This window comes from Pleionea mediterranea, from assembly GCF_003148745.1.
GTDB lineage: Bacteria > Pseudomonadota > Gammaproteobacteria > Enterobacterales > Kangiellaceae > Pleionea > Pleionea mediterranea.
Genome location: NZ_QGGU01000015.1, coordinates 1 through 57,671, shown reverse-complemented (window position 1 = coordinate 57,671; position 57,671 = coordinate 1). Strand labels below are relative to the sequence as shown.

The 57,671-nt window shown below is 42.8% G+C and carries 54 protein-coding genes (1 of these 54 running past the window's edge); 17 read left to right on the top strand and 37 right to left on the bottom strand.

The window, feature by feature from the left end; all coding sequences use genetic code 11:
• The 4 genes from clpB to rluD all read right to left on the bottom strand — a co-directional run.
• Positions 1-1,521, bottom strand: partial view of an ATP-dependent chaperone ClpB gene (clpB, locus tag C8D97_RS17030; protein WP_109765011.1) — the 5' portion only. Its footprint begins 1,050 nt before the window's first position; only the first 1,521 of its 2,571 coding nucleotides appear in the window; it begins with the start codon at positions 1,519-1,521; the stop codon falls past the left edge of the window.
• Positions 1,522-1,618: 97 nt separating this feature from the next.
• Entirely contained in the window at positions 1,619-2,320 is a 702-nt protein-coding gene (locus C8D97_RS17025; RefSeq protein WP_170115288.1) for a lysophospholipid acyltransferase family protein, read from the bottom strand.
• A 10-nt stretch (positions 2,321-2,330) separates the two neighbouring features.
• The gene (gene pgeF, locus C8D97_RS17020) at positions 2,331-3,143 is read right to left on the bottom strand and encodes a peptidoglycan editing factor PgeF (protein ID WP_109765009.1); all 813 of its coding nucleotides are present in this window, start codon (positions 3,141-3,143) and stop codon (positions 2,331-2,333) included.
• Positions 3,140-4,102, bottom strand: coding sequence for a 23S rRNA pseudouridine(1911/1915/1917) synthase RluD (gene rluD, locus C8D97_RS17015; protein ID WP_109765008.1), 963 nt, complete (start codon positions 4,100-4,102; stop codon positions 3,140-3,142). The genes pgeF and rluD overlap by 4 nt, the downstream gene beginning before the upstream one ends.
• Before the next feature lie 182 nt (positions 4,103-4,284).
• Here rluD and C8D97_RS17010 point away from each other — a divergent pair, with 182 nt between their 5' ends.
• Positions 4,285-5,043 (top strand): outer membrane protein assembly factor BamD, encoded by a 759-nt coding sequence (locus C8D97_RS17010; RefSeq protein WP_109765007.1) that lies wholly within the window; start codon positions 4,285-4,287, stop codon positions 5,041-5,043.
• Positions 5,044-5,200: 157 nt separating this feature from the next.
• Here the strand turns inward: C8D97_RS17010 and glnB are convergent, their stop codons facing one another.
• Together glnB and nadE are read right to left on the bottom strand one after the other, a co-directional pair.
• Entirely contained in the window at positions 5,201-5,539 is a 339-nt protein-coding gene (gene glnB / locus C8D97_RS17005) for a nitrogen regulatory protein P-II (protein WP_109765006.1), read from the bottom strand.
• Between the two features lie 64 nt (positions 5,540-5,603).
• Positions 5,604-6,449 (bottom strand): ammonia-dependent NAD(+) synthetase, encoded by an 846-nt coding sequence (gene nadE / locus C8D97_RS17000; RefSeq protein ID WP_109765005.1) that lies wholly within the window; start codon positions 6,447-6,449, stop codon positions 5,604-5,606.
• A gap of 252 nt (positions 6,450-6,701) precedes the next feature.
• On the opposite strand from nadE, the gene C8D97_RS16995 reads away from it, so the two are divergent.
• The 3 genes from C8D97_RS16995 to C8D97_RS16985 all read left to right on the top strand — a co-directional run bounded on the left by C8D97_RS16995 (position 6,702) and on the right by C8D97_RS16985 (position 10,318).
• Positions 6,702-8,315, top strand: coding sequence for a two-component system sensor histidine kinase NtrB (locus C8D97_RS16995; protein WP_109765004.1), 1,614 nt, complete (start codon positions 6,702-6,704; stop codon positions 8,313-8,315).
• A complete protein-coding gene (locus tag C8D97_RS16990) occupies positions 8,287-9,633 on the top strand; it encodes a sigma-54-dependent transcriptional regulator (RefSeq protein WP_109765003.1) in 1,347 nt (448 codons plus the stop codon). Before C8D97_RS16995 ends, C8D97_RS16990 begins: the two co-directional genes overlap by 29 nt.
• Before the next feature lie 127 nt (positions 9,634-9,760).
• Positions 9,761-10,318, top strand: coding sequence for a GspH/FimT family pseudopilin (locus C8D97_RS16985; protein ID WP_170115287.1), 558 nt, complete (start codon positions 9,761-9,763; stop codon positions 10,316-10,318).
• A gap of 26 nt (positions 10,319-10,344) precedes the next feature.
• Here the strand turns inward: C8D97_RS16985 and thiI are convergent, their stop codons facing one another.
• The 4 genes from thiI to C8D97_RS16965 all read right to left on the bottom strand — a co-directional run bounded on the left by thiI (position 10,345) and on the right by C8D97_RS16965 (position 14,060).
• On the bottom strand, positions 10,345-11,802 hold the full coding sequence (thiI, locus tag C8D97_RS16980; protein ID WP_109765001.1) for a tRNA uracil 4-sulfurtransferase ThiI: 1,458 nt from the start codon (positions 11,800-11,802) through the stop codon (positions 10,345-10,347).
• A gap of 223 nt (positions 11,803-12,025) precedes the next feature.
• Positions 12,026-12,601, bottom strand: coding sequence for a transcriptional repressor LexA (lexA, locus tag C8D97_RS16975; RefSeq protein ID WP_245411489.1), 576 nt, complete (start codon positions 12,599-12,601; stop codon positions 12,026-12,028).
• A 185-nt stretch (positions 12,602-12,786) separates the two neighbouring features.
• Entirely contained in the window at positions 12,787-13,695 is a 909-nt protein-coding gene (locus tag C8D97_RS16970; protein WP_109764999.1) for a hypothetical protein, read from the bottom strand.
• Positions 13,696-13,799: 104 nt separating this feature from the next.
• Entirely contained in the window at positions 13,800-14,060 is a 261-nt protein-coding gene (locus C8D97_RS16965; protein WP_109764998.1) for a PilZ domain-containing protein, read from the bottom strand.
• Between the two features lie 264 nt (positions 14,061-14,324).
• On the opposite strand from C8D97_RS16965, the gene smrA reads away from it, so the two are divergent.
• Positions 14,325-14,891: a DNA endonuclease SmrA gene (gene smrA / locus C8D97_RS16960; RefSeq protein WP_109764997.1), complete on the top strand. Its 567-nt coding sequence runs from the start codon at positions 14,325-14,327 to the stop codon at positions 14,889-14,891.
• A 41-nt stretch (positions 14,892-14,932) separates the two neighbouring features.
• On the opposite strand, the gene C8D97_RS18290 is transcribed toward smrA, so the two are convergent.
• The 5 genes from C8D97_RS18290 to C8D97_RS16935 all read right to left on the bottom strand — a co-directional run bounded on the left by C8D97_RS18290 (position 14,933) and on the right by C8D97_RS16935 (position 19,532).
• On the bottom strand, positions 14,933-15,130 hold the full coding sequence (locus C8D97_RS18290) for a GNAT family N-acetyltransferase (RefSeq protein WP_109764996.1): 198 nt from the start codon (positions 15,128-15,130) through the stop codon (positions 14,933-14,935).
• Positions 15,096-15,212, bottom strand: coding sequence for a GNAT family N-acetyltransferase (locus tag C8D97_RS18620; protein WP_109765020.1), 117 nt, complete (start codon positions 15,210-15,212; stop codon positions 15,096-15,098). The genes C8D97_RS18290 and C8D97_RS18620 overlap by 35 nt, the downstream gene beginning before the upstream one ends.
• 422 nt (positions 15,213-15,634) lie before the next feature.
• Positions 15,635-15,907, bottom strand: a complete 273-nt coding sequence (locus C8D97_RS18280; protein WP_210204982.1) for a hypothetical protein — start codon at positions 15,905-15,907, stop codon at positions 15,635-15,637.
• A gap of 539 nt (positions 15,908-16,446) precedes the next feature.
• Positions 16,447-17,154, bottom strand: a complete 708-nt coding sequence (locus tag C8D97_RS16940) for a hypothetical protein (protein WP_109764995.1) — start codon at positions 17,152-17,154, stop codon at positions 16,447-16,449.
• Between the two features lie 278 nt (positions 17,155-17,432).
• Positions 17,433-19,532, bottom strand: a complete 2,100-nt coding sequence (locus C8D97_RS16935) for a M13 family metallopeptidase (protein ID WP_109764994.1) — start codon at positions 19,530-19,532, stop codon at positions 17,433-17,435.
• A 240-nt stretch (positions 19,533-19,772) separates the two neighbouring features.
• On the opposite strand from C8D97_RS16935, the gene C8D97_RS16930 reads away from it, so the two are divergent.
• Positions 19,773-20,759, top strand: coding sequence for a universal stress protein (locus C8D97_RS16930; protein WP_109764993.1), 987 nt, complete (start codon positions 19,773-19,775; stop codon positions 20,757-20,759).
• 75 nt (positions 20,760-20,834) lie between these two features.
• Here the strand turns inward: C8D97_RS16930 and C8D97_RS16925 are convergent, their stop codons facing one another.
• Together C8D97_RS16925 and C8D97_RS16920 are read right to left on the bottom strand one after the other, a co-directional pair.
• A complete protein-coding gene (locus C8D97_RS16925) occupies positions 20,835-21,632 on the bottom strand; it encodes a nitrilase-related carbon-nitrogen hydrolase (protein ID WP_109764992.1) in 798 nt (265 codons plus the stop codon).
• Entirely contained in the window at positions 21,620-22,765 is a 1,146-nt protein-coding gene (locus C8D97_RS16920) for a methionine aminotransferase (protein WP_109764991.1), read from the bottom strand. Before C8D97_RS16920 ends, C8D97_RS16925 begins: the two co-directional genes overlap by 13 nt.
• Positions 22,766-23,000: 235 nt before the next feature.
• Here C8D97_RS16920 and C8D97_RS16915 point away from each other — a divergent pair, with 235 nt between their 5' ends.
• The 3 genes from C8D97_RS16915 to pdxH all read left to right on the top strand — a co-directional run bounded on the left by C8D97_RS16915 (position 23,001) and on the right by pdxH (position 25,189).
• Positions 23,001-23,555: a hypothetical protein gene (locus tag C8D97_RS16915; protein WP_109764990.1), complete on the top strand. Its 555-nt coding sequence runs from the start codon at positions 23,001-23,003 to the stop codon at positions 23,553-23,555.
• Positions 23,556-23,724: 169 nt separating this feature from the next.
• Positions 23,725-24,396 (top strand): DUF2982 domain-containing protein, encoded by a 672-nt coding sequence (locus C8D97_RS16910; protein ID WP_170115286.1) that lies wholly within the window; start codon positions 23,725-23,727, stop codon positions 24,394-24,396.
• 196 nt (positions 24,397-24,592) lie between these two features.
• Positions 24,593-25,189 (top strand): pyridoxamine 5'-phosphate oxidase, encoded by a 597-nt coding sequence (gene pdxH, locus C8D97_RS16905; protein ID WP_109764988.1) that lies wholly within the window; start codon positions 24,593-24,595, stop codon positions 25,187-25,189.
• 235 nt (positions 25,190-25,424) lie between these two features.
• Here the strand turns inward: pdxH and C8D97_RS16900 are convergent, their stop codons facing one another.
• Complete coding sequence (locus tag C8D97_RS16900) at positions 25,425-26,372, bottom strand: DUF808 domain-containing protein (RefSeq protein ID WP_109764987.1); 948 nt, start codon at positions 26,370-26,372, stop codon at positions 25,425-25,427.
• 107 nt (positions 26,373-26,479) lie between these two features.
• Between C8D97_RS16900 and C8D97_RS16895 the strand changes: the two genes are divergently transcribed.
• From C8D97_RS16895 to C8D97_RS16880, 4 genes are all read left to right on the top strand, one after another.
• Complete coding sequence (locus C8D97_RS16895) at positions 26,480-27,544, top strand: polysaccharide deacetylase family protein (protein WP_170115285.1); 1,065 nt, start codon at positions 26,480-26,482, stop codon at positions 27,542-27,544.
• A gap of 244 nt (positions 27,545-27,788) precedes the next feature.
• Positions 27,789-30,959 (top strand): amidohydrolase family protein, encoded by a 3,171-nt coding sequence (locus C8D97_RS16890; protein ID WP_109764985.1) that lies wholly within the window; start codon positions 27,789-27,791, stop codon positions 30,957-30,959.
• Positions 30,959-32,260 carry an amidohydrolase family protein gene (locus C8D97_RS16885; protein ID WP_210204981.1) on the top strand — a complete coding sequence of 434 codons (1,302 nt, stop codon included), beginning with the start codon at positions 30,959-30,961 and terminating at the stop codon, positions 32,258-32,260. The genes C8D97_RS16890 and C8D97_RS16885 overlap by 1 nt, the downstream gene beginning before the upstream one ends.
• Before the next feature lie 150 nt (positions 32,261-32,410).
• Positions 32,411-32,788 (top strand): cupin domain-containing protein, encoded by a 378-nt coding sequence (locus tag C8D97_RS16880; RefSeq protein WP_245411488.1) that lies wholly within the window; start codon positions 32,411-32,413, stop codon positions 32,786-32,788.
• 16 nt (positions 32,789-32,804) lie between these two features.
• Here C8D97_RS16880 and C8D97_RS16875 read toward each other — a convergent pair whose 3' ends face one another.
• The 14 genes from C8D97_RS16875 to C8D97_RS16810 form a co-directional block, all read right to left on the bottom strand.
• Positions 32,805-33,422 carry a LysE family translocator gene (locus C8D97_RS16875; RefSeq protein ID WP_109764984.1) on the bottom strand — a complete coding sequence of 206 codons (618 nt, stop codon included), beginning with the start codon at positions 33,420-33,422 and terminating at the stop codon, positions 32,805-32,807.
• Between the two features lie 119 nt (positions 33,423-33,541).
• Positions 33,542-34,228 carry a DNA-3-methyladenine glycosylase I gene (locus tag C8D97_RS16870; RefSeq protein WP_210204984.1) on the bottom strand — a complete coding sequence of 229 codons (687 nt, stop codon included), beginning with the start codon at positions 34,226-34,228 and terminating at the stop codon, positions 33,542-33,544.
• Between the two features lie 232 nt (positions 34,229-34,460).
• The gene (rpoS, locus tag C8D97_RS16865; protein WP_109764983.1) at positions 34,461-35,414 is read right to left on the bottom strand and encodes an RNA polymerase sigma factor RpoS; all 954 of its coding nucleotides are present in this window, start codon (positions 35,412-35,414) and stop codon (positions 34,461-34,463) included.
• 107 nt (positions 35,415-35,521) lie between these two features.
• Positions 35,522-36,436, bottom strand: a complete 915-nt coding sequence (locus tag C8D97_RS16860; protein WP_109764982.1) for a peptidoglycan DD-metalloendopeptidase family protein — start codon at positions 36,434-36,436, stop codon at positions 35,522-35,524.
• Positions 36,437-36,579: 143 nt separating this feature from the next.
• The gene (locus tag C8D97_RS16855; protein ID WP_109764981.1) at positions 36,580-37,161 is read right to left on the bottom strand and encodes a YqaA family protein; all 582 of its coding nucleotides are present in this window, start codon (positions 37,159-37,161) and stop codon (positions 36,580-36,582) included.
• A gap of 94 nt (positions 37,162-37,255) precedes the next feature.
• Complete coding sequence (locus tag C8D97_RS16850; protein ID WP_109764980.1) at positions 37,256-37,924, bottom strand: protein-L-isoaspartate(D-aspartate) O-methyltransferase; 669 nt, start codon at positions 37,922-37,924, stop codon at positions 37,256-37,258.
• Positions 37,921-38,667, bottom strand: a complete 747-nt coding sequence (gene surE, locus C8D97_RS16845; protein WP_109764979.1) for a 5'/3'-nucleotidase SurE — start codon at positions 38,665-38,667, stop codon at positions 37,921-37,923. Before surE ends, C8D97_RS16850 begins: the two co-directional genes overlap by 4 nt.
• A gap of 83 nt (positions 38,668-38,750) precedes the next feature.
• Positions 38,751-39,893: a tRNA pseudouridine(13) synthase TruD gene (gene truD / locus C8D97_RS16840; RefSeq protein WP_109764978.1), complete on the bottom strand. Its 1,143-nt coding sequence runs from the start codon at positions 39,891-39,893 to the stop codon at positions 38,751-38,753.
• A complete protein-coding gene (gene ispF, locus C8D97_RS16835) occupies positions 39,890-40,369 on the bottom strand; it encodes a 2-C-methyl-D-erythritol 2,4-cyclodiphosphate synthase (RefSeq protein ID WP_109764977.1) in 480 nt (159 codons plus the stop codon). Before ispF ends, truD begins: the two co-directional genes overlap by 4 nt.
• A gap of 4 nt (positions 40,370-40,373) precedes the next feature.
• Positions 40,374-41,174 (bottom strand): 2-C-methyl-D-erythritol 4-phosphate cytidylyltransferase, encoded by an 801-nt coding sequence (gene ispD, locus C8D97_RS16830; protein WP_109764976.1) that lies wholly within the window; start codon positions 41,172-41,174, stop codon positions 40,374-40,376.
• Positions 41,175-41,179: 5 nt separating this feature from the next.
• Positions 41,180-41,461, bottom strand: coding sequence for an FtsB family cell division protein (locus tag C8D97_RS16825; protein ID WP_109764975.1), 282 nt, complete (start codon positions 41,459-41,461; stop codon positions 41,180-41,182).
• Positions 41,462-41,541: 80 nt separating this feature from the next.
• Positions 41,542-42,822 (bottom strand): phosphopyruvate hydratase, encoded by a 1,281-nt coding sequence (gene eno, locus C8D97_RS16820; RefSeq protein WP_109764974.1) that lies wholly within the window; start codon positions 42,820-42,822, stop codon positions 41,542-41,544.
• Positions 42,823-42,850: 28 nt separating this feature from the next.
• Positions 42,851-43,696, bottom strand: coding sequence for a 3-deoxy-8-phosphooctulonate synthase (gene kdsA / locus C8D97_RS16815; protein ID WP_109764973.1), 846 nt, complete (start codon positions 43,694-43,696; stop codon positions 42,851-42,853).
• Position 43,697: 1 nt separating this feature from the next.
• Positions 43,698-45,341 (bottom strand): CTP synthase, encoded by a 1,644-nt coding sequence (locus C8D97_RS16810; RefSeq protein ID WP_109764972.1) that lies wholly within the window; start codon positions 45,339-45,341, stop codon positions 43,698-43,700.
• A 603-nt stretch (positions 45,342-45,944) separates the two neighbouring features.
• Here C8D97_RS16810 and C8D97_RS16805 point away from each other — a divergent pair.
• The gene (locus C8D97_RS16805; protein ID WP_109764971.1) at positions 45,945-48,128 is read left to right on the top strand and encodes a S9 family peptidase; all 2,184 of its coding nucleotides are present in this window, start codon (positions 45,945-45,947) and stop codon (positions 48,126-48,128) included.
• Positions 48,129-48,237: 109 nt separating this feature from the next.
• Positions 48,238-48,684: a GAF domain-containing protein gene (locus tag C8D97_RS16800; protein ID WP_109764970.1), complete on the top strand. Its 447-nt coding sequence runs from the start codon at positions 48,238-48,240 to the stop codon at positions 48,682-48,684.
• A 30-nt stretch (positions 48,685-48,714) separates the two neighbouring features.
• Here the strand turns inward: C8D97_RS16800 and C8D97_RS16795 are convergent, their stop codons facing one another.
• From C8D97_RS16795 to C8D97_RS16775, 5 genes are all read right to left on the bottom strand, one after another.
• A complete protein-coding gene (locus tag C8D97_RS16795; RefSeq protein ID WP_109764969.1) occupies positions 48,715-50,622 on the bottom strand; it encodes a DUF885 domain-containing protein in 1,908 nt (635 codons plus the stop codon).
• Positions 50,623-50,658: 36 nt separating this feature from the next.
• Positions 50,659-51,465 (bottom strand): nucleoside triphosphate pyrophosphohydrolase, encoded by an 807-nt coding sequence (gene mazG, locus C8D97_RS16790; RefSeq protein ID WP_109764968.1) that lies wholly within the window; start codon positions 51,463-51,465, stop codon positions 50,659-50,661.
• A 29-nt stretch (positions 51,466-51,494) separates the two neighbouring features.
• Positions 51,495-53,702 carry a GTP diphosphokinase gene (relA, locus tag C8D97_RS16785; protein WP_109764967.1) on the bottom strand — a complete coding sequence of 736 codons (2,208 nt, stop codon included), beginning with the start codon at positions 53,700-53,702 and terminating at the stop codon, positions 51,495-51,497.
• Between the two features lie 243 nt (positions 53,703-53,945).
• Positions 53,946-55,280 carry a 23S rRNA (uracil(1939)-C(5))-methyltransferase RlmD gene (gene rlmD / locus C8D97_RS16780; protein WP_109764966.1) on the bottom strand — a complete coding sequence of 445 codons (1,335 nt, stop codon included), beginning with the start codon at positions 55,278-55,280 and terminating at the stop codon, positions 53,946-53,948.
• 108 nt (positions 55,281-55,388) lie between these two features.
• Positions 55,389-56,162, bottom strand: a complete 774-nt coding sequence (locus C8D97_RS16775) for a 3'-5' exonuclease (RefSeq protein ID WP_109764965.1) — start codon at positions 56,160-56,162, stop codon at positions 55,389-55,391.
• 146 nt (positions 56,163-56,308) lie between these two features.
• Here C8D97_RS16775 and C8D97_RS16770 point away from each other — a divergent pair, with 146 nt between their 5' ends.
• A complete protein-coding gene (locus C8D97_RS16770; protein ID WP_170115284.1) occupies positions 56,309-57,280 on the top strand; it encodes an ABC transporter substrate-binding protein in 972 nt (323 codons plus the stop codon).
• 14 nt (positions 57,281-57,294) lie between these two features.
• Positions 57,295-57,603 carry a hypothetical protein gene (locus tag C8D97_RS16765; RefSeq protein ID WP_109764963.1) on the top strand — a complete coding sequence of 103 codons (309 nt, stop codon included), beginning with the start codon at positions 57,295-57,297 and terminating at the stop codon, positions 57,601-57,603.
• Positions 57,604-57,671: the final 68 nt, after the last annotated feature.

Here is a 57,671-nt window from a genome sequence, read left to right as displayed (position 1 = left end):
GGGGATTTTGCCGTATTGCAGTTCGGACATTCGACCAAGATCACTTGCCCGACTCGCTGCTTCAAGCTCTAGCCGAGCCCGCTCTAATTCGGTTTTAATGTGAGTGGTACCTTGTAACGCTGCTTTTTCAGCCGTCCAGATTTCATTTAACTCAGCAAACTCTCGCTCCAGTGTTTCTATCTGCTGCTCAAGATCCGACAATCGTTTACGAGAACTGTCGTCTTTTTCTTTCTTTAACGCTTCTCGCTCAATTTTCAGCTGGATCATTCGACGTTCAAGCTTATCCATTTCTTCCGGCTTGGAATCTATTTCCATCCGGATACGACTGGCGGCTTCATCAATTAAATCGATCGCTTTATCCGGCAACTGCCGATCAGATATATAACGATGAGATAAGGTTGCCGCACTTACTATGGCAGGGTCAATAATTTCAACACCATGATGGACTTCGTAGCGTTCTTTTAGGCCACGCAAAATCGCGATTGTATCTTCAACATTGGGTTCGTCCACTTGAACTTTTTGAAAGCGACGTTCGAGTGCCGCGTCTTTTTCAACGTATTTACGATATTCATCCAACGTTGTTGCACCAACACAATGAAGCTCTCCTCTTGCCAGTGCAGGCTTTAACATATTTCCCGCATCCATCGCACCGTCGGCTTTCCCAGCACCAACCATGGTATGTAATTCATCGATGAATAAAATGATGCGACCTTCCTGTTTTGCCAAATCATTCAATACAGCTTTGAGTCGCTCTTCAAATTCGCCTCGATATTTTGCTCCGGCAATTAACGCGCCCATATCTAATGATAGAACTCGTTTTCCTTTTAATCCTTCGGGTATTTCGCCGTTTACTATTCGCTGTGCCAAGCCTTCAACTATGGCTGTTTTTCCAACACCGGGTTCGCCTATTAATACTGGATTGTTTTTTGATCGTCGTTGTAACACTTGAATGGTTCGGCGTATTTCATCGTCGCGACCGATAACCGGGTCAAGTTTGCCTTGCTCTGCACGTTCAGTAAGATCCACAGTAAACTTTTCTAATGCTTGGCGCTGCTCTTCGGCATTGGGGTCATCGATAGATTGTCCGCCCCTAACATCTTCTATCGCTTGTTCTATAGATTTTTTATCAGCACCCAAATCCTTTAAAATTCTGCCAAGATTCCCTTTATCATCAAGAGCCGCCAATACAAACAATTCGGAAGAAATATACTGATCATTTCGCTGTTGAGATATTTTATCGCAAAGATTTAACAGACGGGCCAAATCATTGGATATATGGATCTCACCATCGTTACCTTCAACCTGAGGTAACTGATCGAGGGCTTCCAATAATTGAGAACGCAAAGCATGAACATTGACCGAGGCTTTGGTCAATAATGGACGAACCGTGCCACCTTCCTGATTGATTAATGAAACCATCAGGTGTACCGGCTCAATAAATTGATGATCGCGACCAATCGCAAGCGATTGCGCATCGGCAATAGCCAGTTGAAACTTACTGGTTAACTTATCCATTCTCATGACCGTTTACTCCACCTTTAGATCATAACTATTTTTAACAATAACACTGACCTATAAATTGGGGCGAAAAACGATAAATTCAACGCACCACTGAACTTTATGTATGATCGAACAAGTTTGTATCGGTGTTTCTTCCTAACAATACAGCGCCCAGTTGAACATCAATGTCATCTTGTAAGAAATGATAGCTGGCCAGCGATGGGAAGCAAGTGAGTCGTGCTTTACCGCGTAAAACTACGCCTGTAAAAACACTGCCTGGGCCTTTAACGCCTTCAATTCGCGCAGGGTAAACATGACAATCGAGTTTTTGTGATAATCGTCTTAACCCTGGTTTTATTTGTATTTTTTCATCACTGTCCAGATGAATTTTTCCATGGGGAAATAATGCAACAACATCGCCCTGTTTTACGCGGCGAATGACTTCTTTAAAGGCTTTATCAACCCGTCCTGAACGATCCACCGGTATGCAACCGGCCAGTTTAAACATCCAGGTTAAACCAAATCGTTGGTATTCTTCTTTAGCAATTAAAAAATGCAGAGGACGTCGACAGGAAGCGATTAGTAAGAAAGGATCCAATCCAGAAATGTGATTAGCCACCACAATGGCGCCTCCTTTTTCGGGCAGAATAATTGTGTCGCCATCAAGCCGATGATAATAACGACAAAAGATTCGAATCCACCCATCGATACTGTTGGTTAACCAAAAACCCCAGTCAGCCCGATTAGCTTTAAGTCCGATTACTGTCCAAAGCAAAATAGCAATGGCTGATCCTGTAAGCCAATATAAATAATCGTACAAACTCTTCGTCCTAATTTATTCTGTCAAACCAGATTAAGCTGGCCATTCTGCCAGTTTCACCATCACGCCGATAGGAATAAAACAACTCAGGCTGCTGATAAGTACAATAGTCACCACCATAAACATCAACATGTTGTTGATTCAATTTTCTACGAGCAATGCCATATAAGTCGGCCAGATACTTTTCGCCAGAAACTTTAAAAAACACGTCATCACTGGCATTTTGGGACAAAAACATTTGCCGTACCTCAGCACCCACTTCGAACTTCGCTTGACTGATGGCAGGCCCTAACCAGGCCAGTAACTCATGAGTGCTAGAAGAATATTGGCTGAGTGTGTTTTCAATAATGCCATTTAATAAACCACGCCAACCGGCGTGAATGGCAGCCACCCAGTCACCCTGCTGATTTGTCAGCAATATTGGCAAGCAATCCGCCGTTAAGACGCAGCAAACAACATTTGAAGATGATGAAACAGATGCATCGGCGTCTAGAGCTGTGTTCGAATTGTTATGATGACTAGCCTGTTGTTCCTTTTGCACCCCAGACTGATGTTCAGTTAATAGCCCAATATTAGAGTCAGCAGCGATCACCTGAGTTGAATGGGTCTGATTGAGCCAAACCGGTTGTGAAGGCAAGTTTGCCAGACGCTCCAGTTCGAGCCGATTAGCGGCAACCTTTTTAGGGTCATCACCCACGTGACTCGCCAGATTCAAACCTTGAAAAGCACCTCGGCTTGAGCCTCCAACACGGGTAGTTATGATCGCATGAACCTGTGATGGTACTGGCCAGTCAGGATGAGTCAATCGATGCTCATCGGTCATGAAATGGGGTTTTCCTGTTGCAGCACTTTTAGCAACTCTGTGTAGTCTTCTGGCGGTGCCACTTCCCAGCTTAATGATTCTTGTGTTACCGGATGCATCACACCAAGTTTTCGTGCGTGCAAGGCTTGTCGCTTAAACCCACGAACCGCCTGCTTCAAGCGGTCACTGGAACCGCTGGGCGCATAGTTGGCGCGGCCATAGGTTGGATCACCCACCAGCGGGTAATGTAAATGAGCCATATGAACCCGAATTTGATGCGTCCGCCCTGTTTCAAGGTTAACCTTCAAATGAGTAAAGTCGTTAAACTTTTCGCGCAGTCTAAAATGAGTAATGGCTTCTTTACCACTGGTGGTCACCGCCATTTTTATCCGGCTTTGAGGGTGTCGCCCTATGGGCTCATCGATGCTGCCGCCAGAAACCATCTGACCGTGACAAATGCACTGATATTCCCGCTCGAATGCCCTCTCTTGTAACTGAGCCACCAAATGAGTATGCGCCTCCAAGGTTCGTGCCACTATCAACAAACCTGAAGTTTCTTTATCCAGTCGATGGATAATGCCTGCGCGAGGTAAATGTTTTAGATCGAGATCCAGATGCAACAGCGCATTGACCAGAGTACCATCCTTATTGCCCGGAGCCGGATGTACCACCAGCCCGGCAGGTTTATTGATCACCAGAATATGTTCATCCTGAAACACCACATCAAGGGGTATGTCCTGCGGCTGCCATTCACCAGCTATTTCCAGTTCGGCATCAATTTCGATGGTTTCATCACCCATCAGCTTAACTCTTGCTTTAGTGATCACTTCCCCATTTAGCTTTACGCAACCTTTTTTTATCCAGTCCTGCAGCTTTGAACGAGACACTTCGGTGCAATACTTGGCAACCGTTTGATCAAAACGTTGACCAAAGTCAGACTTATCTGCCGTAAAGGATTGTTTAAATTCTTGTTTTTCCATCAGATTATGTTTTTAGGGAACCTTTTTGCGTTAATAGCCTCTACAACTGTTATTGTGCGTATTCAGCTAATTATAATTGTTTGAAAACTCGGGTCGAAAATAGTCATTGGCCTTGCTGGCTTGCTCCGGTAGAATGCCTGACACTAACGATATGATTAAATTTTAACGAACTATTGAGAAGTATGAAAAAATTTCGTGTTTTATTTTGTGTTTTACTTTCTGGGCTACTGATTTCCTGCGCCTCTACATCCACCGACGATGTTGAGGTTCCGTTAGCGGATGATGCCTTTAAGCTGTATGAAAAATCGCAAACATCGATGAAAGCTGGCAATTACCAGTCTGCGATTCAGCATCTAGAACAACTCGACAGCCTCTATCCGTTTGGCCCATATTCTCATCAGGCTCAAACATCGCTTATTTATGCCTATTATATGGCCAGAGATTCAGCGTCAGCGATTTCAGCGGCAGAACGCTTTATACGGCAAAATCCAAACCACGACAATGTCGATTACGCCTATTATATGAAAGGCCTGACCAACTTTACGGCTGAAGTGGGCTTTTTTAAAGAACTATTATCAGCAGACTTATCACAGCGCGATGCTTCAACGGCTCGTCAGGCATTCAGCGATTTTGCCGAGTTACTGCGCAAATACCCAAACAGCAGTTACGCCAAAGACGCGCAAAAGCGTATGATTTTTCTGCGTAACCGCCTTGCCAGCTACGAACTGCATGTTGCCCGTTATTACATGGAACGAAGCGCCTACATTGCTGCAGCTAACAGAGCTCAATATATTGTCGAAAACTACCCTAAAACAACAGCAATACCCGATGCATTAGTTGTCATGGCAACCGCTTACGACTTGTTGAATTTAAGTGAACTATCCGAGAAAGCCAAAAATGTACTTAAGCTAAATTACCCGGAGTATGCTGCAAAACTGTAACAAGGACGCCTCCTAGGATTGGCTAAAAATTATTAAACCATTAAAAAAGGCTTCTGTTTAGAAGCCTTTTTTAATGGTTTAGTATAATCCCAAATACCATAAGCATGGTATTAGTGCTTAAAAACAACTCAACACCAATCAACTGTTTTGTTATCGATTAAATAGCTTCATCGTCCATTTCGCCAGTTCGTATGCGGATCGCCCTGTCCACTCGAGACACAAATATTTTACCATCACCTATTTTGCCAGTTCTTGCGACTTCAAGAATATGCTCAATGCAGGTATCCACCAGATCATCCGGCACCACCACTTCAACTTTAACTTTAGGTAAAAAATCCACCATATACTCAGCACCACGATACAATTCGGTATGCCCTTTTTGACGACCAAATCCTTTCACTTCGGTAACAGTCATACCGGCAACGCCCAGTTCGCCTAATACTTCCCGAACATCGTCCAGTTTAAAAGGTTTAATAATCGCTTCTATTTTTCTCATAATTTGATTCTCTAACTCAAGTTGAGGTATTTGCTGTCATTATATCGACGTTTAAGTGTGTCCATTACACGGTCTCATTATCATACAGGGTAGCAATGGGTTGCCGTTTATGTTGCGTTTTCTGATAGATAGTTATCAATAATTGCTCGGCTTTCGTTTCGATAGATTTTCCTTCCAGAAAATCATCAATTTGATCGTAAGTCACTCCCAAAGCGGCTTCATCTTGCTTACCAGGGTCAAGGCACTCAAGATCCGCAGTGGGCGCTTTTGTAATAAGTGTTTCTGGTGCTCCAAGATGAGCCGCCAACTGACGGACCTGACGCTTGTTCAGCCCAAATAATGGCGCTAAATCACAAGCTCCGTCACCCCACTTGGTGAAGAATCCAGTTATATTTTCTGCCGAATGATCAGTACCCAATACAAGGCCTCCCACCAAACCGGCCACCTGATATTGCGCTACCATTCTCTGACGCGCTTTCACATTGCCCTTAACAAAATCCTGAGCGGACTCATCTGCCATTGACATCGAAGCCGATTGCAAGGCACCAACCACATTATCACTCAGCGCATCAGCCGCGGCTTTTATATTAATAGTAAGACATTGGGATGGTTGAATAAAGTCGAGAGCCAATTGAGCATCGGCTTCATCACGCTGTTCACCGTATGGTAATCGCACTGCAATAAATTGGTAGCGAGATGATTGAGTAGACTCATTCAATTGATTAACCGCCAACTGCGACAATCGTCCTAATGTTGTGGAATCGACACCACCACTGATCCCCAACACAAGACTGCGAGTGTTCGATTGAATAAGCTGAGATTTAATAAAATCCACTCGCCGTTTTATTTCATGAGAAACATTTATTTCAGGAAGCACGCGCATTTCACTAACGATGTCACGCTGTTTCATTAAACCACCTTTTTATTTTTGCCATCATGATAAGATTTACTATGAATTTAATGAGTTTACCATAAGACAATTTAAAATAACCAAATGACAATACTTCAGCAATACCAACTAAAACCACCAGACTGAATGACAATCTTTTCAATAGCCTGAGTTCCCTGTATCTTTAGACTATAAATGGAGGACCTTCCGTTACGATAATTGTATCTGTAACCCACAGGAGTTCAATCGCATAAAAAATCCGCCAGGACCAACATGAAAGATTTAAAAGTCGAGCATCAATACACATCGCTTAGAGCCTTACAGATCTACACCATCTATCGAATAGTTGTTGCGGGTTTTTTATTAGTGCTGTTTCAGGCAAAAGCCGGCGAAGTATTTCTCGGCCAAAAATCGCCCATTTTATTTCATTGGTCTTCGGTTATTTACCTTTGTACCAGCATTGGCTTTTATTTCATCAATAAGAATCGCTCCGATATTTTTCGCTTTCTGGTGGAAATTCAGGTTTTTATTGATATTGTCCTTCTTACGCTGTTAATGCATGCCAGTGGCGGTATAGCAACCGGACTTGGCATGTTGATGGCGGTGTCGGTAACCACAGCATGTTTATTAGTTGAGCGTACCTCATCCATTGTTTTTGCGGCTATTGCTACCGCAGCAGTGCTGGGCGAAGCCATCTACTTAAACCTGTCAGGGCAAAGTCCCGATGATTACATAACCCAGGCAGGTTTATTAGGCGCAACATTCTTTGCCACCTCTCTGTTTGCTTTGTTAACAGCTCGTCGCTTAAAACAAAGTGAACTTGAGGCAGAATTAACTAGTGCCGATTTGGCCAGCATGGAAAAACTGAATGAGAAAATTATTCAGTTTATGAAAACCGGGGTCATCGTTGTCGACGAAGATCATAATGTACAGTTTATGAATACTGCGGCCTGGCAACTACTCGAAATGCCGGAACACATTGAAGGGCAAAATCTGAGCATAGTGAACAATGAACTTAACGCAAAAGTACAACAATGGAAAAAAACTGGGCACGCTCGATCCAGCTTTAAACAGTCACCTACCGGGCCAAAAATTGATATTACACTGTCGCAAATTGATCATCGAAATGACCAAAGTTTGATATTTCTGGAAGATTCCACCCCAATGACCCAGCAGGCACAAAACTTAAAACTAGCCTCGCTAGGGCGACTAACCGCAAGCATCGCCCATGAAATACGAAACCCTCTGGGCGCATTAAGTCATGCCGCTCAACTCATCTACGAGTCTCCGGATATCACTGAAGCCGACAAACGGTTGGTGGATATGGTGCAAAAAAATGCCATACGGGTGAATGCCATCATTGAAAATGTAATGCAATTGTCTCAACGTCGGGTATCTGAGCCTCAATCCGTTAATCTCTCATCGTTCTTGAAAAACATTTGTGATGAGCTGGAAAAAAACAATAAAGAAAAACTGCAGCTGTTTGTCGACATTAATCCAGAAGATTTATCGGTACAGTTTGATATCAGTCAACTGATGCAAGTGGTGACCAACTTATCCGAAAACGGTATACGACATAGCCTTAGTCATACCGGGCGAGGCAGTTTAAGTTTAATTGCCGGCATCAACTTTAAAACAAAACGTCCATTTCTTGATATTATTGATAAAGGCGAAGGTATTCCTCCATCGGTTGCAGAAAATATTTTCGAACCATTTTTCACCACCAGTGCCACAGGCACAGGACTCGGCCTTTACGTTTCAAAAGAACTATGTGAAGCTAATCGCGCTCAGCTGAATTTTATTCCTGTACCCGCAGGCGGCAGCTGTTTCAGAATTTCATTTGCCAGAGATGATAAGCATGACACAACCTCAAGCGCTATTAATTGACGACGAACCCGATATATTAGAATTACTCTCGATAACGCTAATTCGTATGGGCATTGACTGTGATACTGCGCCTAATATCAGTCAGGCTAAAGCTAAAATTGATAACAACAACTATAACCTCTGCCTGACTGATATGAAATTGCCCGATGGTGATGGCCTTGAGCTGGTTACGTATTTGCAAAACAAGCGGCCAGATACGCCAGTGGCGGTAATTACGGCACATGGCAATATGCAAACCGCCATAGAAGCAATGAAACTCGGTGCCTTTGATTTTATTTCCAAGCCAGTCGACTTAAGCAGTTTAAGAAACATTGTTAGTAACGCTTTAAAAGTAAAGCCCAGTGAAAAAGAGTCTACTAAAACATCACCGACGCTTTCACAAAAATTTATCGGTGAAACCGATAATATGCAGCGGTTAAAACAGCTAATTCTTAAGGTTGCAAAAAGTCAGGCACCTATTTATATTCGCGGCGAATCTGGAACCGGTAAAGAAATGGTCGCCCGATTGATTCACAGTAATGGCCCACGTTCGGACGCACCTTTTGTTGCCATCAACTGTGGCGCTATACCTACAGAGTTAATGGAAAGTGAGTTTTTTGGCCATAAAAAAGGCAGTTTCACTGGCGCTCAGAGCGATAAGGAAGGACTGTTTAAAACAGCTGATGGCGGTACATTATTTCTCGATGAAATAGCAGAGCTGCCACTGAACATGCAGGTAAAATTGTTACGTGCGGTTCAGGAACGGAGTATTCGTCCCGTTGGCTCGGAAAAAGAACACCCCGTTAATGTCAGAATTTTATCTGCATCGCATACCGATCTCAGCGAAATGGTTGAAAAAGACAGCTTTCGTCAAGATTTATTCTATCGCATCAATGTAATTGAAATTAATGTTCCACCTCTTCGCGAACGCGTTGCCGATATTCCCGCACTTGTGGATTACTTTGTTCGCCGTCTGGCGGATAGAAATCAAATAACCCCACCGAGCATTCCTGAAGCAGTGATTAAAAAGCTGCAGCAATATCACTTCCCGGGTAATATTCGCGAGCTTGAAAATATACTGGAGCGGGCCATCACCTTATCGCTTGATGAAACGCTAAACGCTAATGATATATTGCTTTCACAAAGTAACAGTTCGCAAACCAGTGATGGCATTGAGCGCAATGGCATGCCACTGGAAGACTTTCTTGAAGATATAGAGAAAACAGAAATAGCAAAAGCGCTGGAACAGACAGGTGGAAACAAAACCGCAGCGGCAGACTTACTTGGTATAAGTTTTAGAACCATGCGCTACAAATGTAAAAAACTGGATATTGATTAGCAACGCCGTAACAATCACTTAAAAATAGAATGGCGATAGGCTTACAACAAGCTGTCTAATTTTCTTATGGATCTCGGCAGTGTGCATACGGATAATGCAGCCAAACTTCTGGATAAAAGGAATTATCATGAAAGTAAAAGGATTTACTTTATTTGAATTACTCGCCGCTTCCGCATTGTCAATATTAATGGCCAGTTTTGCACTGCCGGGCTTTAAACACTTAAAACTGTCCAATGCCATCGATAATGAAGCCTTTAATCTTATGTCAAATATTCAAACCGCTCGAAAACTTGCTATCAGTGATTCAAAGAATATTGTGTTATGTGGCAGCAGTACAAAAAGTGAGTGCGATTCAGACTGGTCAAGCGGCTATCTATTATTTGCCGATCGAAACAATAATAACAGTTATGAAGCGGAAGAAGATGAGTTGATTAATTACCACCAGATCACTGTACCGGAATTTAATATTCGCTGGCGATCCTTTAGAGGAAATAAGCCCATTCGTTTTTTACCCATGGGTATTACCTGGCATAATAACGGCACTTTCGTCATGTGCATCAATCAGCAACCCAAATACGCCAAAGCCATCTTTTTAGCCAAAAGTGGGCGGGCAGAAATGTCCAGAGATGACAATCATGATGGTATTGATGAAGGTAGAGACGGCAAACCAATTGGCTGTGCTTAAATTATCATCTCTTTAGAATGCAAACCCTACGAATAGCGTAACACCTTAACATTTTGAAACCCTTGCAGCTTTAAGTGATGAGCCTGAACTTTGCTCATCACACCTTTATCGCAATAAAGTAAATAATTATTTTCTGCATTAAGTTCAGAAAACCGGCTACTGATGGAGTAAAATGGGATTTTTACGACCTGATTATTGGTCAATACTAATGGATTAGCTTCCTGTTCTTCAGGGTGTCTGATATCAATAACCACATCGTTAACTTGAGGGATCTTTACTGTATCCACATCAGTATCGGTATCTAATCCATCCAACACCTTTTCAATGGAGACCAACTGCTTATCTTCTACCGCTTTTTCAAGAACCGTAAAATCAAAGTTTTGTTCGGATTCTAAAACTTTAGTCAACTTTACTTTGGTTGACGGTTTATTGGATATTACACCACAGTACTCCGGCATATTTGCCGCAAACTCTTCCGTGCCAATACGCTTGGACTGTGCAATGATATCCTGTTTATCCATGGCAATCAGTGGCCGCATCACTAACGACTCGGCGGCTTGCTCAATCACACTTAAATTGGTCAGTGTTTGACTGGAAACCTGTCCAATGGCCTCCCCGGTAACCAATGTGTCCAGCGCAAGATCTTGTGCAACTTTATCGGCCGCCCGCATCATCATTCGTTTTAGTACTACCCCCATTAATGAGTTATCGATGGTGGTTAAAATCTGCTCTACAACACCTTCAAAAGGAACGCTGATAAACTTAACCTTATGGGAAGCACCGTACTTACTCCAAAGGTAATAAGCGACCTGCTTAACGCCAATTTCGTGCGCCATGCCACCTAAATTGAAAAAGCAGAAGTGTGTTTTTACGCCACGACGCATCATTAAAAAACTGGCAACGCCTGAGTCAAAACCACCGGAAATAAGAGATAAGGTTGCTTCTTGTTGCCCTAATGGGTAACCACCAAGTCCAGGCAGTTTTGTCCGAACCAGATCCACCTGATCATTATTGATTTCAAGATTGATTTGCACATCGGGATCCTTCAGCATCACTTTTTCAACGTCGGTGCGCGCCAGCAATCCACCACCAATTTGTCGTTCGGCTTCACTTGAGGTAAATGAGTGCTTACCTTTACGTTTGACACGAACACAAAATGATTTACCTTTGAGTCCATCAGTATAGGTTTCAACACAGCGGTCGGTAATGTCATTCAGCTGTTCAAAGTTATAAGTATCGACCACCAATAAAAAGTCGATTCCGGGGACACATTGCAGTCGCTCTTTGATCACCAGCCACACCTCTTCCGAAATATCGTCCGGTAGTGTGATGTCAATCCGATCCCAGTGTCTGTAAACTCGCACCTCTTTTAACAGTGGCTTTAGCAGGTTCTCAAGGTTGTAATGCAACTGCTTGGTAAACAATTTGCGAACAGGACGGCTTTTAATGATTATTTCGTGGAATAATTTAACCACAATTTTCATAGGGTAGGACTCGGGCAATGCTTTTCAGATGGCGGTATTTTACAGCAATGAAATAAAATTGCAGCGGCCAAGAGCCGTTTATTCGCACTCAGGATTACTTGAATATTACCCGATACAGAGAAATATCGATGTCCTCTGGAATGGATTTACATCAATATTAGTTTTTGGATTATCCAGAACCATGTATTCAATCCTTTGAATACATTAATTTTTGTTTATTTAATCAGGCTCGGATTAAGCCGACAAATTGCCCTTCAATATTCAGTTGGTCTGGCGAGACTTCTATCGGCTCAAAGTCGGAATTTTCCGGATAGAGCATAGCATTACCATTTTTACGCCCCAAACGTTTCACGGTAACATCATCATCAAGACGCGCCACAACAATCTGCCCTATTTCTGCGACCTGCGTTTTACGCACCGCAATCAAATCACCATCCAGTATGCCGGCGTCTTTCATGCTGTCACCGCGGACACGCAATAAAAAGGTCGGTTTCTTGCGTCGCAATACTTCCGGAATGGTGACATAACGCTCTATGTTCTCAATGGCCTCGATAGGGATCCCCGCGGCTACCGAGCCTACAAGAGGTAATTCTTCCACTTCGGCAGCAAGTATTTGGATCCCTCTAGTTTTCTCGCTATGCAGCCGGATTACCCCTTTTTTGGCTAATGCCTTTAGGTGATCGGCAGCTGCCTTGGTTGAGCTCACACCTAACAAATCCGCCAATTCTGCATGAGTTGGCGCAATGCCGTTTTCTTCAATAAATTCTCGCAATACATCCAATACTTCTTGCTGTCGCATGGTTAATTCGCGCACGGTATTGTCCTCAGTTATTACTGTTCGTTTTCCACTGCCTAAAGTAATACTACTTATTTAAGTAGATTGCAAGAAAAACCAAGCTTTTGAGGAAGATAGAGGAGGAATTTGACTGGCTTTAGAGATTTGTATCCTGAAATCCCACCAGAATGAATCCATCTTAAAACCTATTATTCCACTTTAAGATGGTCAATATTCGGGTTTACGGTCTCTTTTTTCTTTTGTTCAGTCGGAATTTTTTCACCGACATCGGCCACGGACAATTCTGAAGTATCCACCTGTTTTGCCTCAAACGGCTTAGGCTCCTGAATTAATCCCGGTTCATCCAGTGATAGATCGGACGTGTCCACCTCTCTTTGTTCCTTTTTGCTTACCTTTTGCAGAGGCTCTCCACTATTGGCTAATGCCAGGTCACTCAAATCAGGTTCTGCCATGGGGGGCTGCTTTTCAACCTCGGGCAAACGCTCACCGGCATTGGCAAGTGACCAGTCATCGTCACTAGATGAGCCTTCTTTCACAGCAGGCGTGGCAGACTGAGACTCCTCAGTAGGTTTTGCTGTGGTTTTATTGACCTCTGTATCAGAACTATCAGTATCTGGCTCTTTAGGACCAAAGCTTGCACGACCTTGAGAAACAGGCTCTTGCTCTTTAGGGCCAAAACTGGCGCGGCCATGGGAAACTGGTTCTGGTTCTTTAGGTCCAAAACTGGCTCGTCCGTGGGATGACGTAGCTGGCTTCTGAGGAGTATCTGGCACCGCAGAACGGGTATCAGAATCGGATGTCTGAGAGGCGGAGTGAGTCTCTGGCTGGGACTGTGACGAGTCAGTGGAAGTGTTTGCACCTTCCTGCACCGGTTTAATCAGTACCAATGCTCCTGCCTGCTTTAATGCAGACTGATATTTCATGGCCTGGTTGTAGTCGAGGCCTTTTTTAATGGCGACTTCAGCGCCCACAAATAAACGCTTTATTTGTGACTCACCTGTTTTGAACAACTTAGCTAGATTTTGCTGCACTTCTTCAGGTGTTTTGCCGGGTACGGTACGTCCCGCAAATACAATGTCAAATTTTCCGTCAACCATGATTTTCTACCTACCAAGTATCATGCATTTTCTGCTGCATAGAACCGTTAAATACTGCTGGTTAGGCGTATGCTTGTCAAGCAACTGGGTTTATATACTTGATATTAAAGCAAAAATTTCATTCCAACACCTTCGCTGGTTTTTCGTACAATTTCAGCTTCTAAAATCGGCATTTCTTCTGGAAACCCCACCGCTTGCAAAGTCACAATAGTGCCAACCTCAAGCTGCCGTAAGGCATCAGATTCAATAAAAGCACCGCCATCGGACAGTTCCTGTGTGCGCGCCACTATTTTTCCCAGTAAATCGGAAGTGACTTCTACTTCAGCCACTACCGGCGTTCGTATTGATAATCGTCGTTCATTCATAGGATTTTTTGCAGGTTTTTCAATAAGTTTAGCCCATTTATTGAAAAGATCCGCAGAAAACCACGCTTTTGCTCCGAATAAAGATCACGATCATAATTGAGTTTCGTTTAACTACCATTCTACAATACAGCTTAGCAGACATCTGGCAGTGGATTGGCTGATTACTTGACTAAAAAGTAACCGTCAAAACCACATTGACCGCCGCTTTGCCAAACACTGTTTCATGAAACGATAAATATTATTCTCAAAGACGATATTCTCATTATGCCCAACGATTCCGACAATCCTTTTTTGGACGCCTTTGCTGATGTTAAACCGATCCCCCAGGATAAAGTCAGCTTAAAACGTTCAGAGCCCGATAATGCAGCAATTGATCGGCGTAAAATGGCCGCCATTACAGGACAAAAAATAGATTTAAACTATTTAACCGATGCGCCCGTGGAGCCAGTTGATCCCATTGAAGTACTTGAATATAAAATTGATGGTGTGCAAACCGGAGTATTCAAAAAGTTGCGTCAGGGCAAATATGAGATTGACGCTCATCTTGATTTGCACCGTCATACCGTTGCTGAAGCGCGCAGTGCTTTGTTCCAGTTTTTACAACGCTCAATAAAACTGGAATGCCGAACCTTGTTAGTTACTCATGGCAAGGGCATTCAAAGTAACCCACCCGCTCGCATAAAAAGTTATGTTAATCACTGGCTGACTCAGGTTCCAGAAGTATTAGCCTTTCACTCCGCACAAAATAAACACGGCGGCACAGGATCGGTTTATGTGTTGCTCAGAAAGTCAACAGAGCAGCGCCTGGAGAATAAAGAGAAATACTCTTAAATAACTTTCGACTTAATAAATGACGGCTCTTTCGATTGGCTCTAAACAGTCTTAGCCATCAGATAAACGTCTGTATATTCTCCATTTCTAAATGCATAATTAGTTGCGGTTCCTTCTAGTTTAAAACCGAACTTTTCATATAAATCTACTGCATGATGATTGTCTATATATACTTCCAGCTCAACGCGACGTATCGCCAACCAATCAATTAATTGCCAGTTCCAGCAGTTTTGAACCAATACCGTTCTTTTGGTGAACTTCTCTTACAGCCATGCCGATATTCGAGACATGCTTCCTTCGAGGGTTAGTAAACACTTCCATTCCAATTTGACCAACTACTTTTCCATCTACGACCGCAACGATGCTGTAAAAATTTTCTGGAATATCTCCAAAAAAACCTTTCCTATTTCTCTATTGACGGATACGGCAACTGTAGTGTCCTGCATAGCACGAATTTTGAGCGTATATATCCTTAATTTGCGCAATATCTTCTTTCCGACTATGTCTAATTTCTATATTCACGATTCATCTTTGATGCATTCATTAAGTAAAAAAATAGAAGTGGTACAAACACTACAGGCAGTTTTAAATTCTTAATAATATGTGTACGTAGTCTAAACCGAAGAATTCAAATAGAACCAGATCACATTGAAGTGTTCACCTTATAAATTTCGTTTTTTTCTTTTTATTTGACAAGATCTCAACTTTTCAAATAATCGCGTATAATCTTGATTATTATAAACTTACATATTTGGTACGACTTTTAAAAACGACACAATTTTATTCGCCACATTCCCAAGCGCTTTAGCAACCGCTTTTAACTCAGCCTTTTTTATCGTTTCATAAAAGTTAGTGTCGCTTGTTGACTTTTTGATCGAATACTCTTCAGTACTTACAATAGACTTAACGATCAAGCCTGAACGTATATCGAGCAGAACTGCCTCAATTGAACAGTATGACTTTGTTTCATTCGGGTCGATTAACCGATACTTTTGATACGACTGACATGTACTCATATAAGCCAGCAATAAATCAGCCTGAAAACGTGCCGCCGCTTCTCTCAAAGCCGAGACAGTACTTTTCCTGAAACCAACATGGCTGGTAGAAATAATGCGTCATACACTCTGCTGGAAAAAAGCTTGATAATTAAAGGTTTAACTAATGAGTTATTGAGCTCATTAAAATCACTGAAGTAATAACGCCAATCATTATCACTACTGAGTTTAAGAACTGCAACTCGGTTTTTTTCTGGTAGTTTCACTCGATAATTTAATAACTCAGTAATTTCTTATCATTCTGACCAAGCAAAGACTCTCTAATCAAGCTATCTTGAGATTTCGAAGAGTTATTCTGATAATAGCTATCAGGGCGATCAACAGATCCCAAAGTTGTACACGCCTGCAATAATGTTCACGCCATTATCAAATAGATACTTTTCATATTTTGCCTTTGCTCTTACTAAGCTTTGAAGTTAGAAAATAAATCGTTATTCCGATCAGGAGTCGGCTTTATATTGATTAAAAGCCTCAAGAAAACCCAAAACTTTACCAAGTTGTTAAATACTAATTTTCGGCAACCTATTTGTACTGACAACATGTACATCGGACAAACGCACTACCATAGAATAACCAACACCTTTTATTTGATAAAGTATCAACATATTTTCATCATCAACCACTTCCATACCAACCAGGTGATCGAAATCCTCTAGAACAACGTTATAATTGTCACCATTCGTATTCGATACTGCCAGTTGCCGTCTGTCTTTTTTAGACAAGGCTCCGTCTTTGTTTGTATCGTTGCTCACAACCTCGTAAGTGACAACCGTAGCAATACTGTTATCTCCCTTTATCAAGGAGTTTTGAGGAAACTCTGAAAACTCAATAATTAGCTGATCATTATTATCAAATAACCATCTTGACTGATTTGTTTTTCCATTTACGAAAAGTATGTTTTTATAAGTACCATAGCCTCCATATGACCCACTAAAGTGATTAACTTTACTGAGACTTATCTTAGTTGTCTCATCCTTATCTGACACCAAAGGAACAGCAATATAATTCGAGTTATCGAATCTCCTCATATACCCAAGAATCCACTTCTCCTCGCCTTTTGGATCTTCCGCTACATTCGTAATTAACTTTTGCTGAGGCCTATTTTTAACAATATCTCTAATCATCTCCTTACCCATCATAAAGATGAGAACCGAAGCAGACAGAAAAATCAAGATTCCGTTTATTCTCCAAACCCACTTAAAGATCATAATGCTCTCCATAGTATTAATTTTTTTTCAGCAATAAAGATTAGGACTCCTACTGCTTTTTAACGAATCTTCTCAAACTCAGTATTGTTGAGCAAGCGTGTTTTGACTAAATTATGAGTAAATAAGTTGTTAGATAAAACTACAGTTACAGCCCACAGTTTAGAAAAAACTGTATTTTCACTTCTGTTCCTTATAAAAAATGCCGACTCAATATAATAAGTCGGCATTTTTGACGTTAATAGTAAAAAGTCATTAACAATTATTTGATAATTAAGTAATTACCAAATCTTCACACGCTTTTCTGGTGCTAGATATAACGCATCACCGGGTTTGACATCGAAGGCTTCGACAAACTCTGGCATGTTTTTGACCACTCCGTTTGCACGATACTCACTGGGTGAATGAGGATCAACTTTTATACGTCGCTTCATTTCTGCGTCTCGATATTTACGCGCCCAAACCTGAGCCCAGCCTATAAAGAAACGTTGATCACCGGTAAAGCCATCCAGTACAGGAGCTTCATTACCGTCTTTCGATAATTGATAAGCTTTATATGCGATGGTTAAACCGCCCAGATCACCAATGTTTTCACCAAGAGTGAATTCACCATTAACGTGTACGTCTTCGAGTGGTTCAAACTTATCGTATTGTTTAACAAGCTTTTGCGTACGCTGTTTAAATTCTTCTTTATCCTGTGCTGTCCACCAGTCACGCAAGACACCGTCACCATCATAGGTTGACCCCTGATCATCAAAACCATGCCCCATTTCGTGGCCAATAACGGCACCTATACCACCGTAATTAACGGCAGGATCGGCATTCATATCAAAAAATGGTGGTTGCAAAATGGCTGCAGGAAATACAATTTCATTCATCACCGGATTGTAATAAGCATTCACGGTTTGTGGCGTCATAAACCACTCATCACGATCAATTGGCTTGCCCAATTTATCGCGCTGCTTATCAAAATTAAAGGCACGTGCCGCCATATAGTTTTCAAGCAGCTTACCGGGCTCTATGGTTAAGTCAGAATAATCTTTCCATTTATCCGGATAACCAATTTTAGGACGAAACTTGCTGAGTTTATCCAGCGCTTCTTTTTTAGTATCTTCACCCATCCAATCCAGTTTAATTATACTTTGACGATAGGCTTCTCTTAGATTTTCAACCAGCGCCATCATTTGCTGTTTGGCTTCCGGTTTAAAATGTTTTGAGACGTAAACTTTGCCAACCACTTCGCCAAGCAAACTGTTTACGGCACTTACACCCTGCTTCCAGCGAGGCAGTTGTTCTGGCGTGCCGGATAATGTTTTGCCATAAAATGCAAAGTTTTCTTCGTCCAACTCTTTGTTCATTAAACCTGCGTTACCGGTAAGCAAGTGCCAGTTTAAATAGGTTTTCCAATGATCCAGAGAGGTATCTTTTATAATGTCGTTTAACACAGAGATATAGGTTGGTTGACGGACAATCAATTCTTTCTCACCATTAACGCCCATGCCTTCAAAATAAGCCGACCAGTTTACATCCGGCGCTAACTCGGACATTTTTTCCAGGGAATGTTTGTTATAGGTTTTAACGCTATTACGATTATCTTCTTTATTCCAATGAGCGTTAGCTATGGCCGTCTCAAGCGCCATAATATTTTTTGCTGCAGCAGCGCCATCTTCTAATCCGGCAAGCTGATACATTTTTTCGATGTGTTTCAGGTATTCATCACGAATGGTTTGAAAGTTTTCACCTTCATCAAAATAATATTCTTTATTTGGCAGCCCTAAACCCGATTGCGAAAGATACATAATGTATTGAGTGGGATCCTTCGCATCGTTATTGACATAAATCCCCATGGGTGCACTGGAGCCACGTTTGGAAACAGTAGCTAAATAAGCCAATAGTTCATCTTTATTGGAGATGCCCGCTATTTCTTCAAAGTAAGGGGTTAACGGTGCAACCCCCAGTTTATTTAAGGTCTCTGTGTCGAGCACACTGTTGTACAGGTCGCCCACCTTTTGTTCATTTGAGCCTTTTTCGAGGTTTTCAGCCGCAGCAGACTCTTCAATAATAGCGCGCAAGTCTTTTTGCGCCTGATCAGCCAGAGCAGTAAACGTGCCATAATTGGAGCGATCCGACGGGATTTCGGTATTTTTTAACCAAGTGCCACTGACAAAGCGGTATAAATCGTCCTGAGGACGTACGGATTTATCGAAATTATCCAGAAACAATCCGGAGTTAGCCTTTTGTTCTGACGTTGCCGATACAGTAGTGGCAGACTTCTGTTTTTCAGATTCGGCTTGTTGTGTAGGCTGATTATCGTCTTTTTGCTGACCACAACCAGCTACAATGGCAAGACTGATGCTTGCAGCAAGTAGTTTGATCTTCATGGAAACTTCCCCAACAAATTGATTTATTTGAATTTATTATACAAGTCAGCAAAAAGTGGCTGCTGTAATCTCATCGATTATAGCTAATTAAAGGCATTTGATAAGCGCAAACTTGTAAATCTTTGTATTACTTCACAAGTGTTAAATTGCCGCTTTGATCCCCTGGCAGGCTGAAAAAAATCACTGAATACGCTAGACTTTTAACAGTCATTCATTAACTCGCATGAGGAGTGACCTCTTATGGCCAATCAACGAATTTTGATCGACATCAACCCTAAGTTCAGTCTGGATAACACGCCAGAACAAGCGCAGCACGAAACCGCTTTACTGGAAAAATTAAAAACGCTGGCACAACAGCAATCAATTGATGCACAGCTGTTTATTTGTGATTACCGCTCCAGCATTGCTTCCAATTTAATATTGCACCCGGAAAGCCTCGAAAAAGCTGTCGCACAAATTAAATCCGAACATGAAAAGACATTAAAATCCTTATCTGAAAAGTTTCAACACGACAACATTAACTACAGCATCAAAGTGGAGTGGTATAAACCCTACTACGAAGCCATCATTAAAGCGGCAGAAGACTTCAAAGCCGACTTGGTATTAAAACAGGCGCATACTCACTCTGCCCTTAGAAATTTATTTATCACGCCGGGCGATTATCAATTACTGAAATCTTGCCCATCGCCTTTATTGCTGTCGAAAACCAATAACTGGAACAAAGGCAAATGCATTATTGCAGCCGTTGACCCATCTCACTCAGAAAGTGAAAACAGTCATCTGGACGATATTATTGTGCAGCAGGCAAAAGAGTTGAGCGATCAACTAAATCTTCCGTTAAAGGTTTGCCATGTGTTTGATCCCACCGGTTGGGAAGTCATATTAAACAGCTCGGCCACCACTGGTGTAATGGGACAATTTGTGGTGATAGATTCGCCGGATGATCATCATGCACTCATGAAAAAAATCCGCAAACAACACGAAACACAATTGAATGTATTAAAGCAGCGTCACCAATTAAAAGATGATGAAGTGAATTTACTTGAAGGCTTCCCTGAAGAAGCCATAACTCAAGTTGCAGATGATCTCAATGCAGCTTTTGCGGTTGTAGGCACAACCTATCGAAGTGGCTTACTTGGCAGCACGGCTGAAAATCTTTTAGAACAAATAGGTTGTGACATTATTGCGGTAAAACCCGGTGACTTTTCGTCGTTGAATACACATTAAGGGCGAAAACGTTTATAACGAAATTTATCTGATATTTACAGACATACCGATAGAGAGGCTTACAGGTTTGTAAACTTAGAGCTTTAGATCAAACACATCACCGTCTTTTAAAAACGGGTATTGTTTGCGGTGTTCAAGCAACTTGCCTTTATCGAGCTCTGCGTAAATGACTTCTGATTGCTCAAGGGCGGCATGCGCCATCACATGTCCATCAGCAGCGATCACCTGGCTTTCGCCAACGTACTGCCAGTCGTTGGCATCCTCACCAACACGATTAACACCAACCACATAACTTAAATTTTCAATCGCCCGTGCTTTTAATAACGCGTTCCAATGAGCAATGCGAGGTTTTGGCCAGGACGCAATGTTAATCAAGACATCGTAGTTTTCACTTTCAGGATAAAAGTTGCGACAGAAAACCGGAAAGCGTAAATCGTAACAAGTTTGAACAAAAAATCGAAAGCCCTGAAAGTCGATAATCTGTTGTTGATTGCCGGCTTCAATTAACGAGTCTTCTTTACCAAACAGATGCACTTTATCGTAATGATAAACCTCACCATCGGATTGTACCCAGTAAAGTCGATTATAAATATTGCCATTTTCTGCTACTTTAACACTGCCCACCACAACCTGCTGATGTCGACTGGCCTGCTGTTTCATCCAGTTAAGTGTCTCACCGTTATTTGACTCAACACAATTTTTAGTTAAGGAAAAACCACTGGCAAACATTTCTGGTAAAACAACAATGTCGACCGGCTTCATGGTGTTAAACAACTGAGCCAGATAATCCCGGTTGGCTTCGGGCACTTCCCATTCTGGCGCAAATTGCACACCGGCAATGTGTAAAATGGAGTTATAACTTAAAGTTGACATAATTTCTCCGCTGCCTGATCAATGGTTTGCTCATTTTTAGCAAAACACAATCGCACCAGATGCTGTTCGGTTAATTGTTTATAAAACACAGAAATAGGAATACTGGCCACCCCAACCTGTTCAGTCATCCATCTGGCAAACTCAAGCTCAGATTTATTGCTGACTTTATTATAGCGCACCAACTGAAAATAAGTGCCCTTACAGGGTAGCAGCTCAAACGCACTGTCAACCAATGCGTTTCTCAGGTAGTCGCGTTTTTGCTGATAAAACTCAGGCAGTTGCTGATAATGTTCCGGATGTTGTGCCAGCATATCGGCAAGCGCCGCCTGAATGGGTGTAACCGTGCAGAAGGTTAAGTATTGATGCACTTTTCGCAACTCTACGGTTAAAGCAGGCGGAGCGATACAATACCCCACTTTCCAGCCGGTGGTGTGAAAAGTTTTACCAAAAGAGCTAACTATAAAACTGCGCTTTGCAAGTTCCGCAAAACGATTAACACTTTGATGTTGCTCACCATCAAAAATAATATGTTCGTAAACTTCGTCACTCAATAAATATAACTTTTCTGCTATGACCCGTTGTTCAAGTTGTTGCATGTCCGCTTTACTCAACACCGTACCGGTAGGATTGTGCGGACTGTTAATAATAATCATCGACGTTTTGTGGGTTAAGTGTTTATCCAACAAAGCAAAGTCGATTGAAAAATCTTCCGCGAGCGGAATATGAACAGGTGTGGCACCAGCCAGTCGAATTGCCGGGTCGTAGCTATCGTAGGCCGGATCAAAAACAATCACTTCGTCGCCCGCTTTAACCACCGCATGAATTGCCGCAAACAGGGCTTCGGTTGCGCCCGAGGTCACCGTCACTTCACTCGCAGCATCCACTGAGCGCTGATAACACTGCTGCGTTTTCAAGGCAATTTGCGCAGTCAGTGCCGGATAGCCACTCATTGGACAATACTGATTTAACCCTTGCTCAATATAGTGAGTAACCCGTTGCTTAAGATAAGGGTGACCATCAAAATCGGGAAAGCCCTGAGATAAGTTTAATGCGTTATGTTGCTGGGCCAGTTGCGACATGGTGGTAAAAATAGTGGTGCCGACATCCGGTAATTTGCTTTCAACCTGTACCATACACTGCCTTTGTTGTTACTTGGTTAATAATAATTTTACTGCATTATTCTTGCTGTTGTTCTCCACATTATTATGGCATAACTGACATGGTTCAACTACGTAGGATCATTTCACTGGCTGTATTACAAAAACAAATATACCTTGATATGTAATAAATGCTGGGAGATTATGACTTTATTGCCATTCTCCTTACATAATCGGCTCTATACCATACGACTCTTATGATAATCGAATTATGATAATCGAACTCTTGACCGCCTTATTATACGCAGGACTGCCCGTGGCCTTTATTTCATTTGGTATGATTTATTGGGCGCAAAAAAAAGGATACCCTATTGTTAAAGAGTCCGATGATGTTTCTGAAGATTTAACCGAGGAGCTTACAGAGGAACTTACGGAGGATCTCGACGACATAACCAATGATCCAAACACTACAAAGTCCGGCAAGCAATCAAAAAATAAACACATAGTGTTTGATAAGTGGACCACCTTTGGTGGTGGTTACTATGGCATCATGGCGCTGGTCACTTACGCCCATGTTGAATTACTTGAGTTATGGCAGGCCTTCAGTGCATTTGAATCCATTCAACACTTTATTAACCAGCTGAGTCTTGGCTTTTTTATCGGGCTGATTATTGAAGCGATTAAAAATCTGGTGACTGCGTTTATCTGGTTTACCTACTGGGATGAGTTTTTACCGATCAACAGTCCATGGCTCTGGCTGGGAGCCAGTTACGCCGGTTACTACGCAGGCGAAAAATTAATGGAGTACCGATTAAACACCAAATAAATACATGGTCAAAAATAGACTAGCACTAACCAACATCATCACTAATCTTTATCACGGACTAACGCCAGACGAAACGCCTTTATGAATGCTACAATCATGGCTTCTGTTTAATATTGATACGGCTTCAAAAGGCTAAATGACTACCTCAGCCCCAATCCAGATCAGACCAATGTCGCGACGAAATCACCTGGTGTTTACCCTTTTGGGTATTGCAGGCATTGTGACGTCACTTATTTTACAACAACAAGGCATTAAACTACCCGCTTACCTGTTGTTATTGGCGGCCTTTGTATTACTTGTTTTCGGTATTTTCAAATGGCAAGAACCCGAAATCAGCATTGAACTCACCGAGCAACATTTTTGCTGGCATTTCAAATATGGCAGCCTGCAAATTCCCTGGAGTAACATTGTCGATATACGCCCTTTAAGGGTGAATAAAGGTCAGGGTCAGACGGATCTGCATTATCTGGGATTAAAACTCTGGGATCTTACCCCGGTGGTTGACTCGATATCGTTACGACTGGCCAAATCCTTGTTTCATGAATACCGAAGTTTATTGCACGTTGCGTTACTTGAAGCTCAGTTTCGTCAGGACAGCACCAATGGCTTACAAGAAGACGCTGAACATTGGCGCGACGCTAACGGAAAGCGGATCACCGGATTAAAAGGCATGTTTGCCGCTCGGCTGCATCAACTGAAGCATTATCTGGGTGCAGACTTATACATTCCGATCACTTCTCTGGATCGCCATCAGGATGAATTCTTAACTTTGTTCAAGCAATTTCAGGCAAAAATAAATCAGCAAAGCCAGACAAAAGAATCATCTGAATCCGGTCATTAACAATCAGTTCAAGATGTGAAGTCTAACTGTTCAGTCACCAGAGCCAACTGCACATCACACTGAACATGACCAAGTTTCAATATTGCTGTTTTGGTCTACAGCATTTTTGTATAATGGCGAATGTTTTATCGATAAATAAATATGAGTAGCAACGCTTAAATTCAAAGTTATCGAATCAAAAGAGTAAAGTGTAGGAATGGACATTCAATCAGCACCGAACAACTCCCCTTTTCCATTGTTTGAAAACTGGTTAAACAGCGCCAGAGAACATGACCCTGTGTATTATTGCGGCATGAATATCGCAACCGTTGATCACAAAGGTCGACCAGCCAATCGTGTGGTTTTATTAAAACAGCACGATGAACAGGGCTTTGTTTTTTACACCAATTACAACAGTCGAAAAGGTCAGGAGCTCTCGGTCAATCCATACATCAGTGCCAGCTTCTGGTGGTCAGCTTTTCAACGACAAATTCGAATTGAAGGCAAAGTCGATAAAGTATCGAGTGAGCAGTCGGATCGTTATTTTTTCAGCCGCCCGAGAGGCAGCCAACTTGCGGCCATCGCATCGCATCAAAGTGAGTCTATAGAGTCCATTAAGGCACTTGAACAGCAATACCAACAAGTGGTCAGTCAACATCAAACTACCGACATTAAACGCCCCGAGCATTGGGGCGGTTATCGAATAGTGCCCAGTCGTATAGAATTTTGGCAAGGACTGGATCACCGGCTGCATCATCGGCTGGTCTATCTAAAAACAGACTCGGGTTGGCAAACACAATTCTTGCAGCCGTGAGTGTTTATGCGGGAAAAACTTTTAATTTAGAGAAACATTTAACATCGAAAATATTATTTAGCCTTCAACATTAAACGCTTCTATGCATCAGTAAGACATTGACCAACAAGGTTCAGATAAATTTAAGCCCTGTTGTCTGTTGTCTGTTGTCTGTTGTCTGTTGTCTGTTGTCTGTTGTCTGTTGTCTGTTGTCTGTTGTCTGTTGTCTGTTGTCTGTTGTCTGTAAACATTAAAACTATTTGGTTTTTGATGGTTTAAGTTTGCCAAGCACACTGATAATAGCAACGGTTAATCCACCAGCAATTAATCCCATTACTCCGTTAAACAAAATGGGCGCAATGGCTCCGGTAAAGGCTCCTACACCAGGCACACCTTGAGCCCAATGCTCTATCTGATGAGACTGCTCGGCGACAAAAGGCACACCATGTACTAGTATGCCGCCGCCAACCAGAAACATCGCCGCCGTGCCAACAATAGCCAAAGTTTTCATTAAAAATGGCGCAAATAACAGCAAGGCTTTGCCAACTTTTCGTTTAAAGCTTGCCCAGGCAGACTCAGTTTTATCTTTAACCAGATAGTATCCTGCATCATCCAGCTTTACGATTCCGGCCACCAGGCCATAAACAAATACTGTCATCATTAATGCAATTCCCACCACCACAGAAACCTGTGTCGCGAATGCAGACTCTTTTACGGTTCCCAGTGTGATCACAATTATTTCAGCGGATAAAATAAAGTCTGTTCGAATGGCTCCCTTTATTTTATTTTTTTCAAATTCCACCATGTCCACTTTGGGATCGTGCAATGCTTCAATTACCTTTTTCTGCTGTTGCTGCTTTTCATTCGGATGCAGCCATTTATGCGCCACTTTTTCAAAACCTTCGTAGCACAAGTAAGCACCACCCAGCATGAGTAATGGCACAATTAGCCAGGGAATGAATACGCTGATCAGCAGTGCTGATGGTACAAGAATTACCTTATTAATAAATGAGCCTTTTGCAACAGCCCAGACAACCGGGATTTCTCGTTTCGCTCGCACACCCGACACTTGTTCAGCGTTTAACGCCAGGTCATCACCCAATACACCAGCCGTTTTCTTAGCCGCGACCTTGGTCATCACGGCTACATCGTCCAGTACAGTGGCAATATCATCCAGTAAGGTTAACAGGCTAGATCCCGCCATAAGTCACTCCGAGGTTTTATTTTATTTCAGTTTTATAGGTCAAAATGATACCGTATTTATTATGGAATATGTTGATGGTTTTCCACTTTCTCTATACGAGGTTTATTATGCACCAGCTATCTCGCAATCTTATTGTCGCTTTCAGCACGCTTTGCGCAATGCTCTGCTTGACCTATTCTGATAATAGTTTTGCTAATAACAAAGCAAACAATGATAACTCACTGGTTATTCTGGTTTATCATCATATTGACACAAAAACACCAGCTGCGACGTCAACGGATCCTGATTTATTTCAGCAGCATCTGGAATATCTGAAAGACAATAACTTTAGTGTTCTACCGGTGGAACAGGCAGTTAAGCAATTGATGAATGGCCAGTCGCTGCCAGACAAAGCCGTATCTATAACCTTTGACGATGGCTATGAATCCATTTACACCACCGCGTTTCCATTATTAAAACAGTATAATTTTCCTTTCTCTGTGTTTGTGTCGACCCAGCCGATTAATCAACAATTTGCTGCCATGATGAACTGGTCGCAAATAAATGAAATGACCAAATCGGGCGCAACCATTTTAAATCATACCGTTAGCCATGCGCATTTATTAGAGCTGAATGAGCAGCAACTAAACAAAGAGATTACTCACGCCCAAGACGAAATTAAACAAAATGTCGGGCGCGCTCCGGCTGTATTTGCCTACCCTTTTGGCGAATACAGTCGAACAATTGCAAAGCAATTAGAACAACAAAATTATTTTGCTCTGGCGCAATATTCCGGCCCCGCTTCACTATTGAGCGATCCTCAGGCATTGCCCAGATTTTCCATGTCCGGCAATTACGCCAAGATGGAACAGTTTACGCTCAAAGTGAATACGAAACCCATGCCTATCATCAATCAGAACGACTATGAGCCGGTATTTGATTCGCCACAACAAACATTTGAACTTTCCTTTGCCAAACGTCCAGCTTACGCGGATCAAATCAACTGTTTTTTTAATGGTCAACGTCTTGAGCAACTCCACTGGGATGATGAACAACTGGAGATACACTTGCCAGAAGCGCCAAACGAAGGTCGCTCAAGAATAAATTGCACCGCGCCTGCAGGCAAAGGCCGCTTTTACTGGCATTCGCTGCCTATTTTTACCACGCCTAAAAATGGTAAGTGGCCCGATTGAAATATTAAGTTAAAGACTACAGAGCGTTAGCCAAATCAGTTAGTAGCTCAATGCAATTTTCTTCATTTCATTGAGCCACAGTCTGAGAATTTGTAAAAAAGTATGTAAATCAACCAGAAAACAATATTTTCCCTTTTATTTTCAATACCTTACCACCTTTCCTAAGCAATATGGCCACATTAGCGCACAACCACAGTCTGTGCGAGACTTACACACTTTGTCATCATAATTAAGAGAATATTCAATGAACAAAATCAGTCACTCTGCTTTTGCCGCTACATTGGCAGTGATGGGATGCCAGACTGTATTGGCGGATCAGACTAGCCACGTGTATGGCATTACCGATCGCAGCTCCAATAAAGTCGCATTTACTCACGCCACGGTTATGATTGAGCCAGGTAAATCAATTAAAGATGCCACCCTGGTCATCGACAATGGTCGCATAATGAGTGTTAAGCGTGGCGGTAAAGCGCCCGCAGACGCCAAAACCGTCGACCTGAGCAATCATGTGGTATACGCCGGATTTATCGATCCATTCAGTCACTATGCTTTTGGAAAGAACGAGTCTGCCTTTAAATGGGGCGAGCCGCCAAAGTATCAGGGCGATCGAAAAGGCGGCAATGCCTGGAACGATGCGATCCACGCTGAAGTAGACTGGGTTGATGAGTTTAAAGCCGATAAAAAGTCCGCAAAAAACTACATTAAAAACGGCTTTACCAGTGTCCAGACCGCCAAAATTGACGGTATCTTTCAAGGACAGTCGGTTACCGTCTCTCTTGGCGATGGTTTACCGAACGAATTAATTTATAACGCCAATGCTCGACATTTTGGCTCGTTTAATAAAGGCAGCTCAAAACAGTCTTACCCATCGTCGCTAATGGGCAGCATTGCCCTTATCCGACAAACGCTCAGCGACAGCGCCTGGTATCAAAATGCCAAGGGCAAAACCGATCACCTGATCACTGGCGAACCAGTTGAATACAACGATGCGCTGGAAAATCTAAATGAGCTGAGCCGAGTTGGAATGATGTTTGATCCCGAAGGTCATTTATCCGCCATGCGAGCCGATCCTCTATTTGATCCATATCGTGTCGACGTTGCCTACATTGCCGATGGTCACGAGTACACTCGCATTAACGATATCAAAGCATTAAATGCAACTTTTGTGGTTGCACCTAACTTTCCAAAAAAGCCTGACGTCAGTTCGTTTGAAGCACAACTGGACACATCATTAGCCGAACTTAGACACTGGGAACGCGCACCAGCTAACCCGGCAGTATTGGCCGAGAATAAAATACCCTTTGCCTTCAGCCATTATGGCTTAAAAAACACAGGCGATTTCTGGAAGCAAATTAAAGTTGCTTTAAAGCACGGCCTTTCAGAGAAAGACGCGTTGGCAGCACTCACCACAACTCCGGCAAAACTCGCAGGAATTGACAAAGATGCCGGACAGTTGAAGCCGGGTATGATGGCCGATCTGGTTATTGCCGACGGTAACCTGTTTAAAGATGGCAAAATAAAACAGGTGTATCTGCAAGGTAAAAAGCACGAAATGAAGCCACTGTTTACATCTGCTCTTGCTGGTGAATATGGATTTAATATTGGCAACGACCTGCTGACCTTAAAGCTGCAGCAAACCGAGAAAAAAGTCACTGGAGAAATTGTCAAAGGCGACGAAAACGTCAAAATCAAATTGCATGACCACAGTGATAATCAAATGCAATTCAGTGCCAATCTGTCAAAGCTTGGTATAGAGGGTGTTTATCGATTCAGTACTCGCCTGATAAATGAAACTTTAACCGGTTTTGCATTAACGCCAGCCGCCGAAAAAATCGCATTGAATGCGCCGCGCATGGTGCCACAAAGTAACAACGATAATGACGCTGAAACCAAAGATGATACGGCTGCAGAATTTGTCAGCCAGGTGACACTTCCTAATCGGGCCTTTGGTTTGACAGCAGAGCCTGAACAACAAAACATTCATATTAAAAACGCCACCATATGGACCTCCGATAAGCAGGGTGTGATAGAAAATGGCGACATGCTGATCCGCAATGGCAAAATCGATAAGGTTGGCAAAAACCTGAGCACGCCAGGGGGTTATGATGTGATTGATGCCACAGGCAAACACGTTACTGCGGGCATTATTGACGAGCATTCACATATTGCCATCAGTAAAGGCGTAAACGAAGGCAGTGACGCCATCACCGCCGAAGTACGCATTGGCGATGTAGTGAATCCAAATGACATTAACATTTACCGTGCACTGGCCGGTGGAACCACCAGCGCACAATTACTGCACGGATCGGCAAACCCAATTGGCGGACAAGCGCAAGTGATTAAGTTACGTTGGGGCAGCGACGCCGAAGGCATGAAGTTTAAACAGGCACCCGGTTCAATTAAATTCGCATTGGGTGAAAATGTTAAACAGAGCAACTGGGGTGATAAATTTACCATCCGTTACCCGCAAACGCGTATGGGTGTCGAAACCATTGTCCGTGATGCCTTTTTACGTGCGCAAGAATACAAAGCCAGTTTCGAAAAGTTCGACGACTTAAGTGGCAGTATGCAAGATCGAACAGCGCCACCACGAAAAAACTTTCGTCTTGATACATTAAACGAAATTCTTGAAAGCAAACGCTTTGTCCATTCTCACTCTTATGTGGCATCGGAAATTTTAAGTCTGATGAAAATCGCCGAAGATTTTGATTTTAGAATTCAAACCTTTACCCACATTCTTGAAGGCTACAAGGTCGCCGAAGAAATGGCCAAGCACGGAGCCAGCGCTTCTACCTTTGCTGACTGGTGGGCATATAAGTTTGAAGTTTACGATGCCATACCGGGCAATACCTGTTTGATGATGAAAAATGGCGTCAATGTTTCGGTTAACTCCGACAGCGGTGATTTGATTCGTCGTTTAAACACCGAAGCCGCCAAGTCCATCAACTACTGTGGCATGAAACCGGAAGATGCCATCAAAATGGTAACCATTAATCCAGCAAAACAATTAAAAGTTGATCGCTACACCGGCAGCCTTACCGAAGATAAGCACGCCGACTTTGTTATCTGGAGTGGTAACCCACTTTCGATTTACACAAAAGTGGAACAAACCTGGATTGACGGCCGCAAATACTTTGACCGCGCAGCCGATGCAAACATGCGTGTGGCATTAGCGGAAGAAAAAAACAAGCTGATCCAGAAGGTTTTAGGTGGTGATAAGTCTTCATCTAACGGTAAAGACAGCAACGGAAAAGAAAGCAATGGCGATAACAGCAAAACCTTCGCGTCCAACGAACGCTACTTATTAAAAGAAGAGCCTGCCTGGCACTGTGAAGATAACTTCGACTTCTGGCACTGGCAACAAACTCGACAAGATGCCCACTCACATGGCCAACACTATCAAGGAGCACACTAATGATGCGTTGCTTAACTCTTACTAAACTGATTGCCAGTACTGCTGCTTTAACGTTATCGTCTGCGCTGCTGGCTAACGATATGATTCCCGGTAAAAAACCGGATGCGCCAATTTTGATCACCGATGCAACACTGTACACCGTGAGCTCTGGAGTAAAACAAGATCACGACTTATTGATCAAAGATGGAAAAATAGCCGCCATCGGCCAAGACCTGACAGCGCCAACAAACGCTACCGTTATTAATGGCGAGGGCAAACATGTCTATCCCGGTTTAATTGGCTTAACCACAACGGTTGGTCTGGTTGAAATTGGTGCCGTACGTGCAACCCGAGATATGGCCGAAACCGGTCGTGCAACACCCGAAGTAAAAGCACACATTGCCTTTAATGCAGACTCGGAGATCATTCCCACCATTCGCAGCAACGGCATTACCCATGTTGAAGTGGCACCCACTGGTAGTGGGCTAAATGGTCAATCGTCATTGATGCATCTTGATGGCTGGAACTGGCAAGACGCTCTGGTCAAAAAAGGCACTGGCATGCACTTACGTTGGCCTCGTGCTGGCATCAATAAATCTTTTTGGGAAACCCGTACACCTAAAAAGCAAAAAGAAGACAACGCCAAAGCATTAAAGCAATTAAGCGATACCTTTGAGCAAATCAAAGCTTACCATAAAGCCCGTTCAGCCAATGCGAACGCGGCCATTGATGTGCGCTGGGAAGCCATGCGTCCAGTCCTGGACAAAACCATGCCTTTGTTTGTTCACGCCAATGACTATCGCCAGATAGAAAGCGCCATTCACTTTGCCAAACAGCAAGACATAAAAATTGTGCTAGTGGGCGTTGGCGATGCGGATAAAGCAATTGAATTGATTAAATCCAATAACATTCCTGTTGTATTTACTTCTGCATGGGGGCATCCAATGCGCAGTGATGAAGGACTGGATCGTGCCTATAAAACACCCGCAGTGCTGGAGCAAAATGGTATCTCTTATGCCCTTGCCATCAACGGTAACTGGAATGTAAGAGATCTGCCCTTTGCTGCAGGACAAACCGTTGCTTATGGTGTCTCACCTAGCACGGCTTTAAAGTCTGTAACACTGGAACCGGCAAAAATATTAGGCGTGGCGGATAAAATGGGTTCACTTGAGGTTGGCAAGCAGGCCAATATCGTCATCAGTCAGGGCGATTTATTTGACCACTTAACCCATAAAGTTGACACCGTGATGATCGAAGGTCGGAGCATCGACTTAAACAATCGACACAAACAACTTTACGATAAGTATTCAAAGAAAAACTAACCATAACAATCTGACGAAATTAAATGAGTCAGATTAACCTGTTAAAAAATAAAACGAGCCACTTTATAGCCGCCTACTTTTGGTGTCTGTAAAGTGGCTTTTTTATGCTAACCTGTTTAATAAAATGCAATACCTTGAATGGATAAAACAATGACAAAAGTTATAACCAATAAATCAATTAACTTGATGGAAAAACTCTCGCTATTTTCTGAACACTGGTCGCCCAAAGTCATTGCTGAAATGAATGACTATCAATTTAAACTGGTTAAATTAAAGGGTGAATTTACCTGGCATAAACACGAGCATACGGATGAAACTTTTCTGGTGCTGAAAGGCGAAATGACCATACTATTGCGAGATAAAACTATTAAGCTGTGTGAGAATGAACTTTACGTTGTACCTAAGGGTGTTGAACACAAACCTGTCGCTGAACAAGAATGTCAGGTATTAATTATAGAGCCGAAAGGCGTGATCAATACTGGTGATGCTGACAGTGAATTAACCGCTGATAATGATGTATGGATATAAATATTTAAGGATAAAACTATACAGTCACAACAACACGAATTGCCAAGCCAACAAACACGATTCCTAACACTTTATCCAGCCATGGATTATAATTTGTAAAGCCAAACCTCGATTTAGAAATTTCTGTCACTATAGCCACAATCATGTACCAGCCAGTATCAATTATGAAAACCGTTAAACACATAATTATGCCAATAGTGATGGTCATACTGTCAGGATCGATAAACTGAGAAAATAACGCCAGAAAAAATATCGCTAACTTAGGGTTTAAGAAAGCAATCGCAAAGCCATCTTGAATGGCCTTTATTGGACTTTCGCTGCGGCTTGTTACATTTAAGTTGGTCTTAGTGGATTCGGTTGTTAATATTTTTATACCTAAAAAGGCCAAATAAGCGGCACCCAAATACACCAGTGCCTGGTAAACGTTTGGAAACTGCATCATTAAGCCGCCTAAGCCTAGCAAAGAAGCTGCTGCATATAAGCCGACACCAATACCGTGACTGATAGCCGCTAACATTCCATTTTTTAAACTACCATTAAGCGAATGCTTTAGAACTACCGCAAGACTTGGGCCTGGAGACATAGCGCCTATCATACAAACCAGTACTAAGCTTAACCAGGTTGTTACGGTCATAAAATGCTCTTATTGTTAGTATAAAGGTCTAACTAAACAGTTTTAGCGTGTGAAGAAAAAATTATTTAGTAAATAAATTTATTAAAATCAATAGTGAAAAACTCACAGCCTATTCTCACCTACACTCTATTCTCACCAACACCAAATGACACCAGCATACTTAACTCCTGCATCGATCGACCAGACGTTTGATGCCATTGATTAAAACTGTTTTGAATGGTTTTTAATGATTTTTTGCTGCGTAAGCCACCGTCTATAATTTGATGGTTTCGAAAATAGGCTTCCACATCACGGGTCAGTAAAAAGGTATCTTTACCAATGGCTCTCAGCGCATAAGGTCCCGTATTACCACCCAGTCTGTCTCCGCGTTTTTTTAATTCATTCCACAGGCCTATCATATTATCAACTGGCCAATTGGCTAGCCAGCTTACAAAGTTGCCATGCTCTTTTGTGATCTCATTGATCATCAGGGCATTATTCTGAATGCTTTTAACTTTTGTCAGGTTACGAATAATTCGCTTATCGGTGGCTTTTCGTTCCACCATGTCAGGCGGCATCATTAGCAATTTTTCGATATCAAAATTAAAAAAGACCTCTTCAAAAGAGGGCCACTTGTTTTGCACCACACGCCAGACAAAACCTGACTGAAACACTTTTTTCGTCATCTCGGATAAAATTTTTGCGTCAGTTAATTTGAGTAACTGTTTTTGACTCAATGGTTTTGACAACAAAGATTCCAGAGATTTTTCACCGCCTTTTCGCTCAGCTGCCCGTTGATAAATCGTTTCAAAGGATTCCAGTGACACTGACAAAAGTACACCTATTGATTAGTTTATTTTTGATAGTTCGAGTGTAGCAAGAAACCCCATAATAATTAACGATTTAACTTTAAAAGAGTTTTGCGCTTATCGAAGTTTCTTAAAAGGCGTAAAGCTATTAACTTTAGAGATTTGGATTTTTGATCCAGATCTGGATCAAAAAAGCCCACTTACGTGGGCTTTGGATGAGAGACTACAAACTGCATTGACTACATTGAGACTAGGCTTTAAACAGTGCCTCAAGCGACAGTCCCTGCTTTTCTAACAACTGTCTTAAGCGACGCAGTGCTTCTACCTGAATTTGACGAACACGCTCACGGGTTAAGCCAATTTCAACACCTACTTCTTCCAGAGTGGAGGGCTCGTAGTGTAATAAACCGAATCGTCGTGCAATAACTTCACGTTGTTTTTCGGCCAACTCCCCTAACCAGTGTTCAATGTTGTTTTTCAGATCATCATCTTGCAGCTTTTCAGCCGGCCCCATGTCACGTTCATCAGGAATAGTATCCAGCAGTGACTTTTCAGAGTCGGACATAAAAGGAGTATCAACGGACGCAATGCGCTCGTTTAACCCTAATAGTCGGGTAACGTCTTCAACGGGTTTATCCAACTTGGCGGCAATATCTTCTGCCGTTGGCTCGTGGTCCAGCGTTTGTGCCAGCTCACGTGACGCTCGTAGATAAACGTTTAATTCTTTCACCACATGGATCGGTAAGCGAATGGTTCGCGTTTGATTCATGATGGCGCGTTCGATGGTTTGGCGGATCCACCATGTGGCGTAGGTTGAGAAACGGAATCCACGTTCCGGATCAAACTTTTCAACCGCCCGGATCAGACCCAGATTACCTTCTTCAACCAAATCAAGCAGCGCTAAGCCACGGTTGGTGTAGCGACGAGCGATTTTAACAACCAGTCGAAGATTGCTCTCAATCATTTTGGCGCGAGATTTCTCACAACCTTTTTGAGCTTTACGAGAGTAGAAAACTTCTTCTTCAGCGGTTAACAGTGCGTTTATGCCAATTTCGCCCAAATATAACTGAGTCGCATCAAGCGATTTCTCATGGACTTTATGGTATTCGGCATATTCATCAGAAATATTATCAGAAATGGAGTCAGAATTGACTTCCACTACAGCGGCTACTTTTTCATTTTTGCGTTGTTTTTGTTTGCTCATCACTCACCTCTCCACTAAAAATGCGGCAAAACCGCAAATTTACAACTAAATCAGTATCTTTTAATCCTTAAAAGCCACTAATTTAGACGAATCCTCACTACTGCTTTTTATAGTTTTGGTAAAAACTTCGTTGGATCAACTGGCTTACCCTGATAGCGAATTTCGAAGTGCAACTTACTTTCATCCGCACCAGTATTTCCTATATCGGCAATAACCTGTCCAGCTTTAACTATTTCGTTCTCGCGGACATGAATTTTACTGTTATGAGCGTAAGCGCTTAAATAATCATCATTATGCTTCACGATGATCAGGTTTCCATAACCTTTAAGCGAGTTGCCGCGATAGACCACGCGACCAGGTGCGGCAGCTCTTACGGGCTGACCAGGTTTTCCGGAAATATCGACACCTTTGTTACCGTGCAACTTTTTCGAAAAACCGCTTAATATGGGGCCTTTTACCGGCCAATACCATCGATTAACTTTCGACAGTCTTGATTGACCTTTAACTGATTTTGCAATGCTTTGTCGAGTACTTTTTAATCTCTTTTTATTATTAGTCCTGGGCTTTGCAATAACATCAGGCTTTTGTGGAGAGCGATTACTTACCTTCTCACTGGCATTTTTACTGGACTCTGCTTCATCAGCGGCTTGTATAGGCAATCCAAGGGCCTTGTGAACTGCGACCTGCAATTTTTCCGCATTGAATGTTTCGTCACGATAGGGTATTTGCTGCACTGCAAAACGAAGTTTTTGACCGGGATAAATTCGGTAACCTTCTTCTATACCGTTAATTTCTGCCAACTCGCGATAATCGAGACCGTAGTTAAACGCGATGGAAAACAGCGTATCGCCCGGTTTTACTTCATGATATTCGGGTAAGGACAGATCTTCATCGGGTGCAGGCGGCTGACGGTAGGTGTTAGAGGACAGGTTTATCACGGGTGCTGGTACGTGTTCCGCACAGGCAAACAACGCCAGCGAAATTAAGATGCCACAGGTAACTTTTGCGACAATTTCTTGCATGAAACACCCTATTTTAACCTTTGAGTCGTATAACACATTGATTTAACAGGCTTTCGACTCAAAACCATTTTGGGTAATTCTTGATAATCGTTTTAACTTAACAATTACTTTAAGAAGTACCCGTAACTACATGATTTATATAACTATAGGTATTTGTATAACAAATAGCCAACAACTGCAAGTAAAATAACAATCCAGCCCAGCCAGTCGATGATCGGCTTAATTTTACGATCGATGGTTTCGCCACCAAAATACATAAGCGCCGATACCAGGTAAAAACGTGACGCCCGGCCAATTATAGACGCCACCATAAACGGCAATAGCGCCATACCAATGAGTCCGGCACTGATGGTAAAGAGTTTATAGGGTATGGGTGAAAAACCAGCAACAAACACCACAACCCAGCCGTAATCATTCATCCAGGTTTTAATGGTTTCAAATCGCTCGGTGTAACCCATGGACGCAATGGCAGGTTCAACCAGATCAAACATTTCGGCACCTAACCAGTAACCCAATAACCCACCGATCACCGATGTTAAGGTGCAGATCATGGCGTAAAACCAGGCTTTCTGCTTATTGGCCAACGCCATGGGCGCCAGCATGACATCCACAGGAATGGGAAAAAACACTGACTCGGCAATGCTCATGCCACTTAAATAATAAACCGCGTGTCTGTGTCTGGCCCAGCGCAGGCATTTATCATACAGAGGGCTAAATATTTTCATGGTGTTGTGGCCTGTCAGTTTCGGGTCAAGGGGTTATTTATTATTAAGAGGTCATTGTTATAGAAAAATCATCACATCCATGTGACAGAGAGTATCAGTCGATGGTTCCACCCAGCAGTGGTACAAACTTCACTTTTTCCAAATTCATTTTTTTCAACTCACCATCTTCCTTGTGCAACAAAATTAAATCTTGTTCGCCGTGCTGCGTACCGACCGGAATAACCATTCGACCACCTTCGGCCAGTTGCTCAACCAGTTGTTCTGGAACCGATTCAGGTGCAGCCGTAACAATAATGGCATCAAACGGGGCTTTATCTGGCCAACCTTTAAAACCATCGCCATGGCGGTACTGAACATTAAACACTTTAAGATTTCGGATACGCTTTTGCGCGACTTTTTGCAGTGGACCAACCCGCTCAATACTGAACACCTGCTTAAACATTTGCGCCAAAATAAGGGTTTGGTAACCAGAGCCGGTACCAATTTCGAGTACGTTATCCATGGGGCCGGTTTGGTAAAGCAGTTCGCTCATTCGCGCAACGATAAACGGTTGCGAGATTGTCTGCCCCATACCAATCGGTAAGGCGGTATCTTCATAAGCCCTATGTGATATGGCTTCATCAACAAAAATATGACGTGGTGTGCTCGCCATAATCGATAACACACTGTCGTTTGATATGCCTTTTTCTTTTAAACGCTCAACCAGACGTTGCCGTGTTCGCTGCGATGTCATACCGATACCGGATAATTGTAATGAGTTCATAACTCAGACATCCACTCCCCAACTTGATCAAAACAATCGTAAGCAGTGACATCCACCGAAATGGGTGTGATAGACACATAACCGTTGTCCACTGCGTAAAAATCTGTCCCTTCGGCTTCGTCCTGTGCGCCCGGTGTGGGCCCCAACCAATACACAGTACGACCTTTGGGATCTTTTGCTGGAACAATAGTATCAGCTCTATGGCGACTTCCCAAACGAGTTAATTGATATCCTGCAATTTTATCGGGGGCTATATCGGGTACGTTAATGTTTAAAATACGATCCAGTGGCAGTGGATTATCTTTTAATCGATTAATGATTCGGGTAACCGCATGCGCCGCAGTTTCATAATGACGGCATTCTTTACCCACCAGAGAAACGGCTATTGCCGGAAGCCCCAAGGATCGCCCTTCCATAGCAGCCGCAACCGTACCCGAATAAAGAACATCATCACCAAGATTGGCACCTGCATTGATACCGGCCACCACAATATCGGGCGTATTAGACATTAAATGATAAGTACCCACATGAACACAGTCAGTTGGCGTACCCGTCACCGAATAAAACCCCTGCTCTGTTTTCTTCACTCGAATCGGTACTTCCAGTGTCAAAGAGTTGGATGCGCCGCTGCAATTTCTATCCGGCGCTACCACCGTAACCTCATGGGTTTTGGCCAAGTATTGATACAGGCAGGATAAGCCCGGCGCAAAATAACCATCATCATTACTCAGTAATATATTCATCGTTGCTTGTAGTCTTTCATTATCTGTTTTTTACTTTTTAAGATTTTCTATTAATAGGTACATTTCGTATTAATGAGTACCCTTTATTTATGTTCCAGCGCAGAACCATCGACACAATGCCCTAGCTCACTTAACAATCCTGTCGCAAAGCAACCACTTGGCAATGAGAAAGATAACTCCAGTGTGGTCGAATCATGCCATTGCCATTGCAGTTCAAAGGGAATAACCCGTAACGCACGCCAGTCGGTTTTAACCGGCAATTTTTCGACAAGCTCAAAATAAGGCGCCCATATTTCAGCAAGCTTATCGGCTTCTGGTAATGTCTCAAGACTAAAGAAATCTTCACCGGGCATTGGACCAGCAACATGAATATCCGCTTGTTCTAATCGCTCCGGCAAATCCGTTTCACTGCCATCAACTTGAAAAAAAGAGCGACTGCCCGCCAGTTGCATTCGATCATGCAGTTGAGCCGTTTGCCAACTATCACTTTTGACTCGAAGCGCCAGATACTGATTAAAAAACCAGGAACGCATGGCCGATAAATACATAGATCGCTGATGTTTTTTAACCCGCTTACCTTGCAGCATGGCAACAGCTTTTCGTACATTATTGCCATGATGACCAAACCGCTGCGCACCAAAATAATTCGGATACCCTTGCTGCTTTATTGTCTCCAGTTGCTGTTCAATATCGGCTTGCTCACCCTTGACATCTCGTAGGGTAATCACAAAACGATTCTGTTTAACGCTGCCCTGCTTTAATTTTTTATTGTGTCTGTGTATCGCCAGAACTTTAAATTCATCGTCACCTTCAATGTGTTCCGGTGAGGTTTGACCTGGTGTGTATACACTAAACCACTGCCGGGTTACCGCATGACGATCTTTTAAGCCGGCATACCCAACGGCTCGCTCGGGTACCGAAAAAGAGTTTGCCAGTTTTTTTGCAATCCACTGGGTGTTAGCCCCGGACTTCTCCACCAGAACAAAACAGTGTTCACCTTCATCGGTTAATGGAAAAGACAGTTGCTCATCAACAAAAAAATCGTTGTTGGTCTGTTTAAAAACCGCCGACTGAATACTGGAAGCTTTCGATGAAGGCCAGTCAAACGAGCTGTTCACTGAATTACTTTCTTCTAACTTACTTTTTTCACTAATGCTATGCTCATCATTGACGCTTTGTTCTTTATTGGCGCCTTGTGCTTCATTTAAGATGTTATTACCACTCATTCTGCACGCTCGAGTAAGGTTACTGCGTGTACCGCGATCCCTTCTTTGCGACCTATGTATCCCATTTTTTCTGTGGTGGTTGCTTTTACATTTATATCATCCAGCTGACACTCACAATCAATGGCAATATTGTTTCGCATTGCCTGAATATGCGGCGCCATTTTAGGTGCCTGGGCAACAATGGTAATGTCCAGATTAACCGGTTTAAGTTGTTTGTCTTTTAACATAGCCATAACTTGTTGCAGCAAAGTACGGCTGTTAATGTTTTCGTAGGCATTGTCCTGATCAGAAAAATGCTGACCAATATCGCCAAGCGCAGCCGCGCCCAGTAAAGCATCACAGACCGCATGCAATACCACATCACCATCGGAATGCGCCAACAAACCTGACTCATGCTCTATGGTAACGCCTCCTAAAATTAAAGGCGCATCGCCACCAAATTTGTGGGCATCAAAGCCATGACCAATTCGTAACATAAATTTATTTTTTCATCCTGTCACTGTTGCCAGTATTATCAGTGTCATTACTAAAAGCGTTGCGTTTAACAGTAGAATTTTCGAGTTCACTGGCTTGCTGTTTAAGAATAAACTCAGCCAATGCCAAGTCTTCCGGATAGGTAATTTTAATGTTGTCATGCCGACCTTCTACAACCCCTACCGAAGCGCCAAACGTCTCAAGTGCCTGCGCTTCATCGGTGATCAAAACATTATTTTTTTGACAATGCTCAACTGCTTCGCTAAGTAATTTAAGTGGAGCCATTTGCGGTGTTAATGCACGCATAAACAATTGTCGATTATGAGTTTCAGTGATGCGAGAGCATTTAATTTGTTTAAGGGTGTCGACAATGGGTGCGGCAAGAATAGCGCCTTCCGAAAAACTTTTAGCACTCTGTTTCAAACGGATTAAATCTGTCGTCGTTAAACAAGGACGTGCGGCGTCATGCACCAAGACCCATACATTGTCATTTGTCGATAATGTCTTAACCGCTTTTAACCCCAACCTCACCGAATCCGCTCGTTCGGCGCCGCCACGGGTAATCTGGAAATGGATCTTAGGGTAGGATTGTTGAAATTTCTCGATGATTGGCAAAACAGTTTCGTCGTCATCGGTAACAATAATAATGCCGCGTATTTCCTGATCTTGGGAGAACCGTTCGAGAGAATATTCAATCACTTTACGGCCAGACAGTTCCAGATATTGTTTAGCGGTTGACTGCTGCATGCGAGAACCGCGTCCCGCTGCCGGAATCACAACCCAGAATTCTGGCGTCTGTAACGACATATAAACTATTGTTTTTTAGAAGAGACAAACCGGTAAAACGTTTCGCCCGGTTTGATCATGCCAAGATGCAGTCTGGCGTATTGTTCGATAGCCGCTTCATTATTTCGCAGAGCTTTTACTTGCTTATGCAGCTCGGCATTGCGCTGTCGTAACTGTTCGTTGGCATGTTTTTGTTCAGACACCTGTTGCTTGAGCTGTTCAAGCTCGGCAAGACCACCATCGGGCGACCACAGGCGAACCTGTAATCCCGCGAGCAGTAGTATTAATAGTGTGGCTGACCATTTCATAATGTTGTTCCAGTGATTAGGCCACTAATGAAGCATCAAATGCATCAATAGTAGCCTTCACAATAACCTGATGCCTGACTTTACGCCAAACATTTAAAGGCTGACTTACCGGGATATACCGCTTTGTCGCCCAACTTCTCTTCAATTCTAAGTAATTGGTTGTATTTTGCAACTCTGTCACTTCGGCACAAAGAGCCGGTTTTAATTTGACCCGCTGCAGTGGCCACTGCTAAATCGGCAATAGTGGCGTCTTCGGTTTCACCACTTCGATGAGACACAACCGCTGTATAACCGGCATCCTGAGCCATTTTTATCGCGGCCAGTGTTTCAGTTAATGAACCAATTTGGTTCACTTTGATCAAAATTGAATTAGCGATGCCTTTGTCGATGCCTTCTTTCAGGATTTTAGTGTTGGTAACGAATAAGTCGTCGCCTACCAACTGTACTTTATCACCGACTTTTTCGGTCAGCAGCTTCCAGCCATCCCAGTCACCTTCGTCCATACCGTCTTCAATGGAAATAATCGGGAAGCGATCTACCAAGTCAGCCAGATAATCAACAAACTCCGCTGAGCTTAATACTTTATCTTCACCGGCTAGATGATATTGACCATCTTTATAAAATTCTGATGAAGCCACATCCAGACCCAACCAGACATCTTTACCCAGTTCATAGCCCGCACGTTTGGTTGCTTCACTGATCGCGGCCAAGGCTTCTTCATTGGAACCCAGATCCGGTGCAAAACCGCCCTCATCGCCAACGGCCGTATTCAAACCTTTTTCTTTTAAAACACCACGCAGTGCGTGAAAAATTTCGGTACCGCAACGCAGCGCTTCAGAAAACGACTCAACACCGGCAGGAAGAATCATAAACTCCTGAATATCCACGTTGTTATCGGCATGAGCGCCACCGTTAATAATATTCATCATAGGCACTGGCATGCTGAACGAGCCTGTATTGATGTGCTCAAATAATGCCACACCTTTGTCAGCCGCAGCCGCTTTTGCCGCGGCTAAAGAAACTGCCAAAATAGCGTTCGCACCCAGTTTTGATTTATTTTCAGTACCGTCCAGATCCAGCATTAACTGATCCAACGCAGCCAGATCAGCAACACTTTTACCAACCAACGTCGACTTCACTTCATTATTAATATTGGCGACGGCTTTTAAAACACCTTTCCCCAGATAACGTGACTTATCACCATCACGCAGCTCTAATGCTTCGCGTGATCCGGTCGAAGCGCCAGATGGTGAACAGGCACTGCCCACTACACCAGACTCAAGAATAACGTCTGCTTCAACGGTTGGGTTACCACGTGAATCCAAAACTTCACGCGCCTTTATATCAATAATGTTCGACATGGATCTTCCTATCTCTTGGTAAGTTAAATTATTCAACGGGCATTAAATTATCTTCAGCAAATGGTGATGACTTCACCGCCTGATCAATTTGCTGAAGCATGCTCAACATGGACTCAATGTTATGCATGGGGAAAGAATTGGGACCATCGCTTTTAGCATTGGCAGGATCAGGATGCGTTTCCATAAATAATCCGGAAATTCCTGCAGCCATTGCCGCCCGAGCCAATACCGGAACAAACTCTCGCTGACCGCCACTTGTCGTACCCTGACCGCCGGGCTGTTGCACCGAATGAGTTGCATCATAAACGACCGGGCATTGCGTCTGACGCATTATCGCCAAACCACGCATATCAGAAACAAGGGTGTTATAACCGAAGCTTACGCCTCGCTCACATACCATAATATTATCATTACCTGTCGCTTTCGCTTTATTCACCACATTGGCCATATCCCAGGGCGCCTGAAACTGACCTTTTTTAATATTCACAGGTATACCTGCTTCACATACGCGCTGAATAAAATTGGTCTGACGCACTAAAAGCGCAGGGGTTTGCATAACGTCCACCACCGAAGCGACTTCATTAATCGGCGTATCTTCGTGAACATCGGTAAGTACTGGTACGCCAATTTGATCTTTTACTTTTTGCAAAATGGCCAGGCCTTTTTCCAGGCCCGGACCGCGAAAACTGGTATGCGATGATCGGTTGGCTTTATCAAAGCTCGACTTATAGATAAAAGGGATGCCCAGTTTTTCGGTCACTTCTTTCAAGTAGCCTGAAGTGTCCAGAGCCAGTTGCTCGCTCTCAATAACGCAGGGACCTGCAATTAAAAAGAACGGATGCTGAATGCCTACGTCTAAACCACATAATTTCATATTAACTCTCCTGAGTTTCGTTTTGCTGCGCTATTCTGGCCGCTTCAATAAAGGCAGTAAATAAAGGATGACCATCACGTGGGGTCGAGGTGAATTCCGGATGGAACTGACACGCCACATACCAGGGATGATCTGGCAGCTCCATGGTTTCGACCAGATGTTGAGCCGCCGAATAACCTGAAATTTTCATACCTGCGGCTTCCAACTGAGCAATATAATTATCGTTCACTTCATAGCGATGACGATGACGCTCATTGATTTCATCACTGCCGTAAATAGCATGAATTTTTGTATCGCGAACTAATTCCGAAGGCTGAGCCCCTAACCGCATGGTACCGCCCAGATCAGAATTTTCGGTACGGGTTTCAACAGAGCCATCTTTATTGATCCACTCTGTAATCAAACCGACCACGGGATGCGGTGCATCAGGTGCAAACTCGGTGCTGTGCGCCCCTTCTAAGTTGGCAACATGGCGAGCAAACTCAATCACCGCAACCTGTAAACCAAGGCAAATACCCAGGTAAGGAATATTATTTTCTCGCGCGTATTTTGCGGTACAGATTTTACCTTCAACACCACGCTCACCAAATCCACCGGGAATTAATATGGCATCAGCATTTTCCAGCAGATAAGTACCTTTTTTCTCAACGTCTTCCGCGTCAATGTACTGAATATTCACCGTTACACGGTTTTTCAATCCCGCGTGGGTCAAAGACTCCGACAGAGATTTATAGGCGTCGGTTAAATCCATATATTTTCCAACCATAGCCACTGTTACTTCGCCTTTAGGGTTGGCCTGAGCGTAGAGCACTTGCTCCCACTCTTCCAGATTGGACTCTTTAACATCCAGTTTAAACCGCTCACAGATCAGATCATCGAGCCCCTGCTGTTGCAGTAACGAGGGAATGCGGTAAATGCTCTCAACATCACGCATCGAAATTACCGCGTTTTCCTTAACATTGGTAAATAACGCAATTTTCGCACGTTCACCCGCTGGAATCGGTTGTTCGGAGCGGCACACCAGTACATCAGGTTGAATACCTATCGAGCGTAATTCTTTTACAGAATGTTGGGTAGGCTTGGTTTTTAATTCACCGGCGGTTTTAATATAGGGTAATAGCGTCAGGTGCATAAATAAGGCACGCTCACGGCCTAGTTCGTAACCCAGCTGACGGATGGCTTCAAGAAAAGGTAAGGACTCAATATCACCAACGGTTCCGCCAATTTCTACCATGGCAACGTCGGCATCACCGGCACCGGCTAATATTTTACTTTTGATTTCATCGGTAATATGCGGAATAACCTGCACGGTGCCACCAAGGTAATCGCCCCGGCGTTCTTTTCGTAACACATCGGCGTAAACGCGGCCGGTGGTGAAGTTATTCTTTTGCGACATGCGGGTTCGCACAAATCGCTCGTAATGACCTAAATCCAGATCGGTTTCTGCACCATCTTCCGTCACATAGACTTCACCGTGCTGAAACGGGCTCATAGTGCCCGGATCAACATTGATATAAGGATCCAGTTTTAGCAAAGTGACTTCCAGGCCACGGGACTCCAGTAACGAAGCCAATGATGCAGCAGCAATTCCTTTTCCTAACGAGGAAACCACCCCACCGGTAACAAAGATAAATTTCGTAGCCATTTACTCACCCATTAATAATTCTTTGGCGCGCGCCTGCTATCAGGCACTAAATATGAAAAACAAGCTCTCCAACACCAACTAACAAATGCAAAAAACAAGCTAACCCACTGAAAATACAGAAAGTTTTGCGCTTTAACGCATTGCCGGTATTTATCTGGAATATCTGTGTGAAGAGTCATATCAAGACGGGAGGATATTGTACCAAAGAACAGGGGGTTCAATCGAGAAAAAATATTCGAGATCCGGTAAATAATGCGCCCTTGTTCTATCCTAATGTCTTTCATATGGGAAGTAACGGATATCGAAGCACGTTCTCTCCACAGTCTTTAATCGATTGATTTATAACATTGAGTGAATTTGGGTCTATGTTGTTTTAAGATAACCGCTCTTAATATGAACTGTTTAAGATAACTTTGCTTTATATTATATGATCTAAGTATTTTGCTTTAAGATCCTGTACTTTAAGCGACAAGATCATCACCTTCGATAAGATTGCTGCATTACAGATATCGTTTAAACAAGGGTAAGACTCATAAGCAGTACAACTTAACTGCAATACAACTCAACAATGAATAATAAATATAAACGCAAGGACGTCATATAATGAATCCAATACGAAATAACCCAATCATTCACGCTGTATTGATGATGACACTGGTTGCCTGCCAACCAGCGGATAATACCCAATCAGCCAACAAGTCAGAGTTAGAAACCGCCACTATGAATAATCCAAAACCACCGGTTGCTAAAAAAGTACCTCATAAAATGTCCATTCACGGTGACACTCGTATCGATAATTACTACTGGATGCGAAACGATGAACGCAAAGCACCAGAGGTTATACAGCACCTAGAAGCAGAGAATAGCTTTACCGAGGCCACTCTGGCTCACACAACTTATTTGCAGGAAAAGCTATTCAAAGAAATTAACGGCCGTATAAAGAAAGACGACTCAACGGTTCCGTTTAAAAAGAATGGTTACTTCTATACTCAGCGTTATGAAGGTGACAAAGAGTACCCAATATACCTACGCCAAAAAGACAACCTTGATGCGAAAGAAGAAATATTGCTCGACGGTAACAAAATGGCAGAAGCGCACGACTACTTTGCCATTGGCGATTATGAAGTCAGCCCGGACAATAAAATTTTGGCCTATTCAACGGATACTCTCAGCCGACGCGTTTACACCATTGAATTTAAATCACTCAACGATGATCAGTCCAATGTAAATGATGTGTTAACCCAGACAAATGGTCAGATAATCTGGGCAAATGACAATCAACACGTTTTTTACATTAAAAAAGATCCTCAAACCTTATTGGGTTATCAGGTGTATCGTCATCAATTGGGTACACCCCAAAGCGATGATTCTCTGGTGTATGAAGAAACAAATTCAGCGTTCTACACTTCTTTAGGCAAAACCAAAGATGATTCCATTATCTACATCTATCACGACAGCACCGACAGCTCAGGTGCTTCTATTTTAGACGCCAATCGTCCCACCGACGACTTTGTATTGTTTGCGCCGCTGGAAGATAAGCACGAGTACGCCTTTGAAAAGTTAAACGATACGTTTTACATACGAACCAACTGGCAGGCGAAGAACTTTCGTATCATGAAAGCCAGTGGCAAAGCCATACACGATAAAACACAGTGGCAAGAAGTCATTCCACATAATCCTGATGTGTATATTAGAGATATAGAGCTGTTTCAAAACTACCTGGTAATCAACGAGAAAGAAAATGGTGTAAACCGTATCAACGTCATTAACTGGGATGATAACAAACAACACAACATTCAATTTGAGGATCCGGTTTTTGTCGCAGGCTTTACAAACAATACGCATACCGACACTGACACGCTGCGTCTTTACTACAGCTCAATGACCACTCCTGCCAGTGTTTATGATTACAATATGAAGAAGCAGGAAAAAACGTTATTAAAGCAACAGGAAGTACTGGGCGAATTCCATCCAAATAACTACCAAAGTGAACGCATTTTTGTAAAAGCGCGCGATGGGAAGCAGATCCCGGTTTCATTGGTCTATCGTAAAGACAAATTCAAACAAGATGGCACCAATCCTTTGTATCAATACGGCTATGGATCTTACGGGGCCACCATTGATCCTTATTTTTCAGGTTCCCGATTATCATTGCTTGACCGAGGATTTGTTTTCGCCATTGCCCATATTCGTGGCAGTCAGATGCTTGGGCGCCCCTGGTATGAAGACGGAAAAATGTTCAATAAGAAAAATACCTTTAATGACTTTGTCGACGTCACTCGCGAGCTGGTTGCTCAAAAATACGGCGCCAAGGATAGAGTGTTTGCAGCAGGCGGCAGTGCAGGTGGCTTATTAATGGGTGCCGTGATCAATCAGGCTCCTGAATTGTATAAAGCCATAGCAGCCCACGTGCCCTTTGTTGATGTAGTCACCACTATGTTGGATGAATCCATCCCTTTAACCACCAATGAGTATGATGAATGGGGCAACCCGAACAATGAAGACTCCTACCAATACATGTTGTCTTATTCACCTTATGATCAAATCAGTCGTCAGGATTACCCCCATATACTAGTAACCACCGGACTGCATGATTCTCAGGTGCAATATTTTGAACCTATGAAATGGATCGCAAAATTACGCGAATACAATACCAGTTCAAATACCATTGTTTTTAAAACGGATCTGGAAGCCGGTCACGGTGGTGCATCCGGACGCTTTAAGCGCAACAGAGACACGGCTCTTGAGTATGCGTTTTTTGCCGATCTGGCAGGAATTAAAGAGTAGCCTTTCGTCAGTGTGATTTATTTACGACCTGTTGTTGAGTAAAGTTGGCTATATACTCCTATACTTTTTAACAGGTCTTAAATCTCTTCTTACAAAGGCACTCATTACTTTGACAACTGATCATACGACCACAAAAAACACAACGGCCTCTCGGCAAAACGATATTTTGCAAAAAATCCGCGATAACTTGTCGATGGAAATGGCCTTGTTTAGTCATATTTATGGCAACGTTTATGAAGTGGTTTCAGTGGTTAGTGAGATACCAATCGCCAATGTCGGCGATAAACTCGATCTGAATGACTGCCTATGCCTACAGGTGCTGCAAAATAAAGCCTCAGTGTATTATCATAAAATCAATACCATTGAAGAGTTGCGAGAGCACCCGGTTATTCAAGCCATGCAACCGGAGAGTTACATTGGTGTTCCGGTTTATCATTCCGGTGAGATTTTTGGTACTTTAAGCATGTTATCACTGACACCGCGCTCACATGCATTTACCGAATTAGAAATTGAACAAGCAAGAGCTGCCGCAGATGCACTTTCAGCGACGCTGTAAACACTTGTATTGAAACTCAACGACGATTGACTACTCGGTATTTTCGACGTTTTTAGTAGCTACCGCGCCTTTAGCAGCGTTCCCAATCCATTGCGTGACATTTTTTTCAACAACGGCTATTGGCAGTCGCCCATTTTGTAAAAGTTGTTGATGGAAATGTTTGGGATTAAATGATGCGCCAAGCTGCTTTATCGCTTGTTGCTTTAAATGCATGACCATTATAAAGCCGGCTTTTTCTGCACTCCATAAGCCCGGACGTAACATTATTTTGTGCGTTATACTGCTCGCCTGTTGTTCGGTAAAAAATCCATGTTGCATCAAATAATCATTTGCGTCGTTAACTGACCAACCCTTCAAGTGAATGCCTGTGTCTACGGCCAGTAGTAACGTCGCTTTTAAATCCATTAATAACCAACCCAGTCGATCCTTCCATGAAGAATAAACCTTAAGTTCATCGCCCAAAGAAGCGGTATACAATCCCCATCCTAATTCAAATGCTCTTGTATTAGCGGAGTCACGAAATACTGGCAAGTCATTCAACTCACTATGCATTGCGTGCAAAAAATGATATCCGGGTGCACCATACTTCAGCAAATGAGCTTTAACCTGCCACTTTGGATGCAGTAATCGACGAGCACTATTAATATTCAGTGTGCCTATCATTAATTCTTCAACGCTCTTTAACTGATAATATAAAGCCGGTGACTTCGCAGCATTGATCTCATCAATGGATGCCAACTGATACGTTGCTTTGGGAAAGTCTGAAAACAATGAAGGTGTTCGTTTATTAATTTGATGCATCGCCTGACGGTAGTTTTTCATCAGGGTTTCGGCATGCTGAAAAAAATAAGCAGTATCATTCATGTGTTGTATAAACTCAGACAATGTCCCTTGCTTACCTGACTGCTTTTGTATTTCAAGCAATCCTTGTTTTATTTGCTTTATATTAGAATGCGCAGCCTGATGCAGTTCATCAGGCTCAATGCTATCACCAATGTATGTTGCTAACCGGTTGCTGTACCAGCCCTTTCCCTGGTCACTACTCGTAACGCTTTTTATGCCTTGTGATTTGGGTAAATACTGGTTAATCAATAGGTCTTTTAATTGATCTATCGCCGGATAAACCGATTGTTTAATCACTTTGCTGTAACGCATAATCACGTACTGCTTTTGATTCGCAGTAAAATACGATGGCATATTGGTAACCGGCTGATAAAACACACTGTTCTCGATGCTTTGCGGTGCATTCGAATTAAGAATGCCAGCTAAATGTTTAACCAAAGCGGCGGGTGCAATAACATCCTTATCTAAATCTTTCTGAAAACTTACTTTTAACTGAATAATCAATTCGGGGAGTTGCTGTAATCGTTCAAACCACTGCTCATAATCTTTAATTTTGTCAAACGACAAACGGCCGTAGCCAGAACTGATAAAGAAAAGCCCGGACAAGTAATCATTAGATTGCCAGACAGCCAGTTCATAAGCGGGACGATCGATTTCAGTTAACGTGTTTTTTCGCTGTTCAATAAAAACATCCAGATTGACTTGCGATTGAAGTGATAAGTGTTTTTTTTGAAAAGCCTTAGCTTGGGTCAGGTAGGACTGCTGCAACTTTCGGTAATGGTTTAAGTGCTGTTCAGTATAAAAATTATTAAACGGTGTGGATGCGTCGACTTCACCGGCCAGTAAAGCGCCTAGAACATTCGCATTATTGTTTTTTTGAGTGAAACTTTGAAATAACTCTGAAACAGCTTTATCTTCGGTTGACCTTTGAGCGTTGGCGTTGTTACTTAGCAATAACACAAGCAGTAATAACAGGCAGCAACCCTGTACTTTAATAAAACGTTGCCGTGAATATCTGTCAAAGAATTGATGACTAAACTCTTGCTGAGTAAATACCGGTTCTCGATCAGATTTTATTAATACCCATGTGGTCATAACGCATCTCTTTTATCTATCCTGTTTAAATCAATATTATTTATTCTGTTGTTGCGTACGCTTAGCCTGTTGCCATTGTTGTTCCATATCATTCAATGTCATCTCCGACAAGGTTTTCTGCTCCCTGTCGATTTGTTGCTCCATTATTCTAAATCGTGACTCAAACTTTTTAGTAGCACGTCGTAATGCCGACTCTGCATTTAACTTGTAATGGCGAGATAAGTTGACAATGGCAAACATTAAATCACCAAGCTCATCTTCTATTTTATCGGTTTGCTCTGGCTCAGCAGTTTGCTCTTCGTGCTTTAACTCTGCAATCTCCTCATACACCTTATCCCATACCTGCGCAATATCCGTCCAGTCAAACCCCTGTTTAGCAGCACGCTTTTGAACTTTTTCAGCACGGGTTAATGCGGGTAAACTTTCGGGAATATCATCGAGTAAGCTGGTTTGGTTTTTATTCTTTTTACGCTCCTGATGTTTGGTATTTTCCCATGCCAGATTCAACGCCTGCTCCGTCTCGTAGGTTTCATCTGAAAATACATGAGGATGACGAGTGATCAGTTTATCGCAAACGGATTCAATTACCTGATCGATTGCAAAATGCCCTTCTTCCTTTGCCAGCTGACAGTAAAATACAACCTGAAATAATAAGTCGCCAAGCTCGCCTTTTAAATCATCCATATCGTGGCGTTCAATAGCATCAACCACTTCGTAAGTCTCTTCGATGGTATAGGGAATAATAGTTTTATAAGTTTGCTTTAAATCCCAGGGGCAGCCCGATTCGGGATCCCGCAACTGGGTCATAACATCAACCAATTTTTCTAAACCAGTGCTCGACATTTTGTCACCTGACTCATTATTTGCTCTGCTTACGACTGACGTTTCACGTCAATCACATTGGATACCTGACTGAGTTGCGCCAGTACTCGTGAGAGTTTTTCTGTATTCTCAACATTTAATCTTACGGTTATATAACTGGTTTGACTTTTACCGTCCAGCGAACTGTTCATACTTTCAATACTAACTTTCTCATTGGCAAACACAGTCGTAATATCTTTTAACAGGCTCTTTCGATCGTAAGCGACAATTACAATATCAACGTCATAAATCTCACGATTTTCATCGCCCCATGACACCTGAATCAATCGTTCAGGAACAGTCTCTATCGCCTTTAAAATATAATTACAATCTTGCCGATGCACTACGACACCACGCCCCTGAGTAATGTAACCCCGGATAGCGTCTCCAGGAACAGGGCGGCAACAGCCGGCAATTTTAGTCAATAAACTGCCTACGCCTTCAATTTGAATGCCACTGGTATTTGTCTGCTTTCGATCGGAGTGGTCCTGAAAAATATTCTTTTGTTTTTTCTGCGCTAACCCTTGCATGGATCGAATGTTATTAACGACCTGAGTCATGCCAATATCGCCAGCACCTATTGCGGCATACAGTTCGTCTTCCGAATGGAAGTTAAATTTATTCGATAGCGCTAATAAATCAACCTCTTTAAATCCGTGGCGCTGAATATCTTTATCCAGAATAGTTCGACCTGCAGCGGCATTTTTATCTTTGTCCTGATGTCGAAACCATTGATGAATTTTAGAGCGTGCTCTGGATGAGCGAATATAACCTGCATGAGGATTCAACCAGTCGCGACTGGGACTGCCATTTTTAGTGGTTAATATTTCAACTTGCTGTCCGGTTTTCAAACGATAGGTCAAAGGGACAATTCGTCCGGAAATTTTAGCGCCACGACAATTATGCCCCACATCGGTATGTACATGATAAGCAAAATCAACAGGCGTTGAACCTATGGGCAAGTCAATCACTTTTCCTTGTGGCGTAAACACATAAATGCGATCTTCAATCACTTTACTTCGAAATTCATCCAGCAGCTCATCACTGTCGGCCACTTCTTCCTGCCAATCCAGTAACTGACGCAACCAGGATATTTTGGCTTCAAATCCGGCTTGTTGAGCTTTCGCCCCTTCTTTATAACGCCAGTGTGCAGCTACCCCAAGTTCGGACTCCTGATGCATAGTTTTTGTGCGAATTTGAATTTCCAGATTTTTTCCTTCCGGACCAATGACTGCGGTATGCAATGAGCGATAACCGTTTTCTTTTGGTGTCGCAATATAGTCATCAAACTCTTTTGGTATGTGATTCCAGAGTCCGTGAACGATGCCCAGTACGGCATAACATTGAGGAACCTCATCCACCAGAATTCTGACTGCACGGACATCGTAAATTTCTTCAAAACCAACGTTTTTACGCTGCATTTTTCGCCAGATACTGTAAATATGTTTTGCACGCCCCATAACTTCAGCGTGTTGAATACCAAACTTTTCTATCTCATTTTCGATAGTCTGTAAGATCCGTCCCACATAACGCTCACGATCCACCCGGCGTTCGTCGAGCTGCTTGGCAATGGATTTGTAATGTGCCGGATTTAGATAGCGAAACGATAAATCTTCCATTTCCCACTTCAGCTGACCAACCCCAAGTCGATTAGCCAGTGGCGCATAAATGTCTTTAATTTCATTGGCGATAAAAACACGGGTTTCTTCATCAGCCTTTTTGGCTTCACGTAGCACAGATAATCGTTCAGCAAGTTTGATAAGTACCAGACGAACATCATCCACCATGGCCAAAAGCATGCGTCTGAAATTATCGGTCTGCTGACCGTCCATGGCATCAGTATGATGTTTTTTTTGTACCGCTGAAATGGCATTCATGGCTTCAACACCACGGCACAATGAGGTAACTTCATCACTGATAGAGTCGGAAATTTGTTCCGATGAAATAAGGTTTTGCTGATAAAACGGGTAAATAATGGCAGCGGACAGAGTTGCAGCATCCACATGCAAATGGATTAATGTATCCGCAATGGTTAAACCTTCTTTAAACTCACTTTCGCCGGCGGGTAGTTTTTTAAAGGTTTGCTGCGCAGCTGCAAAACTTTTACTGATCAGTTTTTGTTGTGATTCGGTGTATTTAAGTGGAATTTGCGACAACCACTTTTGAGGGTCATCGTGCAGGGAAAAATCAACAAAATGATTGTCAGCCACTTTAACCATAGTTACATCCGGATAATTTATTAATTAGAAACTCTATTTATAAGAAATTCTATTAATCTGAAGTTTTATGTATCAGACACTGGCATTAATTAGAATCTGATTTACTAAAATAAGGGTTGTTTGCAAACAACAATTTCATTAATGATATTAATTACCAACCCTTATTTTCTGCAAACAGTTAACACATTTTCAAACCGTTAATGCTATTGCACTTAACAGCCAAAGAAAAATGCCAATTGCCACTTAACGTTTTTCAAAAACCGCTATCGATTCAACGTGCGCCGTATGTGGAAACATATCCATGACACCGGCTTTTGTTAAATGATACCCCTGCTGTTTCATGATACCAGCATCTCTTGCCAGCGTTGAAGGATTGCAGGACACATAAACGATTCGTTTTGCACCAAACTTGGGCAGATACTCCACCACATCTTTTGCACCGCTTCTGGGTGGATCAATTAAAATTTTATCGAAGCCTTCTTTTGCCCAGCTTTTTTCGCTGAAATCTTGTTGTAAGTCAGCCTGATAAAAATCAACATTGGTTAAATTATTATGCTTTGCGTTTTCATAACCACGTTCAACCATGGTATCCACCCCTTCAACACCAATCACTTTATCCGCAACAGTTGCTAAAGGAATGGTGAAGTTGCCAAGTCCGCAAAACAAATCCAGCACACGTTCATTTTTTTCTGGCTCAAGTAATGACAATGCCAGACTTACCATTTTGCGATTGATGGATGAATTCACCTGGGTAAAATCCATCGGATGAAAATTTAGCTCTACATTAAACTCGGGCAGTTGATAACTGAGACGCTCATTATTGTCTTCCGGCCAAACCTTATGAACCGTTTTCGGACCTTTCGATTGATAATAAAGATCAATGTCATTCTGTTGGGCAAAGTCTAACCACTTGGCATTATCAGCCTCTGTCATGGCTTCCATATGGCGAATCACAAACGCCAGTTTGTCATCTCCGGCGGCCAGTTCTATTTGCGGCGTAGATTGTTTGGCATCCATACCGCCAATTAATTCACGCAGTGGCATAATTAAATCACTCACTTTATCGTACAAGACTTCGCAAGATTCTATTTCTGCTAAAAAGTTACTGCGCTTTTCACGAAACCCCACCAGACAAGATTCTTTTTTACTGACCCAACGGACACCCAGTCGCGCTTTTTTACGGTAACCCAGAGTATCGGCTTGCAAAGACGGCAGCCAACTATCTGGCTCAATGTCGCCAAAATGTTTAAAGTGCTCTGCCAATATCGACTGTTTAAACTCGATTTGTGCTTCCGAGTCCATATGTTGCAAGCTGCAGCCACCACACATATCAAAGTGTTGGCAAGGCGCTGGTACACGGTTATCCGCCGCCTCCAGTACTTCAATGGCATATCCTTCATCAAACTTTCCACGGGTCATGGCGTATTTCATCATCACCCGCTCGCCGGGTAATGCGCCGTCAACGAACACGGTTTTACCCTCTATATGGCCGATACCACGACCTTCATGGGAGAGTTTTTCGATGGATATTTCAACGGGCTCCTGTGGAACCGGCTTGCGTCTGCGTCGTTTTGCCATAAATCAATTACTGCCTGAATTTTAATACGTTATGTTTGCTGGCAGGCAATGCCTTGCCAGCTGATGTCGTAGAGAAGTTAGTGTAGTGGAAAGCCTAGGCGTTTTCCCCTAGGCGTTGTTCCACAATGATAAAAATTGTTGCAAATGAGATTGCTCCGATTGAGCCAGCAACTGTTTCAGTAACTGGCACTCACGGTCAAACGAAGGCTGATCGAGATGACCTCGCATCAGCTCAAACTTTAAGTAGACTAAGTAAGTATTCAGCACATCAGATTCACAGTATTGACGGATACCGGCTATATCTCCGGCCTGATAGGCATCCCAGACTTTGGCGCCACTCATACCCATCTTGCCGGGAAAACCAAGCATGCTGGCTATATGATCGAGCGGCGCATTGGCGCGGCCGGTATACATGGCCAACAGATCCATCACATCGGTATGACGCGCATGATAACGGCTGATGTAATTGTTCCATTTGAATCCGGAATCGTATTCACCAGTATCCCAATATTGAGCGGCGCCTACTCCATATTTCAGTGCGCGATAGTTCAAAACTGGCAAGTCAAAACCGGTGCCATTCCAGGACACCAGTACAGGTGAAAACTTATCGATGCCATCAAAGAAACGCTGAACCACTTCTTTCTCGGAAGATGTTTCTTCGCCCAGCGACCAAACCTGCACCTTGTCATTGGCGCGAAATACCGCCGATATAGCAACAATTTTATGCAGATAGTGGGGTAAAAAGTCTGAATTGGATTTTTGTCGGTTAAGATGAAACATTGCTTCAGCGGTATCAGCGTCGCTCAGTCCATCCAGCTCATGAATGGCTCTTCCAGCTTCGACATCCGGCACGGTTTCAATATCAAACACAAATACATTCATTATTTACGAATCGTCCTGGCTAATATTTCTTATTTTCAATAGCTTAGTTTATCATTAAGGTAAGGAAGGCATTGTACCCGTATGTTATGCTGCTCACCAGCCAAGCATAAGGATAACGGCAAGATAAAATAAACAGGATAACGCCATTGCAATTCATCAAGTCTACAATCATCTGTTGGTTGCCTTTATTACTAACAGCTCATTTTTCAACCAGCGCTGAAGCGGCTCAAACATCTTCGTCTGCTGTCCCAAGAGTGGTGTTTGTGCTGGATAACCAGGCTGGAAACTACTTACCCATATTAAAGGGCTTTCGCGAATACGCCCGCAAGCATATTGGCCGGTTGATTAGAGTCGATCTGGTCAACAGTCAGGATCTAACGCCTGCCGAATTAAGCCGAGAACTCAGTGGGGACTATGATCTTGCCGTAACCATTGGCGAACAGGCCACCCGTTATGTGATGCAAACCAATAAAACCCTGCCAATATTTAGCCTGAAAGTGAATCAGGCCGAATTACGTGCGCTGTATAAGGCATCGCTGGATCAAAAGCGTCTGATTACCGGTATTTTTCGCGATCAGCCTTTTCAGCGCTTTGCGGTACTTATCCGTAATGCTTTCCCCCAATATCAGCGGGTTGGCCTATTGATCAGCGAACAACGGAAAACTCTTAAACCGTTATTTGATGACGTTATGCAACAACATGAGCTGGAGCCTCTGGTTAATATTGTGCGTCGAAATGATCTGCCGCAACGGGTGCTTGAGCGTCTGGCACAAAAAGCAGACATCATCATTACCGTATACGATGAAGAGGTCTACTCACAGGAAAACATTAAAAGCCATTTGTTAACCGCTTTCCGACATCAAATTCCAGTGATTGGCGTGACTCGCAATTATACCGATATAGGTGCAGCAGCCACACTTTATACCGACAACTTTGAACTCGGAAAACAGGCCGCCAAACAGGTATTAAAAAAGCTGGATCTGTCGAATCAGGTGCTGGAACCCATTTATCCGGAAACCTTTCTGATACGGGTCAACAATAATGTTATGCATTCATTAAGAATTCCGCTTAAGGATACCGATACCTTACGCCAAGCAGTACAGCAGGCCACTTACTAAAAAGATTAAAACCTATGATGAAGTTTGATTGGGGAATACGCACACGAGTTTTGGTTCTGGCATTGGTGCCAACAGGATTAATCGCCCTGGTTATGGGCGTTTATTTTATTGGCGCTCGCGTAAACGATCTTAAAAGTACCCAGTTAGAACGAGGTTTAACGGTTGCACGTAACTTGGCCTACGCCAGCGAATACGGCGTCAGCATTGCCAATTACACCATCGTAAAACGGCTGATTGATCTGGCTCAAGATGGTGACAAAGACATAACCGCTATTGTTATTTTTGATCGCCATAACCGTAATGCCGTTCACTTAAGCGAGTGAGCGGCATTTTTTTTCTTAACAGGATATCGGTTTTTAGAAGCTTTAATGAGTCTGGGATAGCTCCTTTC

Excerpts from the sequence above, each read along its gene's own strand:
- pgeF (WP_109765009.1), bottom strand. The coding sequence starts at position 3,143 with ATGACCGATGAGCATCGATTGACTCATCCTGACTGGCCAGTACCATCA.
- rluD (WP_109765008.1), bottom strand. The coding sequence starts at position 4,102 with ATGGAAAAACAAGAATTTAAACAATCCTTTACGGCAGATAAGTCTGAC.
- C8D97_RS17010 (WP_109765007.1), top strand. The coding sequence starts at position 4,285 with ATGAAAAAATTTCGTGTTTTATTTTGTGTTTTACTTTCTGGGCTACTG.
- glnB (WP_109765006.1), bottom strand. The coding sequence starts at position 5,539 with ATGAGAAAAATAGAAGCGATTATTAAACCTTTTAAACTGGACGATGTT.
- nadE (WP_109765005.1), bottom strand. The coding sequence starts at position 6,449 with ATGAAACAGCGTGACATCGTTAGTGAAATGCGCGTGCTTCCTGAAATA.
- C8D97_RS16995 (WP_109765004.1), top strand. The coding sequence starts at position 6,702 with ATGAAAGATTTAAAAGTCGAGCATCAATACACATCGCTTAGAGCCTTA.
- C8D97_RS16990 (WP_109765003.1), top strand. The coding sequence starts at position 8,287 with ATGACACAACCTCAAGCGCTATTAATTGACGACGAACCCGATATATTA.
- C8D97_RS16985 (WP_170115287.1), top strand. The coding sequence starts at position 9,761 with ATGAAAGTAAAAGGATTTACTTTATTTGAATTACTCGCCGCTTCCGCA.
- thiI (WP_109765001.1), bottom strand. The coding sequence starts at position 11,802 with ATGAAAATTGTGGTTAAATTATTCCACGAAATAATCATTAAAAGCCGT.
- lexA (WP_245411489.1), bottom strand. The coding sequence starts at position 12,601 with ATGCGACAGCAAGAAGTATTGGATGTATTGCGAGAATTTATTGAAGAA.
- C8D97_RS16970 (WP_109764999.1), bottom strand. The coding sequence starts at position 13,695 with ATGGTTGACGGAAAATTTGACATTGTATTTGCGGGACGTACCGTACCC.
- C8D97_RS16965 (WP_109764998.1), bottom strand. The coding sequence starts at position 14,060 with ATGAATGAACGACGATTATCAATACGAACGCCGGTAGTGGCTGAAGTA.
- smrA (WP_109764997.1), top strand. The coding sequence starts at position 14,325 with ATGCCCAACGATTCCGACAATCCTTTTTTGGACGCCTTTGCTGATGTT.
- C8D97_RS18620 (WP_109765020.1), bottom strand. The coding sequence starts at position 15,212 with ATGGAAGTGTTTACTAACCCTCGAAGGAAGCATGTCTCGAATATCGGC.
- C8D97_RS18280 (WP_210204982.1), bottom strand. The coding sequence starts at position 15,907 with ATGAGTACATGTCAGTCGTATCAAAAGTATCGGTTAATCGACCCGAAT.
- C8D97_RS16940 (WP_109764995.1), bottom strand. The coding sequence starts at position 17,154 with ATGATCTTTAAGTGGGTTTGGAGAATAAACGGAATCTTGATTTTTCTG.
- C8D97_RS16935 (WP_109764994.1), bottom strand. The coding sequence starts at position 19,532 with ATGAAGATCAAACTACTTGCTGCAAGCATCAGTCTTGCCATTGTAGCT.
- C8D97_RS16930 (WP_109764993.1), top strand. The coding sequence starts at position 19,773 with ATGGCCAATCAACGAATTTTGATCGACATCAACCCTAAGTTCAGTCTG.
- C8D97_RS16925 (WP_109764992.1), bottom strand. The coding sequence starts at position 21,632 with ATGTCAACTTTAAGTTATAACTCCATTTTACACATTGCCGGTGTGCAA.
- C8D97_RS16920 (WP_109764991.1), bottom strand. The coding sequence starts at position 22,765 with ATGGTACAGGTTGAAAGCAAATTACCGGATGTCGGCACCACTATTTTT.
- C8D97_RS16915 (WP_109764990.1), top strand. The coding sequence starts at position 23,001 with ATGATAATCGAACTCTTGACCGCCTTATTATACGCAGGACTGCCCGTG.
- C8D97_RS16910 (WP_170115286.1), top strand. The coding sequence starts at position 23,725 with ATGTCGCGACGAAATCACCTGGTGTTTACCCTTTTGGGTATTGCAGGC.
- pdxH (WP_109764988.1), top strand. The coding sequence starts at position 24,593 with ATGGACATTCAATCAGCACCGAACAACTCCCCTTTTCCATTGTTTGAA.
- C8D97_RS16900 (WP_109764987.1), bottom strand. The coding sequence starts at position 26,372 with ATGGCGGGATCTAGCCTGTTAACCTTACTGGATGATATTGCCACTGTA.
- C8D97_RS16895 (WP_170115285.1), top strand. The coding sequence starts at position 26,480 with ATGCACCAGCTATCTCGCAATCTTATTGTCGCTTTCAGCACGCTTTGC.
- C8D97_RS16890 (WP_109764985.1), top strand. The coding sequence starts at position 27,789 with ATGAACAAAATCAGTCACTCTGCTTTTGCCGCTACATTGGCAGTGATG.
- C8D97_RS16885 (WP_210204981.1), top strand. The coding sequence starts at position 30,959 with ATGATGCGTTGCTTAACTCTTACTAAACTGATTGCCAGTACTGCTGCT.
- C8D97_RS16880 (WP_245411488.1), top strand. The coding sequence starts at position 32,411 with ATGACAAAAGTTATAACCAATAAATCAATTAACTTGATGGAAAAACTC.
- C8D97_RS16875 (WP_109764984.1), bottom strand. The coding sequence starts at position 33,422 with ATGACCGTAACAACCTGGTTAAGCTTAGTACTGGTTTGTATGATAGGC.
- rpoS (WP_109764983.1), bottom strand. The coding sequence starts at position 35,414 with ATGAGCAAACAAAAACAACGCAAAAATGAAAAAGTAGCCGCTGTAGTG.
- C8D97_RS16860 (WP_109764982.1), bottom strand. The coding sequence starts at position 36,436 with ATGCAAGAAATTGTCGCAAAAGTTACCTGTGGCATCTTAATTTCGCTG.
- C8D97_RS16855 (WP_109764981.1), bottom strand. The coding sequence starts at position 37,161 with ATGAAAATATTTAGCCCTCTGTATGATAAATGCCTGCGCTGGGCCAGA.
- C8D97_RS16850 (WP_109764980.1), bottom strand. The coding sequence starts at position 37,924 with ATGAACTCATTACAATTATCCGGTATCGGTATGACATCGCAGCGAACA.
- surE (WP_109764979.1), bottom strand. The coding sequence starts at position 38,667 with ATGAATATATTACTGAGTAATGATGATGGTTATTTTGCGCCGGGCTTA.
- truD (WP_109764978.1), bottom strand. The coding sequence starts at position 39,893 with ATGAGTGGTAATAACATCTTAAATGAAGCACAAGGCGCCAATAAAGAA.
- ispF (WP_109764977.1), bottom strand. The coding sequence starts at position 40,369 with ATGTTACGAATTGGTCATGGCTTTGATGCCCACAAATTTGGTGGCGAT.
- ispD (WP_109764976.1), bottom strand. The coding sequence starts at position 41,174 with ATGTCGTTACAGACGCCAGAATTCTGGGTTGTGATTCCGGCAGCGGGA.
- C8D97_RS16825 (WP_109764975.1), bottom strand. The coding sequence starts at position 41,461 with ATGAAATGGTCAGCCACACTATTAATACTACTGCTCGCGGGATTACAG.
- eno (WP_109764974.1), bottom strand. The coding sequence starts at position 42,822 with ATGTCGAACATTATTGATATAAAGGCGCGTGAAGTTTTGGATTCACGT.
- kdsA (WP_109764973.1), bottom strand. The coding sequence starts at position 43,696 with ATGAAATTATGTGGTTTAGACGTAGGCATTCAGCATCCGTTCTTTTTA.
- C8D97_RS16810 (WP_109764972.1), bottom strand. The coding sequence starts at position 45,341 with ATGGCTACGAAATTTATCTTTGTTACCGGTGGGGTGGTTTCCTCGTTA.
- C8D97_RS16805 (WP_109764971.1), top strand. The coding sequence starts at position 45,945 with ATGAATCCAATACGAAATAACCCAATCATTCACGCTGTATTGATGATG.
- C8D97_RS16795 (WP_109764969.1), bottom strand. The coding sequence starts at position 50,622 with ATGACCACATGGGTATTAATAAAATCTGATCGAGAACCGGTATTTACT.
- mazG (WP_109764968.1), bottom strand. The coding sequence starts at position 51,465 with ATGTCGAGCACTGGTTTAGAAAAATTGGTTGATGTTATGACCCAGTTG.
- relA (WP_109764967.1), bottom strand. The coding sequence starts at position 53,702 with ATGGTTAAAGTGGCTGACAATCATTTTGTTGATTTTTCCCTGCACGAT.
- rlmD (WP_109764966.1), bottom strand. The coding sequence starts at position 55,280 with ATGGCAAAACGACGCAGACGCAAGCCGGTTCCACAGGAGCCCGTTGAA.
- C8D97_RS16775 (WP_109764965.1), bottom strand. The coding sequence starts at position 56,162 with ATGAATGTATTTGTGTTTGATATTGAAACCGTGCCGGATGTCGAAGCT.
- C8D97_RS16765 (WP_109764963.1), top strand. The coding sequence starts at position 57,295 with ATGATGAAGTTTGATTGGGGAATACGCACACGAGTTTTGGTTCTGGCA.